This is a genomic window from Agrobacterium sp. DSM 25558, assembly GCF_900100825.1.
Lineage (GTDB): Bacteria > Pseudomonadota > Alphaproteobacteria > Rhizobiales > Rhizobiaceae > Agrobacterium.
Window position 1 is genome coordinate 57,672 of sequence record NZ_FMUD01000020.1, and the last position, 44,522, is coordinate 102,193.

Here is a 44,522-nt window from a genome sequence, read left to right on the forward strand (position 1 = left end):
AGCTGCAAAAACCAGCCTGCGCATGGCTGATGCTGCCAGCAGCGATCACGGGTGCGAATGTCGACAAGATCGCAGCACTGATGACGACCGGCGACATTATTATCGATGGTGGCAATTCCTATTACCATGATGATGTCGATAAGGCCGAGCAGCTGCGCGCCAAAGGCATCGATTACGTGGATGTCGGCACCAGCGGTGGTGTCTGGGGTGTTGAACGCGGCTATTGCCTGATGATTGGTGGACGCGACAATGCCGTACGCCACCTTGATCCTATTTTCGCAACCCTTGCCCCGGGCAATACACCAGACGCACAGGCATCGAGTGAAGGATTGCGCACTGCGCATCTTGGCTATCTGCATTGCGGGCCAACGGGTGCCGGCCACTTCGTGAAAATGGTCCATAACGGTATCGAATACGGTATGATGGCCGCTTATGCAGAGGGCATGAATATTCTGAAGGCCGCCAATGCCGGCAAAAAGGTACGGGATGTGGATGCCGAAACCAGCCCGCTGCAAACGCCACAATATTACCAGTTCGACATCGATATGGCTGCCGTTTCGGAAGTATGGCGACACGGTAGCGTCATCAGTTCCTGGCTTCTGGACTTGACGGCGGACGCCTTGAAACAGGACCCAGAACTGGCAGCGTTTGGTGGTCGGGTTTCCGATTCCGGCGAAGGTCGTTGGACGCTCAAGGCGGCAATCGACACGGGTGTGCCAACACCTGTGCTTTCCTCGGCGCTGTTCCAGCGGTTCAGTTCACAAGGCGAGTCTCTTTATGCGGACAAGATGCTATCGGCGATGCGCTTTGCCTTCGGTGGTCATCACGAAAAGCCCAAGTCCGGGGACTGACAAAAAGTCAAGGCGTGTGCACTTGACCCAGGAACCGTCCTTCTGAACGTCGACATGGGCGGAGATATGATCCCGCCCACGTCGATACTTAACCCGCTCAATCATAGAGGTCTGCGGCGGATGAACCGCCGCCACCCAATGTCAATCCAGCCCTGCCATCACCTTGTCCAGCGTGATGGGCAAATCTCTGATGCGGACGCCTGTTGCGTTGTAGATGGCATTGGCAATGGCGGCGCCGACGCCGGTAATGCCGATTTCGCCGATGCCGCGTGCGCCCATCGGTGCCTGTGGGTCCGGCTTATTGGTGTAGATAACGTCAATCGGCGGGACATCCATCTGGACGGGTACATGGTAGTCAGCCAGTGAGGCGTTGACGACACGACCGGTCCGTTCATCGAAGTTGGTTTCTTCTGTGAGCGCAAGACCAATGCCCATGATGATGCCACCCTTAAACTGGCTGGTCGCCATCTTGGCATTCAGGATCTGCCCTGCATCGAAGGAGCCCAGGAAGCGCGACACCCTTGTTTCTCCGGTGATAGCGCTGACCCGAACTTCGCAAAACTGAGCGCCATAGGAATGCATCGAGAAGGCTTCCATTTCTGCGGGTGCTGAGCCTTCAGCTTCGCAAACCAACTCATCGCGCCCTGCCCTGCGCAGGATGGATTGATAGCTTTCGAAACGACCGTGATCTTCCAGATGTCCAAGTCCGCCATCTCTTGGTTCGACCTCGGCAAGCGACAGCCCAGCGAGTGGCGAATCGTTGCCAGCAAGCTTGATCAGTTCCTCCACGAAGACTTCCGTTGCCGCTATCACAGCGCCACCAATCGAGGCGGTCTGCGTCGAACCTCCGGCAATGACACCTCGCGGCAGGCTGCTGTCGCCATATTCGAAGGTGACGTGTTCCAAAGGCACGCCAAGGCGAACAGCGATATGCTGAGCCTGTGCGGTGGCTGTTCCCATTCCCATATCGTGAACAGCCGTGGACACAGTGACATGGCCCTCTGCCGTCAGCCGGATTCTCGCCGACCCACCGGGGAAACGGTGGTACGGATAGGTCGCAGTTGCACAGCCCATGCCAACCAGCCATTCGCCATCGCGCTTCTGGCGCGGCGTCTGGCTTCGACGGTCCCAGCCGAAACGCTCGGCTCCTTTTTCATAGGCCTCGATCAGGTAGCGTGATGAGAAAGGCTTACCTGTCGTCGGATCTGTTTCCGGTTCGATGCGACGGCGAAGTTCTATGGGGTCCATTGCCAGCTTATCGGCCAGTTCATCCAGTGCGCATTCGAGCGCAAACGTGCCGACCGATTCGCCGGGCGCGCGCATAAAGGTGTTCACCAGCATATCCATGTCGGCGACATCCTGCGCCAGACGGAAGGTCTTTGCAGCATAGAGATGACGGGCCGGAAAGGTGAATTGTTCCGGGCAGGAGTTGTGCAACGTCATGGCCGCCGTGCCGGTATGGATCAACGCATCGAGCGTGCCATCGGGTTTCGCTCCGAGCGCTACGCGCTGTTCCGTCACCGTGCGACCACCGACGATGCGAAACACGCCTTCGCGCGACAGCATGATACGCACTGGCCGCCCAGCGAGCTTGGATGCGGCACAGGCGAGGATTTGATGGTCCCAGAGACATTTGCCGCCGAAACCACCCCCGACATAAGGCGATGTCACATGGACTTTGCCGGTCTCAAGACCGAAGATGTCACAGAGCTGGCCTGCTGTCAGATCCAGCAGCTGGCTGGCATCGTGCACGCGCAATTCGTCATCGTTCCATGCCACGGTTGCGGCATGCAGCTCGATGGCGTTGTGATTATGCCGCGGTGTTCTGTAAATGACGTCCACCTTGACTGCGGCATCAGCCAGCGCTTTTTCCGCATCGCCAATTTCAAGGATCGGCGGCTGGCCAAGCAGCGTTTCCAGCTGCCGTGGTGTTTTCTTCGCCTCATCGAACGATGTGACCGCTGGCAGCGAAGCATATGTTGCCTTGACGAGCGAAGCCGCATAGTCGGCCTGCTCCTGCGTATCCGCCAGAACGACCGCGACCGGCTGGCCGTTCCAGTGGATTTCATCGTTCTGCATGACGGGCAGATCGCTGGCACCTGCGGCTGATGGAGACGACATCATCAGCGAGGGTGCCTTCATGCGCGGCGCATTGTGATAGGTCATCACGAGCACGACACCAGACGCCGCTTCCGCCGCCTTCACATCGAGGTCAGTGATGCGCCCGCGCGCGATCGTGCTGAAGACGAGAGCCGCATAGCTGATGTTCTCATAAGGAAACTCGGCTGCAAACCGCGTCTTTCCCTGAACCTTCATCGGCCCGTCGATGCGGGATACGGGCTGCCCGAGCGCTCCATGTTTGCGCAACATCGGATCAGCCGTGATAGCCGGCTGCCAGCGGCCCGGTTTGCTCGCCTCTGGCTTTGTTTGGGTTTCGGCGCTCATGCGTTTTCTCCCTTCAACTCATCAAGAACCGCAACGATGGTGCGTTTCGCAAGTTCGATTTTGAACGCGTTGTCTCGCAGGCCAACGGCATCTGCCAGTTCGGCCTCGGCAGCAGCCCGGAAACTGTCGGCACTCGCCTTCTGGCCCTTCAACGCCGCCTCGGCTTTCAGAGCGCGCCAAGGTTTATGGGCAACGCCGCCAAGCGCCAGCCTCACGTCTCGGACCACACCGGCTTCATCAATATCAATCGCCGCGGCAACGGATATGAGTGCGAAAGCGTAGCTCGCACGATCTCTGACCTTCCGGTAGGTGGATTGGTTCGCAAAGGCGAGCGGTGGAATTTCGATCGCCGTAATCAGCTCATCCGGTTGTAATTCAGTTTCCACATCAGGCCGATCGCCCGGCAGACGGTGCAGATCGCGCAACGGCATGCTGCGCATGCCTGCCGGTCCTTGCAGATGAACAACGGCGTCCAGCGCAACAAGTGCCACGCACATGTCGGAAGGATGGGTGGCGACACAGGCGTCGGATGCGCCGAGGATTGCGTGATAGCGATTAAACCCTTCCATCGCATCACAGCCCGCGTGTGGCTGGCGTTTGTTGCAGCGGGCGGCGTTGTCGTAGAAATATCGGCAACGGGTACGTTGCAGGATGTTGCCACCGACCGTCGCGACATTACGGATCTGCGCACTCGCCCCAGCCAGAATGGCACGGGACAGAAGCGGGAAATGAGCCCGCACTGCATCATGGGATGCGAGTGCGGTGTTTTTCATACCTGCACCGATGAGCAGGCTACCATCGGCGCGCTGCTCGATGGTGCTAAGCAGATGCGTTATATCAACGAGGGTTTCCGGCTGTTCGACGGTCTCACGCATGAGATCAACAAGATTGGTACCGCCGCCGAGATATTTGGCGGTAGGACCGGCTTGCTTGAGTGCGATAGCCGAAGCGGCATCTGATGCCTGATGATAGGAAAATATGTTCATGCCCGTGCCCTTTCCTCGGTTGGCGCGACCGCTTGATGAGCCAGCGTCTCGGAAATCGCTTCGACGATGCCGTTATAGGCACCGCATCGACAGAGATTGCCGCTCATGCGTTCGCGGATTTCGGTATCGTCAACCACAACACTGGTCGCTGATAGATCGCTTGTGACGGCACTCGGGATGTTGCGTTCGATCTCGCTTGCCATCCCGACGGCGGAACAGAGTTGCCCCGGCGTGCAGTAGCCACATTGAAAGCCATCATGTTCGATAAATGCTTTTTGCAAGGGATGAAGATTGCCGTTGGCGGCAAGCCCTTCGACAGTGGTGATGCTGCGGCCCTGATATTGAACCGCAAGCGCCAGGCAAGAATTGATGCGTTCACCATCCACCAGAACGGTGCAGGCACCGCACGCACCCTGGTCACACCCCTTCTTGGTTCCGGTAAACCCCAGATAGTTTCGCATAAGATCAAGCAGCGATGTGCGGATATCCGCCTCCACCTCGATCTGTTCTCCGTTGATGGTAAAACGCATAGGACATCTCCCTTGGCTTAAACGCATTGGTGATGGTGGACCGCAGGACCATGATATGCCTGCGGTATCAGTTGTTCCTCTGAGGAGGACATGTCTGCTTGTTGTATTGCCACACGGCACTTTTCGACCCGTCTGGCGTCGCGATCTTTCAGGCCGACGTCAGAGTGGACTGCCGACAGGCCGCAATATCCGCGATAACCGAGAGTGCCAGAGAATGCGCATCGCGCGCTCGTCCGAAGAGCCCGATTGGCGCTTTGATCCGCCCAATCACGTCACTGGAATGCCCGATCTCCCGCAACCGCTCCACGCGTCTTTCGTGCGTGCGGGAGCTCCCCAGAGCACCGATGTAGAACGGGTTCGCGTTGAGTGCTGCGTTCAGCACCGGCATCTCAAGTTCAATATCATGCTGGAGAAGTGCAACGGCCGTGTCTGCATCAATCATGGATGGGTCGGGATCCCCAACCTTCGCTTGATCGTAAAGGACAACCTCATAACCTGCCGCCTCAGCAACCTGCGCAGCCACTTCGACTTCCAAAGTCCGCCCGGACAGCAAAACGCGCACGGCTGGGCGATAACACGTCACGAAGACATCCCCGTCCCATCCGGTGTGAGGGCCATTGGCACCGAATGAGAGCTGCTCATTGCCTGAAGCGTATGAAAGACTGGCTTCCTGACGATTCCTCATTCGCGTGACGACCGAACAGATCGGCTCGATGTCGCGAAGCATATGGATTGCAACCGTGATGCCGCCCCCACAAGGCAGAATGATATCAAAAAAAGGAGACCCTTCCCCAAGCATCACGAAGCGGTCATGACCACTGGCAAATGCCTCTAACGCTTCAGCCGCGATAGCCGCCTCTGTGCAGCCTCCCGACACATAGCCGCAATAGCGACCATCATCGGCGACAGCCATATGTGCTCCAAGCGGCCGGGACGAACCGCCGCGGATTTCGACCAAGGTACACAGAGCCACCCGATAGCCTGCCTCGACCATCCGCACAGCGAAATCGAGAACGTCGATTGCGCTGTCGGTTGAGAGGGCTTTTTTTGGCATAGGCCTATCGTCGCCAAGCCGTGCCGCTAAGGCCTGCCGAGAGAGAGGGAACGATTTGCTGCCGAGGCTGTTGTGCAAGATAGGAAGGATCGATTGCGTCATAACGGCTCCTGCTTTCGATCTGAATTGAACGCTAAACCTTAAGACGGTCGGTTGGTTCCGACTTCACAGCCATTCATCGGCTCTGTGATATGATTTGGCATGACAGCCACCCCACATCTGAACTAAAGATTTAAGAGCTCTCCGCCTAAACGGAGGAGCCTCCGTTTAATCTAGTGACTTGCGATCATTCGTCAAGCCTTTTCGTGTGGAGAGAAATTAAAGTGCCGCAGGAGCGACCACAGCAATCGGATGTCCAGCCCAAACTGCGCGCCGACGCACGCCGAAACCGTGACAGGCTGATTGAAGTCGCAGCATTGGCATTTGCAGAGCAAGGTGCAGCCGCTTCACTCGAAGACATCGCCCGGCGCACCGGTGTGGGCATAGGCACACTGTACCGGCACTTTCAAACCCGGGAGCATCTGGTCGAAGTCGTTTACCGTCGAGAACTGGAACTGATTGCCACCGCTGCCAGGGAACTGATGGCGGAGAAAGAGCCAGATGTTGCGCTGGAGGAGTGGATGAGCCGGTTTGTCGGCTACATGGCGGCCAAGCGCGGCATGGCGAGCAGTCTGAAACTGCTTTTCACATCCAATTCCACCCTTTTCGCCGACGGATCAAGAATCCTGCATACAGCCTTCGGTGAACTTCTGGACACAGCAGTCGAGGCCGGGTCGATCAAAGGCGACATAGAGGCGGCAGACGTTTTGAACGCGCTGTTCGGCATCTATTCAATTCCCGATGGCCCGGACTGGCGCGAGCGGGCAAACAGGATCGTTCGCCTGGTCATGGACGGGTTGAGAGCTCGATAGAGTGGAAACAAAAAAGCCGCTGCGAGAGCGGCTTTTCCAGGTAATCAGGTTGAACTTAGAACTGGCGTCTGAAGCCAGCAACGACGGCATGGCTGCTGAAATCAGTGCTCGATGCCGAGCCGTCACGCGCAGTGAAGTCGAAGTCGTCTGCTGCCGTGTAGCGATAACCGATGTCGAACGTCGTATTGCTGAACAGCGTGCTATCTCTGAAGAACGAGATCGTATTGAGATCGATACCGACGCCGAGATCAAGATGATAGGCAAATTTCGTGTCGTCGTCATCCATTGCCACGCCAGTCGTAGATACACCCTGTCGACGCAATTCGAGGTTCATCGCGCCGATACCACCGCCGAAATACGGCGTAAACGCGGTGTTCGTGGGGATGTCGAGGTAGGCGTTGACGAAGCCCTGAATGGTACGCGCGTCACCGAACGAGTCCGACCCGAAGTTTACGCCATTACCGCTGATCTCGTCGGCATCTGCTGTACCGTAACCGATTTCAAGCTCGATGCGCGGAGACACAAAACCGTATGACCCGAAGCTATAACCGGCGCGCAAGCCGCTGTAAAAACCGAAGTCGTAGTCAGCGTCGTACGACGTGCCACCAAATGTGTAATTTGTATTATCCGGGAACGTCAGGCTGCTGACCGAGCCGAGGTAAAAACCGCTTTTATCGGCAACGACAACAGGCTCATTCTGAACGATATCAGCGGCAGTTGCGGATGATGCCAGAAGAGCCAGCAAGCCTGCCAATTTCACGACTTTTTGCATTTCGGTAGACCTTTCAGAAGAATCGGCCCCCGCCGTCCCTTATAAAAGTCACCGGATGAGCGTGATGTCTAAGTAATTTAGCATAAATTCACGTCTGTCTTTGAATGTTGCCATTTAGCGTTGCTTATCCGCAACTCATGGCCACGGGATGTGTCTGAACTAACACGCCATAGGCATCAATGACCTCGCCTATAAGCGTATATAAGGAACTGGATATCAACACGTGCGTTCACGCGTCGCAGCAGCATTCAAGCTGCATGCGCTTCACTGAGTAAGGCTGCTCGCCAAAGCTATTGCACATCCGCTGGTGCCCTTTGTCGCCGTTGTCCACATGGTGAACCTGATGGTCAAATGGCGGGAACAAGAATGGCAACTCTAAAGACAATCAATCCGTTGCAGCCGAAGGTGACTTATCCCAGCGCCGACGCGGCTTCGAGTACCATACTGTCGGGTCGAACCGTACTCATTCTGATCGGTGTGGCTTTTCTTTTGCGGGTCGGACAGGAAATCTTTGTTCCGCTGGCGCTGTCGCTTCTTCTTTCCTTCACCCTTGCTCCAATCGTGTCGTTCCTCCGAAAGCGATATATCCCCAAGGTTTTGGCGGTTATTCTCGCCGTGACATCGGCTTTCTGTGCCATTGCCATTTTCAGCTTCATCGTTGCGACGCAAGTTGCAAACCTTGCCGAGAACATCCCCACCTATCAGCGCAATATCGTCAGCAAGGTCCAGCTGCTCGCTCAGGCGGGCTCGGGTAATGGCATACTCGACCATCTCAGCAAGGTGGTGGAAAAGGTCGGCGCTGAGATACAGACAAGGGCCACCGAGAGTCAGGACGCACCAACGCCTGAAGTCACGGCTCGGGAGCCTATGCCGGTCGAGATCATTTCCCGCACCAACCCGCTGCAAACCCTCGGCAACCTCATCCTGCCCCTCATCAGTCCGTTCGCGACGGCGGGTCTCGTCATTGTATTGGTCATCTTCATGCTGTTAGAGCGTGAAGACCTGCGCGACAGGTTCATTCGGCTTGTCGGCTTGAGCGACCTGCACCGAACGACCGCAGCACTTCAAGATGCCGGAAAAAGAGTGGGCAAATACCTGCTCATGCAATTGGTCGTCAATGCTCTCTACGCCCTGCCCATCACCATTGGTCTCTGGGTTCTGGGAATACCCAATGCGATCCTGTGGGGTCTTCTCACCCTCGTCCTCAGGTTCGTGCCTTATATTGGACCGGTCATCGGGATGATCCTTCCCCTTTTCCTGGCTCTGGCAATCGCCCCGGGCTGGTCACTCGTCGCTTGGGTCGCGGCTTTATTTTTGACGACGGAGCTGGTGAGCAACAACGTCATCGAGCCTTGGCTTTATGGCTCTCACACAGGATTGTCCCCATTGGCAATCATCGTCTCGGCGATCTTCTGGTCCTGGCTCTGGGGACCGATTGGTTTGATGCTATCGACACCGCTGACCGTCTGCCTAGTCGTCCTTGGTCGCTATGTTCCGCAGTTCGGATTTCTTGACGTTCTCCTCGGGAACGAGCCTGTCCTCGAGCTTCATGAAAAACTCTATCAGAGGCTTCTGGCTGGCGATCCGAATGAGGCCACCGACAATGCCGAGGAATATCTCAAGCAGGAATATCTTGTCGATTATTACGACAAGGTTGGGCTCCCTGCTCTTCTTCTCGGCGAGATGGACCGGCAGCGCGGCGTGATGTCGGATTTGCAGATCGAACTGTTTTCGTCCAGTTCTATGACGCTGGTCGAAAATCTTTCAGACATCGCTGATGAGGAGGAAAACGAAGAGGAGGACGATGCTTCAGAGGTATCACCGGCGCTGTCGGACGAAACAGATTTGCCTGATGGGAAAGGCCAATCTGTTTTATGCCTCGGCGGTCGCGGAGCCATCGATGACGCCGCATCCTTGATGTTGTCGCAAATCATCGAGGTGCAGGGAGCCACAGTGATGTCTGCAAGTTATGCCGACCTGGCTGTCAGGACCTCGCTGAAACTGAATATCGACAGCGTCAATACCGCTGTCGTCTCATTCCTCAACGGCAACTCCAAATCCCATGCACGCCAGATCGTCCGTCGTCTCAAGCGCATCAATCCCTCCATACGGGTGGGAATACTCATACCCACCGCGAACGGCCAGAACTACGCACAAATCGCCGCCGATGAGATAGGTGCCGACTTTGTCGCGATGTCATTGAATGAGGCAGCAAAACTGTCATTGACTCCAACCACGCCGACGAAGCTCGTGGCTATCGCGCGGAAGGTTGGTCATCCAAAATTGAGGGCAATCAAGCCGGTTGCCGCGGCTTGATTGTCGACTGTGGGTGAAGGTCATTGAAGCCAAAACCTGTGGCGTTAGACACCGACAGGCCTGGAAACGGACGCCATAATCTCTTGCCATGCCTCATAAGCAGACATCACTGTCTGCATCTGCGCGGTGTGACCGGCGATGAAATCGTCTCCGTAGATCGTCTCGTCCGGATACTCGGTTATCAACGTCATCGGTACCGTGTGTCGATCATCAATCGATGAAAGACACGGAAACCCGTTGATGATCCGAAAACCGGTCTCGCCGGCGTGGATTTCGTAGAGCGCGATCTGGCGATCATTATAGTCCAGCAGACCGGGGATCGTGCCAAGATGGCGGGTAACCTTGTCGAGCAAGGCCTCGGCCTGTTCGGTCCAACCAGCGTGATGACGCATGACCAGAAAGAAACCTTTTGGCAAAGTCCACATCGCGAAATTACGCGGCACATATCCCGAGAGCGGACGGGTCCATTCGTGTGAGGGATAACCGTGCAAATTGACGTGCAGGGTAGCTCCGCTTAAGTCTTGCGCTTTGAAACGGATTTCCTTTTCGTTGAGATACGCTCCCGAATTCTCAAGTGTACGGTACTCGAGATCGTCTCCCAATGCGGTATAGCGCGCGGCATGATGCATGTGTCTTGGATTATCGACGCGAAGACTTTGATGGATGGCGTAACCATCAGGGTTTTCCAGCGGCGAAATGGTGAAATGCGCACCCGCCTTCGTTTGCAATTCACGGGCCGCGCGGAGAGCCCCGACAATTCCTGTCGTTTCATTCGGGTGTTGTCCGCCGCTGATCATCACGGCAGCGTCGCTTCCGCCGACATATCGTGCCGTCACTTGCCTGCCCGATCTGGCGCGGGCAGTGAACGCGTCGCCACCTATTTCGGTCAGCAGATTTGATATCTGATCTGTCGATAGCGGGGCAGCGGCTGTTTCGATTGCTTGGTCCGCGCTATCCAGAAATGCCGTGCCCAATGGGCGAGTTTCGATGCGCACCGAAATTCCCGCATCACTTTTGATGACTTCCGGGACGATCTGGCCGGGTTTCAAGCCACGATCACCGAGTGGACGACCGGATTTTTTCTGGAAGAATTCGAGAAGCGAGAAATAGAAATCCTCATGCAGGGCTTCCCGCAGGCTGACCATCTCATCGCCAATGGCAAGCGGCAGATCCTTGGAAGGATAAAGGACGCGAATGTTGAGCTCATCGAAATAGGGCTCTTCATTTCCCCAATCGTGTGTTGCGACTGCGTTAATGGCGCTTTCGAACAAACGCTCGTAGTCCGTTTCAAGCCGCTCATCATGCTCCCCGTGGCGCAGCCAGCCGGTTGGCGAGACATTGGTTTCTCCAACGATATCGACATGGACGCGATTTGGCGCAAGCACCTTCAGTGTCTCGGTACCAATTGCCCGTTTCAGGGAAACGTCATAGAAAAACGCATCATCTGCACGCGGCACGAAGTCGATTTTGATCTCTCCGACCAAAGCGGCCAACGGATAGGCCTCGAGCCGGAACCGATTTGCGGGTGCGTCGGGGTGAACGGGGTATGCGATCTGAATGCTCTCGACGCCTTCCAGATCGATCTCTTCCAGAAAGCTATGGAGCAAGGGTTTGTAAGCGCTGCGGATGCGTGCCGTCACGCCTTTTTCTGCAAGGCGGCGCTCGGCATCACGCCTGCTCTTCGCGTCATCGAATGTCCATGCTTCCAAGGACTGCCCGGCAACCGCTCGCTCGACTAAATCATCAAGAGTGCGCTCGAATGTCTGGCTGAAAATCTCTGTCATCGCATTTACCTTGAAGTTCTGCCGGTCGGATCGAGGCTATCGCGCAGCCAGTCGCCCAGAAGATTGAGACCAAGCACAGTGAGAAGGATTGCCAGACCAGGGAAGACGCTGACCCACCATGCAATCTGCAAATAGGTACGGCCATCCGCCAGCATGCCGCCCCAGCTTGGAATGGTTGGATCGACACCCATGCCAAGGAAGGTCAGACTGCTTTCCAGCAGGATGTTGTTGGCCACATTCAGCGTCATCAGCACGATGACCGGGCCAACGAGGTTTGGCAGCAGATGCTGGAAGATGATGCGCCAGTCTTTAACGCCGATAGCGCGCGCCGAGAGGATGAATTCCCGCTCACGCAGTGTGAGCACCGAGCCGCGCACGAGGCGGGCATATTGCACCCACTGCGACACGATCAGCAATATGATGGTGTTCGTGAGGCTGCCACCGACGATGGCAATGAAGGTAATGGCCAGCAGAATGAAGGGCATGGCAAGCTGGATATCGGCAAAGCGCATCACGACCATGTCCCAGAAGCCGCGGTAGTAGCCTGCGATCAGGCCCATCAGCACACCGAAAACCACGGCACCGATGACGGACGTAAAGCCCACCAGTAGCGAAATCTTGCCACCTGCCACGACACGCGCCAGAACATCACGGCCCAGTGGATCAGTGCCGAATGGGTGGGCCGCGCTAGCGAACGGTTTTGCAAGCCGCGCCATCAGATCGATCTTTTCCGCACCGCCAGGGAAAAGCACGTCGGAAAGAAGCACGGCAGCGCAGATGACGACGGTCAAGGTCGCACCAAGCACGAATTCAAGGCTGTAGAACCGCGAAAGGCGGGAGGTTTTGGTTGCCATGTCTGTTACTCCGTGCGGATACGGGGATCGACCAGCCCATAGGCGATATCGACCAGAAGATTGATACCGACGATCATCAGCGACAGCACGGTAATGACGGCCTGCAACACGGGATAATCGCGCGCGCCAACGGCATCGAATGCCAGAGAGCCCATACCAGGCCAGTTGAACACCCGCTCAATAACGACGATGCCGCCCAGCAACCCGCCGAACTGCAAACCGAAATAGGTGATGAGCGGAATAGCGCAGTTGCGTAGCGCGTGTTTGTAAAGAACCTTGCTTTCGCTCAAGCCCTTGGCGCGCGCAACCATGATGTATTGCGATTGCAGCGTGTCGAGCATTGCTGTGCGAACGAGGCGAACATTCGTGGCTGTGAGAATGACGCCCATCGTCACCGCAGGCATGATGTAGCTGACAAAGCCGCCCATGCCGCTGGGCGGTAGCCAGCCGAGCGTGATCGAGAACAGCAGGACAAGCATGAGCGCAAGCCAGAAATTCGGAAAGGACAGGCCGAGAAGCGAGAATATCCTGATGGCTTGGTCGATACCCTTCCCTTTCGAGGTGGCCGCCTTGATGCCCAATGGGATCGACAGCGCAATCGAGACAACCATGGAGATGAAGGCCAGCATTAGCGTTGCTGGCAGTGCATCACCGATCAGGCGCGAGACTGGCGTGCCACCGATGAAGCTCTTGCCAAGGTCTAACGTGACAAGGCCTTTTAAGAAGTTCATGTATTGCACGAAGAACGGCTGATCTGTGCCCAGCGCGACACGAATGCGCATCAAATCTTCTTCCGTCATGCTGCCACCGCCCTGAAACATGGTAACGGCGGGATCGCCGGTCAGGCGAATGGCGAATGAGACGAGCAGCGTGATGGCGATGACGACGAATAACGCCTGCAACAATCGCTTGATGAGGAAACCGGCCACGTTCTTTTCCTTGCAATGGGGATGGTGACGCCGCCCAAAAGGAGCGGCGTCAAACATTCATTCTTACTCGACGGTGACGTCGGTCAGTTTCAGGCGGTTATCCGGTGGAGCGATGAAGCCCTTGACCTTCTTGCTGACGCCGTAGATCGCGTTGGTATTGTAGAGCGGCAGCTCAAGGGCCTTCTCGGCAGTCGCTTTGCCGATTTCCTTCAGGATGCGCTCACGCTCGGCGCGGTCCGTCAGCGGGCGCTGGGATTCCAGCAGCTTGTCCAGCGCAGCGTCCTTTTCGTAAGGGTTCCACTTTTCACCGGAGTGGTACATGGAATAAGCGGTGTTATCGTAATCGAAGGTCCAGCCACCCCACTTCTGCTGGAACATGGCACCGGTCTTGCCCTGTGGAATGATATCGTTCAGTAGAACGTTGGTTTCATACGGCTTGATGGTGGCGGTGATGCCGACCATCTGGAGATAGCTGGCGATAACCTGCGTGACCTCGTTCATCGTCGCGTCATTGCCGCGAATATCGATCTGAACCGTCGCACCCGGCTTTACGCCGGCTTCAGCCAGAAGCTTCTTCGCGCCTTCCGGATCGTAAGGAAGCGGCTTCAGTTCGGGGTCGTAACCGAAGGACAGAGCGCCCTGGAAGCTTGCGATTTCAGAGCCCTGCCCTGCTAGGATCGACTTGACGATGGTCGCACGATCCACTGCCATGATGATCGCCTTGCGAACCTTCGGGTCGGCAGTGATGCCATCACGCGTGTTGAAGCGCAGGGCATCGACGGTTGGGCCGGGAACGCTCACGATCTCCAGATTGGAATCGCCCTGAATGACCGGCAGCATGCCAATGGGGATGGTCGGCGGGATCACAAGATCGACACGGCCAGCCTGAAGCTCGGCAACGGCTGTCGCCGGTTCGGAAATGAAGCGGTAATCCAGTTCAGACAGCTTCGGCGCGCCGCCCCAGTAATCCGGGTTGGCTTCCAGCTTGATGTTCACTTTCGGCGCGTAGGACACGAATTTGAACGCGCCTGTACCGACCGGATTGGTGTTGAAGTTGTCTTCACCCTTTTCCTGGATGTATTTCGGCGGCACGATCATGGCACCGTAGCCAGCAAGCTTGGTCAAGAGAACCGGATCAGGAGCCTTCAGCTTCATGTCCACCGTGTTCTCATCGATGATCTCGACAGTTTCGATGGCGGTATAGTTGGAACGCTGCGGACCCTTCGCACCCTGTTCGCCAAGCAAGCGATCAAAGGTGAACTTGACGGCTTCGGCGTTGAATGGCTCGCCATTGTGGAACTTGACGTTCTGGCGAAGCTTGAAGCGAATGCGCTTGCCTTCGTCCAGCTCTTCCCATGATTCGGCAAGACCCGGCACGAGTTTCAGATCAGGGCCACGATAGGTCAGGCCATCGAAGATGTTGGTGGCGACGGCAGCCCACTGAACCAGAAACGTATCGATAGGGTCCCAGCTGCCCGGGTCCTGCGGGGTGGAAATCGTCATTTTGCCGGCTGCGAGTGCCGGTGCGGCAGCAAAAGCCACGCTTGACAGGGCAAGCGCTACGAAGGCCGTCAGCCCCCTGTTTGTTCTGGTCATTGATCTGTTCCTCTCAGATAGATGCGATTTTTCGCGGTTTTTCAGGCGCTTCTTGCGACGAAGTGGCCTGGATTGATTTCCTCGTGAACGAGAATAGCGGGCTCGTCGCCGACGCCACGGACTGGATTGGGAATTTCGCCCTCGATCATTGCCGTGTGTCTGACGGCAGCAGGATCGGCGACCGGCACTGCCGACAGCAACCGGCGTGTGTAATCATGCGTCGGTGTCTCAAAGACCTGTCGGCGGCTGCCCAGTTCCATGATCTGGCCGAGATAGAGGACGGCAACGCGGTGGCTGATCTTCTCAACCACAGCCATGTCATGGCTGATGAACAGGTAGGCGAGACCGCGCTCGGCCTGCAAATCCATGAACAGATTGATGATCTGCGCCTGAATGGACACGTCGAGCGCCGACAGCGCTTCGTCGGCGATGATAAGCTTCGGATCGGATGCCAATGCGCGCGCAATGCAGACGCGCTGGCGCTGGCCACCCGAGAACTCGTGCGGGTAGCGCTCGGCCACGGCGGAGCTCAGGCCGTGCGTGTTAATTGGCTCGGCAATCGAAAAGCCGACGGTCTTGCGCGGGTCGAGCGAGGCAAACGGGTCCTGGAAGATGTATTGGACTTCCTGACGCATGCGAAAACGTTCCGCTGCCGACATAGATGAGTAGGTCCGCCCTGCAAAGGCGATCTCGCCGCCCATGGATGTCTGAAGCTGCTGGATCGTGCGGCCGATGGTCGATTTGCCAGAACCGGATTCACCGACCAGCGCCAGCGTTTCACCCGGATGGATGTCGAAACTAACATTCTGAACGGCGCTGAGGCGATGGGTCGCCTTGCCGAAAAGGTTCTTCTTCACATCAAACCGAACCAGCAAATCCTTTACCGACAAAAGCGGCTTTTCATCGTATTTTGCAGTATCCTGCACCCGCTCTTCACCGACGATTTTTGGCTTACCATCTTCCAGAACCGTCAGCGGCGTGCGCTTTGGAAAGTCCTCCCCGGCCATGCTGCCGAGACGCGGCACGGCCGACAGAAGCATGCGCGTGTAGGGATGTTGCGGGTTGGCGAATAGCTGCCCAACGGGGCCTTCCTCGACCTTCTTGCCTTTCCACATGACGACGACGTCATCGGCCATTTCGGCGACGACACCCATGTCATGCGTAATGAAGACCATGGCCATGCCAAGTTCTTTTTGCAGGTCGCGCATGATGTTGAGGATTTGCGCTTGAATGGTGACATCGAGAGCCGTGGTCGGCTCGTCCGCGATCAGGAGCTTTGGGCGGCAGGCCAGCGCCATGGCAATCATCACGCGCTGTCGCATTCCACCCGACAATTGGTGCGGATAGCGATCCAGAAGCGCCGCAGAATCTGGCAAACGCACCATATCAAGAAGCCTGCGCGCCTCTGCGGAGGCGGCCGCTTTGCCCATCTTCTCGTGAAGGATGAGCACCTCGCAAATCTGATCACCGATGGTGAAAACAGGATTGAGCGAGGTCATCGGCTCCTGAAAAATCATGGCAATGTCTTTGCCTCTGATGGAGCGCATGTCATTTTGCGAGACCTGAAGCAAATTCTTGTCACCGAACATGATCCGGCCGGTGGGAAATTTTGCGCCCATCATATCGGCCAAGCGCATGGTCGAAAGCGATGTTACCGACTTCCCTGACCCCGACTCACCCACGACAGCGACGGTTTTTCCTGCGGCGACCGAGAAGGAAAGATCATCAACGACGCGACTGCTGCCAAACTCGACACTCAACCCTTCGACCGAAAGAAGCGGCGTGGGTTTGTCAATTGCGTTCGTCATGTGTGCGGCTCCGTCGGCGCTTGCTTAGTCTGCCCTAGGCAAGTGTCGTGCTGTCGATCAACGGTCGAACAAGGAATGAAATTGCCCCCGCCCTTCACGCTTCAGACTTAACGAAACAAACCCTAGCCTCTGCTAAAGGCACTACTAAAGTAGGACAATAATGTCCATACTGTTGAACAATTTTCTACCATTGCCTAACAAATACGCATCTTGGTCAACCCGTGATCGAGCGCCTCACCAATAGACTGCCGTCAGATCAAAACTTCATGTCCCGGCGATACCAATTGATAGGTCCGTCGGGGCGGCACATATCCCGTCGGTCGAATGGGGCTCTGAAGTTCATCGACTGGGGCGTTACGGCGGAAGCCTCTTCGCGCAGGATCGGGTACAGGCACCGCTGCCATCAGTTTTCTCGTGTAAGGATGCTGCGGATTTGCAAAGATCGAAGCTCTGGGACCAATCTCCACGATTTCCCCGAGATACATGACCGCGACCCGGTGACTTACCCGCTCCACCACGGCCATGTCATGGCTGATAAACAGAAAGGCGATCTTGAACTGCTCCTGCAAATCGAGCAGCAGATTGCACACCTGCGCCTTGATCGACACATCGAGAGCCGACACGCTTTCATCGGCTATGATGACCTTGGGATTGAGTGCCAATGCGCGGGCAATAGCGATACGCTGACGCTGGCCGCCCGAGAATTCATGCGGATAACGGTCCATCATCGAGGCGGAGAGGCCTACGCGCTCCAGCAGATCGGCAGCCATCTGTTTTGCTTGCGATGACGTGGCGATCTTGTGCTTGATCATCGGTTCGGCCACCGCATAACCCACCGTCATGCGGGGATTGAGGCTGGAGAACGGATCCTGAAAGATCATCTGCACACTACGGCGCATGTTGCGGAGCGCGACTTGATCCAGCTTCAGAACATCAAAACCATCCAGGGTCACGTTTCCACTGCGAGGCTCCACCAGACGGGCGATGGAGCGACCGGTGGTGGATTTTCCACAGCCGGATTCCCCGACAAGAGACAGGGTCTCGCCCTGAAACAGATCAAAGGAAACATTCTCTACGGCATGGACGGCACCGGTGGTTCGACCAAAAAGGCCCGAACCAATATCGAAACGCGTCACGAGGTTCTTGACTGAAAGAACGGGCGTCTTGCCGCCCTCGACGGTATTCGGCACCTCTTTTGCCTCGGAAATCTCGCCACTGGCCATATCCACTCGTGGGAAACGCAACGGCCATTCGCGCCCTTCCATCGAGCCGAGTTTCGGCACGGCCGCAAGCAAGGCGCGGGTATAGGGGTGCTGTCCGCGATGGAAGATATCGGCGGTTTCACCGGTCTCGACCTGGTCGCCACGGAACATGACGATGGTGCGGTCGGCGATCTCGGCAACGACACCCATATCATGGGTGATGAAGAGAACGGCCATGCCCTCTTCTTCCTGCAACTGCTTGATGAGGTCGAGGATTTGACCCTGGATTGTGACGTCGAGCGCGGTTGTCGGCTCGTCGGCAATCAGAAGCTTCGGTCTGGACGCCAGCGCCATGGCGATCATCACACGTTGGCGCATTCCACCGGAGAACTGGTGCGGATATTCATCGAAGCGGCTCTCAGCGTTCGGAATGCGAACCTTTTCCAGAAGCCGAATTGTTTCTGCCCGCGCCTGCGCTTTGTTCATGCCCTTGTGACGCGTCAGGACTTCGGAAATCTGCCGACCAATGGTGAAGACAGGATTGAGCGATGTCATCGGCTCCTGAAAAATCATCGCCATATCGTTGCCGCGCACGGTGCGCATCTCCTTTTCGGAAATGCCCAGAATATCCCTCCCATCCAGCAGAACCCTACCTTCGATGCGGCTGGAGCGTGCTTCGAGTAGGCGCATGATGGACAGGGACGTCACGCTTTTGCCCGATCCACTTTCACCAACTATGGCGACCGTTTCGCCGGCCTTCACATCGAACGAAAGATCACGAACAACGCTCTTCCATTCCCCATCCACCAGAAACGACGTGGTGAGATTTTTGACCGAAAGAACAGTATCTGATGATGTTTTGACAGGTTCGGTCATGGAACTACCTTCCGACCGCATAGGCCTGCATCAGGCGCGGGGTTGCTGCGGCCCGCAGAAGACCATCGGCATCTCGCCGCGCTGCGGTCAGGCGACCAACTGTCCACGGGTCGGCTTCGGAAATATCATGTCCACGCGCCCTGAGATCGGAAAGTGCAGCCTCACCAATGCTGCGCTCGATCATCACATTGCCGGGCTGACGGGTGCGTGGATAGAACGAACCGGGGAAGTGCGTCGTATGGAACAGCGGCAGATCGATTGCTTCCTGCAAATTCATTCCGAAATGTGCGTAGCGCAGGAAGAAAGCTAGTTGCCACTGGTCCTGCTGATCACCGCCGGGCGTCCCGAAAGCAAGTGTCGGTCTGCCCTCGAACAGGCCAAGCGAGGGCGTCAGCGTCGTGCGAGGGCGCTTTCCAGGTGCCAGAGACGTGGGCAGGCCCGGTTTCATCCAGAACATCTGCGCACGAGAATTGAGGCAGAAACCAAGCCCCGGCACGATAGGCGAAGACTGCAACCAACCACCGGACGGCGTGACCGAGACCATATTACCGTCACGGTCGATGACATCGATATGCACGGTATCGCCGCGCTTCTCGGTGAGGTGCGACATGGTCGGCTCATAGACGGCACCGATACCAGCCATGGAATTGAGCATACTAATAGTAAGGTCATGCTGTGCATCGAAACCCGGAATTCTACCGGGGCGCAGGTCCATGGAAGCCTTGTCTGTGATCAGCTTGCGGCGTTCGTCATTATATCCATCCGAGAGAAGGGTCTGGATCGGGATTTGCGAGAACTCCGGATCGCCGTAATAGACTTCCCGGTCGGCGTAGGAAAGCTTCATCGCTTCCACGACGGTGTGGACGAAATCTACGCCCGCCGGGTCCATCGCACCGATATCGATACCCTTGAGCAAAGCCAGCGATTGCAGCAGAACCGGCCCCTGCCCCCAAGACCCTGTCTTGGCGATGCTCCAGCCATGATAATCATAGGTCGTAGGTTCTTCGATTGTGGCTGTCCAATTGGCCATATCCTCTGCCGTCAGCACGCCCTTGTGACGGTTGCCGCTGGCATCCATGACCTCTGCGGTCTTAAGATAATCGCCGATCGCCTCGGCGACGAAGCCGCGGTAGAAGGCGTCCCGGGCGGCATCAATGCCAGCCTCGCGGCCGGGTTTCGCCTCCGCTTCTGCAATGATGCGCTTCCACGTTTCAGCCAGAACCGGGTTCTTGAAGCTTGAAAGCGGTTCCGGTGCTACTCCGCCTGGTAGCCATGTCTCATAGGAAGTCGGCCACTCCTTCTGGAAGAAATCCGCCAGCCCCTTGATGGTTGCGGACACGCGCGGCAGCATCGGGTGACCGTTTTCGAGATAGTAGATGGAGGGTTCCAGCACATCGCGAACGGTCATGGTACCGTAATCGCGCAGCATCAGCATCCAGCCGTCGAAGGCACCGGGAATGACGGTGGCCAGCAAGCCATCGCCCGGGATGAGATCGATACCCTCAGCGGTATAATGTTCGATGGTCGCCGCTGCCGGCGCGGTTCCTTGCGCACAGATGACTTCGACCTTGTCTTTCTTCTTCGAATAGATGATGGCGGGCATGTCACCACCGGGACCGTTCAGATGCGGCTCCAGAACCTGCAGCACGAAACCGGTCGCGACGGCGGCATCGAATGCATTGCCGCCCTTTTCCAGAATGCTCATGCCGACAGCCGAAGCTATCCAGTGCGTGGATGTGACGACGCCGAACGTACCAAGAATTTCAGGGCGGGTGGTGAAAGTGGTCATTGCAGTATCCTTTGGAATTCTTAGTTTTCGCGTGGATCAAGCGCATCGCGCAGACCGTCGCCAAGCAGATTGAAACCGATCACGACGAAGAAGATGGCGGCACCAGGCCACATCGCCATCCATGGTGCCTGCGTCAGGAAGTTCTTGGCCACATTCAACATCGAACCCCAGCTTGGAGCCGGAGCCTGCTGGCCAAGCCCGAGAAAGGACAGGCTCGCCTCTGCGATGATGGCGGTGGCGACAGTCAAAGTGGCCTGCACAATGATCGGCGGTACGATATTGGGAAGGATGTAACGCAGCATGATATCGCCGTGGCCAAGCCCGATGGAGCGGGCACCCTCGATGTAATCCTCCGTCTTGACGGACAGCACTTGGGAACGGGTGAGCCGCACGAAGATCGGCATGGCGGAGAGACCGATGGCAATCATCGCATTGGTCAGGCTCGGCCCGAGAAAGGCGGCCAAGGCGATCGCCATGATGAGGAACGGCATGGCAAGAAACGCTTCGGTGACGCGCGAGATGACCTGATCGACCCAGCCACCGAAATAGCCGGAAATGAGGCCGAAAGGGACACCCAGCAATACGGCAATGGCAACGGAAACGACACCGGCCATCAAAGAAGCCTGTGCGCCCCAGATCATACGGGAAAGAACGTCACGACCAATGTCGTCGGTGCCCAACCAATGGGCTGCCGAGGGAGCTTTGCGAATAGCACCCCAGCTCGTGGCGAGCGGATCGGCCAGCGGCAAAAGCGGTGCCGCAACCGCCAGCAGCGTGAAGAAAGCGATGATGATGAGGCCAGCAATCGCGCTGCGATTACGCTTCATCTTTTTCCAGGCGCGGCTTTGGCGTGCCTTTGGCTTCTCGGCAGTAACGGCCTGTGCGGGCATACTCATATGGCTGCCCTCATGCGCGGGTTGAGAAGAACGGTCACGACATCTGCGAGCAGGTTCATGAAGATGAAACCGACAGCCGTGCACAACACGACACCCTGCACCACCGCATAATCACGATTGAAAACCGCATCGACAATCAGCTTGCCGAAGCCGGGAATGGTGAAAATCTGTTCGGTCAGAACGGCACCGGCCAGCAGTTCGCCGAACAGCAGCGCCGTCAGCGTAATCACCGGTAGGAGCGCATTACGGAAGGAATGGCTGAGTACAACTTCGCGGGTGGATAGGCCCTTGGCGCGTGCGGTGCGGATGTAATCAGACTTCATCACCGAAAGCATGGATGAGCGCGTGTGCCGCATGAGGGTTGCCGCGAGCCCAGTACCCAGAACGAAGGATGGCATGATCATCGTTTGCAGCGAGCGCACGGGATCGACAAAGATGGATTCGTAGCCCGAGGCGGGAAGCCATCCGAGTTGGACGGAAACCAGTAGGATGAGCATGATACCCAGCCAGAAATTGGGAATGGAAAGCCCAGATAGCGCTACGATATTGGCAAGATAATCGATCCACGTGTTCTGCTTCACAGCTGCCAGAATGCCCATCGGCACCCCGATGGCAAAGGCGAAAAACATCGACATCAAAGCCAGTTGGATTGTGACCGGCAGCTTTTCGGCAACCAGTTCCAAAACCGGCTGATTGGTGCGCAGCGATACCCCGAAATCTCCCTGCACCACGGAGCCAAGCCAGTAGAAATACTGATACACGACAGGATCGTTCATCCTGTATTTCTCACGCAGGAGTTCGATGACAGCCGGATCCCGTTCCTCGCCCGCCATGGCGAGAATGGGATCGCCCGGCAGGAGCTTTTGAAGCGAAAAAACAAAAACGGATATGATCAGCAGCGTCGGTATCGCGACCAGCAGCCGTTTGGCGATGTAGATATGCATGAAAGCAGGTCCTTATACGGGCAATGCTTCGAGTAAGGGTTGCGGGACGCGCAGAGGTGCGTCCCACAACGTGCGCAGGACAGGTTTAGTCCTCTTTTTTGACGCCTGTCAGGCGGATCATACCGTCACCGGAGGGGGTGAAAAGGGTGATCTTCTTGGAATAGGCATAGAGATAAGCCTGATGACCGAGGTAGATCAGCGGCAAATCCTCATCCAGGATTTTCGTCGCGGCATCGTATTTGACCTTGCGAACGGCGTTGTCGGTGGACGCGCGGGCTTCGTTCAGCAGCTTGTCGACTTCCGGGTTGCAATATTTGGTGTCGTTGATCCCACCCTTGCAGGTCACGAACTGGTGGATATTACCATCCGGATCGGAACGACCGGACCAGTCAGAGCGAGACAGGACATAGTTGCCTGCTGTCTGCTCTGACAACAACGTTGCGAACTCCGTGGCCTTCAGCTTCACGTCAAATCCGGCTTCGGCTGCCATGGACTGGATAACCTGCATCGCCTGCGTCTGGGTGGTGTTGTTGGCATGCTGAAGTTCGATTTCGTACTTGTCGAAACCGGCTTCCTTCATCAGGGCCTTTGCCTTTTCAACGTCCCGAGCAGGAACGGGAATGTCCTTATTGTACCATGGGCTGGTTGGAGGCCATGCCTGGTTGCCAGCCATGGCGGTGCCTTCGAACACCACCTGATTGATCGCTTCGCGGTCGATAGACAGCGAGAAGGCCTGGCGCAGACGTTTATCCTTGCCGAACGGATTATCGGCCTTCGCGCCGTTGCCGATGTTCACATACATCGCCATGTAGCCTGGTCCGACGATCTCGCCGTAATTGAGCTTTGGATCCGCTTTGACGGAAGCCGCATCGGACGCGGAAATGCGTTCTGCAAGATCGAGATCGCCCGATTGCAGGTTGGCTAGACGCACGGTCGTATCAGGAATTGGCAGGAACGTGACCTTATCGATGAAAATATTGTCCTTGTTCCAATAATCGGCAAATTTCTCAAGAACGATGCGGTCCTGCTGGATGCGTTCGACAAATTTGAAGGCACCGGAGCACACCGGCTTCTTGCTGAAGTTCGCGCCCAACTCCTTGCCAGCGGTCGGCGAAATCATCATCCCGGCACGGTCGGAAAGCTGGGCCAGCAGGCTGGCATCGGGGCTCTTCAGCGTAAACTTGACCTGATAATCACCGGTCGCTTCAACCTTGGCCACAGATGCCAGTTCACTCTTGCGACGGGATTCCGGCAGCGTCATGTTGCGGTCGATATTGTAGACGACCGCTTGCGCATTGAACGGCGTACCATCGTGGAACACCACACCTTCGCGCAGATCCATCGTCAATGTGCCGCCATTGTCGCCCCATGCCCACTTGGTCGCAAGCTGCGGAATGACCGACAGATTATTGTCGAGATCAACCAGCTTGTCGCAAAGACTGGTATAGACGATGCGGCCCACGAATGTGCGTGACTGTGCGGGGTCAAGCACGTCGGCATCGTCCATCAGGCCGATCCGCAAGTCAGCGGACAAAGCTGATGTCGCCATCAAAGAGCTGATAAAAAGAAGTCCGGAAAGTTTCGTCAATCGTGTCATGATGTTCGTTCCTCTGGTGATTTTTGAACAAGCCGGTTTTCCGGTCTTTTTTTCGTGTTGTAGGCAAGGCTAGATCTTGGCGGTTTCCTCAATGGGTGCAGACTGGTCGCTTTGGTCCATCGATGTCTGGCGTATCAACCGTTCCTGAAGCGTCAGAAGATGGGTGCGCATGGCCTCTCCCGCCCGCGCCGGGTCTCGCGAAGCAATGGCTTCGATGATGTCAGTGTGCTGGTCTCGTGATTCTTGAATTGTCTTGTGTTGCCTGCGCGCCCGTTCGCGTACCAATTGCCAGGCCGGGTCCTGCCGGACACGGTTGATGACGTCGAAAAGCGACAAGAAAAGCTGGTTGCCGGCAGACTGGGCGATCAACCGGTGCAAAGACCCATCCCAAAGCTCGCGCCAGTCAGCATCGGTACGCTCGTAAATCTTGTCTCGCAAATCTCGCATGCGGTCGATATCGGAGTCTTTGGCGCGCAACGCAGCCAATTGCGCAAGCTGCGGCTCCAATCGCAAACGCACTTCCATGATTTCCATGAAATTGGTTCCCGTCACCAGAGTGGCTGCGTGATCGCTCCAGCTATCTGGCCTCTGCCCCAGAAACGTACCCGCGCCCTGCTTGCGCCAGATCAAACCTTCCGCCTCTAGAACTTCCAATGCGCGCCGGATTTCCCGCCTGCCAACGCCAAAGCGTTCCGAAAGAGCGCGTTCTGTCGGCAATTTCCCATCTACTGCAAGCGTCGTGACACTGAACAGTTCACGCAGCCGCTCAAGAGCGTAGTTGGAGTTTTCAAAAGGCGGAGGTGTTGAACTCTGGTCCAATGGTTCGTACCAATTTACAATTGGTTCAATGAAGCGCTTTGATACCGCTTGGTCAAGCCACTTTTTTCGGCAACTTACAAAATGATGGAAAACGAGGCAACGCGTACATCGTCAGGGATCGACTTAGCGTCCGGCGGTCCAGTTGGCGAGTTCCTGCTCAGCGCGCTCTAAAGCGCTGTGATTGAGGAGTTTCCGCAGAAAGGCGACCGTTACCGCACGCGTGCGCAGATTATACTGACCATCAGAGTCACTATCCCTCGAAGCCTGGTAGACGTTCAGTTTCTCATACAGGCTTTGAAGGCGGTTCTGGACGCTTCTGAGCGATAAATTTCGACGGCGCGCAATTGTTTTGTCCGTCAAGCCGAGTGCAACATCGATCAGGATTTCATATTCGGAATCGCTCATACCTCTGACCCGGCCCAGACTTTTCTCCTGCATCCCGCGCACTTCGCGGTCGATGACGCATTGCGCCTCGATGAAGATACTACGCAATGCAAGGCGCAGGCGGTCGTCGGAAGCGGATTTCAGAACATAGCCGTAAGCCGCACCATCAGGCACGATACGGGAGACACCGCGCACATAGGCTTCGTCCGAATAATTCGACCAGAAGAGAATGCGGGTGTCGGGGCGTTCTTTCCAGATGGTGCGAGCGGCCTCGATGCCATTGCGCTCTCCCATCTGCAAATCCATGACGATGTGGGCAGAGCGGTTTTCGCGTGCGAGCTTTTCGCCGACCTTGCCGTTTTCTGCCTCGATAACATGATTGCATTCCGGAAGTGCGGCGCGCACCGCTTCATTCAGGTAGGAGCGGTGCAGAACGTCGTCTTCCACGATCAGAACTTCCATCTCACATCTCCTAGAATATCTGCGTGCTATCGGCCAAAGTGATGCTAACAAACGTCCCAGGACCGGTTCGGTTGTGCCCCATTTCAAAGCGGGCGGAAATCAATCGTGCACGGGTCTTCATATTTCCTATGCCATGGCCGTGCATGGAGGTGTGCTTGCCGCACCCGCTCCCGTCATCACTGACGACGATGCGCAGATGACTGTCGATATGGCGTATCGTGACCGTGATATTCTGCGGCTGTCCGTGGCGGATCGCATTGTTGACGGCTTCCTGCACGATGCGGAAAACCGACGTCGCCACCGTCTGCTCCAGCGCTTCCACCCGGCCATCCGTTTCATCGATCACGGACCAGTCGATGGCAAGGCCGCTGTCGCGCACCGAGCGGTCCAGATCGTTCTCGATCGCCTGAACAACCCCGAACAGTTGAAGGATCGAGGGCTTTGCCTCCTCGATGATCTGCCGCAAGTCCTGCATGGAATGCTGAAGGCTGCGCACCAGTGGCTCCAGCATCTCGCCGGAGAGATCGGAAATATGCGTCATCCGCTCCATGCGCCGCGCCAGTCGGGTCAGATCGGCAAGCGTCTGGTCGTGTAAATCCATGCCGATGCGCTGGCGCTCTGCCTCCAGTACCTGGGTGAGTTTCAAGGCACCCAGCCGTAGCCCCTCTTCGCGGGCATGGGCCTCGGCCTCAACGATGGCGGATCGCTTGGCCTGATCGGCGGCGCGAATGGCAAAAAAATAGGGTGCCAGCAGATCAGCCACAGCACGCGCGTTGGCCACATCCTCCATGGTGTAGGCATCGGCTTCCAGCGACGAGCAACTGAGCGCGCCGATGATATCGCCATGGACCTTCATGGGAACATGCAGACGGCTGTGCAGGCTAAGTTCAATGATGGGGCTGGAGAACGAGCCTTCGAAATGAAATCGCGGATCGGAGCACGCATCGCCGCTCAACAAGAAATCAACCTCTCCCGCCAGAAGCGAGCGGATGGGGCTTCCGGTTAAAAGCGCAGGCGGCTGCTGGCTCCAGGCGCTATCCATCCCGCTTTCATAGGCAATATGATATTTTCCATCGATGAGCTTGATGCAGACATCCAGATGGTCATGCGGGATGATGTGGGTGATTTCGGTGGCCACAGCCTGGATGATGGAATTGAATTCCAGCTGACCAGCCAGCAGTCTCGAAATGCCCATATAGTGGTGAAAAAGCGAGGATCTTGGTGTGTCGAGCATCGGCGGACGCCCTCCCAAGCGTCTGCAATAAGACTGACATTCGTTGTCGGCGTCAGACTTGCGTATCTTGCGCCGTAGCAGCGGCTGCGTCCTGCGGAAACCCGCATAAATTCTGCTGGAACCCGCAAACAGATTGCTCGGAATAGCCTATACAGCAACGACTTTCCCGTTCATGCTTAATTAGTACTGGGGAAAGGAGCCTCAGTGCAACGGGAAACTGGGCTGAACGTCGAGGAGACGCGGCAAAGGTTCCTTTACCCGGAGACGGGTGGGCCACTAGGGAGGAAAAATCAATGGCTATCAGGAAGATGCTTCTGGCATCGGTCGCTGTCGCGTGTGCGACGTTACCGATGACTGCACATGCGGATACATCCGCCAAAAAAATTGCGCTTTCAAACAATTACGCAGGCAATTCATGGCGTCAGGCCATGTTGACGAGCTGGGACAAGATCACCAAGGACGCCGTCAAGGCTGGCACCGTTGCCGCTGCAGACCCGTTCACAACAGCGGAAAATCAGGCAACTGAACAGGCTGCCCAGATTCAAAACCTCATTCTCCAGGGCTATGATGCCATCGTCATCAATGCTGCTTCACCAACCGCACTGAACGGTGCCATCAAGGAAGCATGCGACGCGGGCATTACCGTCGTATCCTTCGACGGCACCGTCACCGAACCTTGCGCATGGCGCATCGCGGTCGATTTCAAGGCCATGGGCGAAAGCCAGATCGATTACCTCGCCAAGAAAATACCTAAGGGCGGCAATCTGCTTGAAATTCGCGGCCTCGCCGGTGTGTACGTCGATGACGAAATCCACGCAGGTATTGCGGCTGGCGTTGCCAAGAACACGCAGTTCAAGATCGTCGGTTCGGTGAATGGCGATTGGGCGCAAGATGTCGCCCAACGCGCTGTTGCTGGTATCTTGCCAAGCCTGCCTGAAGTCGCCGCGGTCGTGACGCAGGGCGGTGACGGCTATGGCGCGGCACAGGCATTTGCAGCAGCCAAGCGCCCAACACCGACCATCGTCATGGGCAACCGTGAAGACGAGTTGCAGTGGTGGAAGCAGCAGAAGGATGCCAGCGGTTATGAAACCATGTCGGTTTCCATCGCACCCGGCGTTTCCACGCTCGCTTTCTGGGTCGCACAGCAGATTCTGGATGGTAAGGATGTGAAGAAGGACCTCACCGTTCCTTTCCTTCGCATCGATCAGGCCAATCTTGAGGACAGCCTCAAGAACACCCAGAAGGGTGGCGTCGCAAACGTCGAATACAGCCTCGAAGATGCACAGAAGGTCATCGCCGCCGCCAAGTAAGCGTCGAGCCTGCACAACACCATGACATCGCAGTGCCGTTCAACGGCGCTGCGATGGATGTGAAGCCGTGGCGCAAGGCCGCAAAATTGGCGTAACTGCTCATGAACGAAGTGATATCCACACAGGAAGTTGTCGCAGCGCGCGGCGTGAAGGTGGTGTTTGGTGCCGTCAAGGCTCTGGATGGTGCCGATCTCGTCATCCGCTCCGGCGAATGCCTTGGCCTTGTCGGACACAATGGTGCGGGAAAATCCACCATCGTCAACGTCATCAATGGTGGCCTGACACCCCATGAAGGGTCCGTTTCCTATGGCGGAAAGCCCAGCACCTATGGCATTGCGGCAGCGCGTGCCAGCGGCGTGCGTTGCGTCTTTCAGGAGCTGTCACTGTGTCCCAACCTGACGATCAACGAAAACGTCCGCATCATGCACACCGACATGATGGGCAGCAATTGGCGCGGCCGTGCGTTGACTTTGATCGCGGCCAAGCTGGACGAGATATTTCCCGGCCACGGCATCGATTGCGACGTAACCATTTCAGATTTGTCTATCGCCGAACGGCAGATGGTGGAAATTGCCATCAACTTTGCCGGTGTCGGTGAAGAGCCGAAACTCGTCATTCTGGATGAGCCGACATCCTCGCTGGATGCGGGTCTTGCCGAACAGTTGATGGATTATGTGCGCCGCTTTGTGCGCAAAGGTGGCGCGGTGCTGCTGATTTCCCATATTCTCGGTGAAATCCTGTCCACAGCCACCCGCGTAGTTGTCATGAAGGACGGCAAGGTGGTGGCCAACCGTCTGGCAGCGGAATTCACCAACAAAACCCTCGTCGAAGCCATGGGAAGCGTGGTGAAAGAACAAGGTGGCAAGCGTTCATTGGAGCGCAAGACCGGGGCCAAAGTTCTTTCCATGCCGTCTCGTAAAGGCAAAGGATTATCCTTCGAAGCACATCGCGGCGAGATCATAGGGCTTGCAGGTCTGGGTGGCCACGGACAGACCGAAGCGCTGCTTGACCTCTATCTTTCACGAAACAGCGCCTGGTTTCCAACCCGGCATAAGGATATCGCCTTCGTTGCCGGTGACCGAAGTCTCAACGGAACATTCCCGCTGTGGAGCATCTTGAAAAACCTCAGCATCGCGTCGCTGCGCGACTTTTCGCCGGCGGGTCTCGTGGATCGCGCCAAAGAAGACGAACTCGGTGCCAGCTGGAAGAAACGCATCGAAATCCGCACGCCCGATCTCGGCAACAAGATCCTGTCTCTCTCCGGCGGTAACCAGCAGAAGGTGCTGTTTGCCCGGGCGTTGGCAACGACTGCCAGTACCGTCCTGATGGATGATCCCATGCGCGGGGTCGATATCGGCACCAAACAGGAGGTCTACGAAATTCTGCGCACCGAAGCCGCCAGTGGCCGCACCTTCATCTGGTACTCGACCGAAATGGATGAAATCAGCCTGTGCGACCGCGTCTATGTTTTTCGCGATGGTATCATCCAGGCCGAACTCACCGGCGATCAGATCAACGAACAGGCAGTGCTTGCTGCATCTTTTTCCGGAGACGCGCGCACATGAAGCTATCGTCAAACACCCTGCGCCTCATCATTCCGGCAGCTTCGCTTGCGGTTCTGTTGATTGCGGTCTTCTACATGCAGCCCCGCGCCATGGGTTATACGGGCCTCAACCTGCTGTTCAATCTGGCCGTTCCCATTGCACTCGCCACCATTGCCCAGATGCTGATCATGTCAGTCAACGATCTTGATCTGTCCATGGGAACCTTCGTCAGTTTCTGCGCCTGCGTCACCGCGACCTTCCTGCAAAGTTCGCCGCTGGTCGGAATTCTCATTTTCGCGGCCGCGATTGCAGTTTATGCCGCGATGGGGGCGATCATTCACATCCGGGCGCTGCCGTCCATCGTCGTCACCCTTGGCATGAGCTTCGTCTGGGGCGGCTTTGCGGTTTTGCTGCTGCCATCACCGGGCGGTGAAGCTCCGGGCTGGATCCGCGCCATCATGATCGCCAAGCCTCCTTTCATTCCCATGGCCATCGTCGCCAGCATCGTGATTGCAGCGGTCGCGCATTACGTCGTCATGCGCTCTTCTTTTGGCGTGCTGATGCGCGGTGTGGGCGGCAACTTCCGGTCCGTTGAGCGTTCCGGCTGGTCCGTCATCGGCATTCGCGCCGCCACCTTTGCTCTTGCCGGTTTCTTCGCGGTATTGGCAGGTATTGCGCTGGTCGGCCTGACGACCTCTGCCGACGCCAATATCGCATTGCGTTACACATTGCTGTCGATTGCCGGCGTCATTCTTGGCGGTGGAGAGTTCGTCGGCGGTCGCGTATCGCCGATCGGTGCCGTCATCGGTGCTTTGACGCTGACGCTTGCCGGCTCCTTCCTATCCTTCATGCGCATTTCGCCGGATTGGCAAATTGGCGCGCAGGGCGCGATCTTGATCGTCGTGCTTGGCCTTCGCCTGCTCCTGAACCGCCTCGAAAAGCGGGAGAAAAACCAATGAGTGCCTTGCAGAGATTTTCGAAGAAACCGTGGATATGGTCATTTGTCGCCACCATTTCGGTATGGATCATCACTGTCCTGTTCACCGGTGGTGCCAGTTCCTTTGGCCTTTCGCATGCGGCACTGACATTCGCGGCCTTCTCCGTCATCGTTGGCATCGGCCAGATGTTCGTTATCACGCTTGGGCCTGGCAATATCGACCTGTGCGTCCCCGCCACCATGACGCTGTCTGGCACCATTGCGCTGAAATTCATGGATGTGTCGGATCATCTTATCCTACCGGGCCTGCTGGTCGCCATCGGTATCGGTGTGGCGGTCGGCATCGGCAACTATGCGCTCATCAAGCTCCTGCGCATTCCGCCCATCATCGCAACCTTATCGATGAGCTTCATCGTGCAATCCACAGCCATTTGGACCAACCGTGGCCTGCGCGTCAAACCGCCGCAAATGCTGGCCGATTTCGCCATTTCCAGCACCTTCGGCATTCCCAACGTCGCGCTGGTCGCACTCCTTCTCTCAGCAATCGCATGGGTTCTTCTCGACCGCAGCTTTTACGGACGTTGGATATCCGCCATCGGCCAGAGCACTTTCGCAGCCAGAATGACCGGCATCCCTGTGGATGGCACGCGGTTCATCACCTATGTCCTGTGCGCCGTCTTGGCCGCCATAGCCGGTTATCTACTGGCCAGCTTCTCCGGTGGTGCCGCTCTCAATATGGGCGCGGAATATCTGCTGATGTCGATTGCAGTGGTTGTTATCGGCGGAACGGCTGTTGCGGGTGGTGATTCCAACGTGCCCGGCATTTGGGGCGCATCGCTCTTCATGTTCCTCGTTGTTTCTATGCTCAACACCTACGGTTTCGGTGCAGGCATCCGCCTCATTCTTACCGGCCTCATCATCATCTCCGTCATTCTTCTGGCAAGCGGCCCCAAAAAGCTGCGCTGAACGCGAACCCTCATTTTCGGAATAGACCCATGCCGACAGACACATCATCGCTTTACGACATTCGCGACGAACGTTTCCGCCAGTTCATTGTCGGCAATGCCGAGCTTGAAGAGCTGCATTCCGGCTGCCGCTGGGCCGAAGGTCCCGTGTGGTTTTCCGATCTCAACTGCCTGTTGTGGAGCGATATTCCCAATCAGCGGATATTACGTTGGGTGCCGGAAGACGGCGTTTCGGTGTTTCGCCAGCCCTCCAATTTCGCGAATGGCCACACGCGCGACCGGCAGGGCAGGCTAGTTTCCTGCGAACATGGCACACGGCGCGTGACACGCACGGAGGTGGATGGTTCAATCACCGTGCTCGCGGATAGCTATCGCGGAAAGCGGCTGAATTCGCCCAATGATGTCATCGTCCGTTCCGATGGTAGCGTCTGGTTCACCGATCCGACCTACGGCATCCTTTCCGATTATGAGGGATACAAATCCGAACCCGAACAGCAAACGCGCAACGTTTACCGGCTTGATCCTTCGACAGGTGAAATCGAGATCATGGTCGATGATTTCGGCCAACCCAACGGACTTGCCTTCTCACCCGATGAAACCAAACTTTACATCGCCGATTCCTCATCCAGTCACGATATTACCCGTCCACGCCATATCCGCGTTTTCGATGTTGTCGATGACAAGCGTCTCACGGGCGGGCGGGAATTCTGCGCTCTGGACAATGGCCTGCCGGATGGTTTTCGTCTGGATGTCGCGGGTAATCTCTGGACAAGTGCAGGGGACGGCGTGCACTGCTTCTCACCCGAGGGCACGTTGCTGGGCAAGATCAAGATTCCGCAGACCGTGGCAAATCTCACCTTTGGCGGCCCACGTAAGAACAGGCTGTTCATCACGGCGACGAAGTCGCTCTACTCGATTTATGTGGCAGCCACGGGTGCGCAGTATCCGTGAGCGACGCTATCACGCTACGAGCAGCGGAACGCCAACTCACGCGACTTGGGGAAGAAGCGTTGTCGGCGCAACAGTGACTGTCAAAGTTTCAAAGCTTGGCTTTGCCAGCACATAGCCTTGAATGAGGGATACGCCGAGGTCTTTTAAAGCTGCGAGCTCATCAACCGTCTCAACACCTTCACATAACGGCACAATTGACAAATCCTCCAGCATATTCAACGTGTGTTTGACGATCGTGCGCCGAACAGGATCGGTATCGATGCCGCGGATCATGTCCATGTCGAGCTTGACGATATCAGGCTGAAAATGGGTGAGAAGGCCTAATCCCGAATGACCCGCGCCAAAGTCGTCGATTGCGGTCTTGAACCCCATATCCCGGTATGTTCTCAAGATATGAAGCACATGCTTGGTATCGAGCACTTCGTTTTCCGTGAACTCGAAGATGATGCGATCCAGCGGAAATCCGGTTTTCATGGCGGTTGCGAGTGTCAGGCGAATGCAGGCCCGTGGCTCATAGACGGCGTTCGGCATGAAGTTGATCGAGAGTTTCACATTGTCAGCCGGGTCGTAGAGGCTGGAAGCCAGTTCAATCGCCTTGACTCGACATTGCTGATCAAAGGCGTAGCGATTGTCATCCCTCACCTGCCCCAGAACCGAACCGGCTCCTTCGCCATTCGGCCCACGCACCAATGCCTCATGTGCAAACACAGCGCCGGTCGTGATATCGACAATGGGCTGAAACGCCATTGAAAATGGCACATTGAACGCCGCGCCATCGCGGCAACCATCGCATTGTGTCGCCATTGGTAAACTCTCTCTGTCCGTTGTTTTTCCGAACATTAGATTATAAGGGATTAAACTTGTATTGATGTAAGATCTTCAATCACAACCTTTCTGAGGTGACATGAACGACGCTCCCAAGCTCCCCAGGATCAACCGAGGCAGTCTTCAGGAATTGATTGGGGGCTTGAGCGACGGAATCATCTTTCTGGAGCCGACTGGTGATATCGCCTGGGCCAATGAATCAGCGCTCGGAATGCACCGCGTCGATCGAATCGAAGCGCTGGGGGCGGATGCCAAGGAGTACCGCCGACGGTTCACGCTACGCTACCGCAACAACCATCTTCTGGAAGAAGGCCAGTACCCGCTTGAGCGTTTGCTGTCCGGTGAGACGATAGACGACGTGACGGTGGAAATCTCGCCTGCAAACGATCTCGATCTGGTTTGGGTGCACACCGTACGCAGCATGATTATTTCCGACGGCACCGACAAGCCAGACGTTTTGGCACTGATCCTGCGAGACGAGACGCCGCGTTTTGAAGCCGAGGAGAGGTTCGAGCGCTCGTTCAATGCCAACCCTGCGCCGGGCCTCATCTGCCGCTTGGATGACCACCGTTTCATCCGTGTCAATGAGGGTTTCCTTGAGATGACGGGGTTTTCCAAGGAAGACGTGGTTGGCAAGACCGTGGAGGCGATCGGTCTGTTTTCGAACTGCGACACCGGCGAGGATGCACTGACCAAGCTGGTGGAAGGCCGGGTTATCCGCCATCGCGAAGCGCTGGTGCCGCTACCGGATGGCGGCGACCGACTGGTCATCGTGGCCGGCGAACCGATCTCTGTGGTCGAAGAGCCTTGTATGCTCTTCACTTTCGCCGATCTCGATGCCCGGCGAAAAGCGCAAAATGCCCTGCGCCAGAGCGAGGAACGCTTTTCCAAATCCTTCAAGCTTTCACCAGCACCTGCTGCCGTTTCTAGGTTGGACGACTTCGTCTTTACCGAAGTCAACGATGCGTTTCTGCAAGTCTCCGGTTACAGCGCGACCGAGATTACCGGCCGCACGGCAAGCGATCTTCGCCTGTGGGAAGACGTCGCTGCACGCCGTGCTCTGGAGGAAAAGCTGCGCGACAATATTTTCGTTCGCAACGAAACCCTGCGCATGCGTCAGAAGGATGGCGGCATGGCCGATTGCCTTGTTTCCGCCGAACGGGTTGAAATCAATGACGAGCAATGCGTCATCTGGGCGCTTCAGGATGTGACCGAACGCAGGCGTAGCGAAGCGCAATTGGTAGAAGCCATCGAGAGTGTAATGGCCGACACGTCGTGGTTCAGCCGTTCCATCGTCGATCGCCTGGCAACACTCAAACACCAGTCAACGGCGGCACCCACGGCGCAATTGATGGAACTGAGTGACCGAGAGCGGGAAATTTTGGGCCTTATCTGCAACGGACAAAGTGACGCTGAGATGGGAGAGACGCTGCATCTTTCCAAGAACACCATCCGCAATCACATCGCGTCCCTTTACGGCAAGATCGGCGTTAACCGGCGCGCTGCGGCAGTGATCTGGGCGCGCGAGCGAGGCTTCACCGGAGTGACGGAAGCCAAGGCCAAGACTAAAAAATAATCTAAAATTAGACAGAATTCGGTAAAAAAGGTCATTTTCTACCAATTCGAATAGTACTTCCCGCTCTGCAAAAGCTTGGTTTGCGGCTGTATCTCCTGTGGCATGGCGTTGGCTCCCACCGACGCCGGATGATTAAGAACACAGTCTTAGGAAGGATACATCATGGATAAGAACCGTATCGAAGGTGCCGCCAAGGAACTGAAGGGCACGATCAAGCAGGCAGCCGGAAAGCTGACGGGCAACAAGAAGCTGGAAGCCGAGGGCCGGGGCGAAAAACTCGCTGGCGAAGTGCAGGGCACCGTTGGCAAGGGCGTCGATGCCGTCAAGGGCGCGCTGAAGTAAGCGTTAATCCACCAATCCGGCCTGCCACCGCTGGCAGGTCGGATCATAGGAGGCAATCCCGCCATGTTTTTTCCCGTCGTCTCAGCGCCATCAGCACCATCTTCTGGCCAGTGTGCAACCAGTGCCGCGATCAAATCGTTATTGGCCTACGCACACGGTCTAGAAGATTGTCAGATCGACGTTGAGGTATCCTTTGGTATCGTCACACTCACCGGCAAAGCATCATGCAACGCCGCCGTGGACAAGGCGATAGGGATTGCCGCCGACGTCTCATCAAGGCCCGTCTTCAGCGACATCGATGTGCGCGAGACTTGCCTGACCCCACCCATACCGCCCGCCTTAGACCTCAAAAAGGATCGAAAGACATCCGGCAAAATTATTCACATGAAAAGAGAGACAAAATGAAAAAGACACTCATCCTCGCGCTTGCTGGCGCAATGGCCATGACTTCTGCCGCTTCTGCTGCCAGCATGCATCACAACCGCAAGCCTGCTGAAAAGGTGGTCTCACAGCCGAAGCAGCGCCTTGGCACACTGTCGTGCGAAGTCGCAGGCGGCATCGGCCTTCTGGTCGGCTCCAGCCGCGCGGTTGACTGCCAGTTCAAGCAGCGCACCGGTAAGGTGGAACGCTACACCGGCACAATCGGCAAGCTCGGCCTTGACGTCGGCGTCACCGGAAAGTCCTATCTCAGCTGGATCGTCGTCAACACCGAACCGACAACAATCGGTCAGGGCAGCCTTGCAGGCACCTATGTCGGTGCATCTGCCCGCGCTTCGGTTGGCGTCGGCCTTGGAGCCAACGCACTCGTTGGAGGCAACAACAAGAACTTCGGTTTGCAGCCACTAAGTGCCGAGGCTGGCCTTGGGCTGAATGTAGCAGCTGGCGTATCGCGCCTGCAGCTGCGCACAGCAAGGTAAGTACAACGATGGACACGCATGGCACATACCGTGCCATGCGTGTCCATAATACTACCTCCGGGATATCGCATTCACTCAGCCACTTTTCCCCTCAATCAGTTCCATTGGCCAAATCTTGCGTTTGATCGCGTCGGGATAATGCGACTGATAGTCTGGCATGATCGAAAGCAGACTTTCTGCAAGGTTGATGCCGAGATCGCGCAGAGACAAGCTGAAGCAGGTGAGGCTTGGCTGTAGGAACTGCGCCTGCGAGCTCTGCCTGCCGATGATGGCGATGTCCTTTCCGGGTATCAGCCCAACCTCCTCCAAGCCACGATAAAGCCCGGTCACCAGCGTCTCGTTGACGAGGACGACGGCGGTTGGGCGGACGTCACAAGCCATGATCTGCTGCGCAACACCATAGCCCCCCGTTTCACTCGGCTTGGCGCGGAAGATATGATTATCTGCGAGAGCCAGCCCGTGCTTGCCAAGAACGTCACGAGCACGCTCGACGAACAGATGACCGAGATTGAGATCGCCATGTGGCCAGATCAGGCCAATGTGCCGGTGGCCGCTCTTCACCAATCGCTCAATGGCGACTTCCGCCATGCCCTCGAAATCCAGATCGATCCAGGGTTGGCCGACATCAGTCTGGCTTCGTCCCAAAGTTATGAAAGGGATATCGTGGCGGGCGAGCAGCTGAAACCTTGCGTCGTGAAGACGGGTGGCAGAGAGAATGATGGCGTCGGCAAAGCCGCGTGCCACGACACGCTGGAGATAAGCGTCCGGGTCCTCGTCGGATGAACAGAGCAGCGCCACCAGATCGAGCTTATGTCGCGCGAACACCGTCTGCACGCCGTCAAAGACACTCATGAAGAACGTGTCACCCTGGCCGGTGATTTCCGGGCCGGTCTGCATCATGAAACCGATGACGCCAGTCGTGCCTTTGCGCAAGGAACGTCCCGATTGGTTGGCAACATAGCCCAATCTGTCGGCCGCTTCGAGAACACGGCGTCGGGTTTCTTCATTGACATCAGTCTTTCCATTTAGGGCACGTGAAACCGTACCAATAGAAATATCAAGATATTCTGCCAGTTGGCGAATGCCTTTCATGAAGTGCCTTTCCACGGCTCTTAAAGCGATTTCGCAAACAGTATTGACAAAAATGGGCTGCTGTCCATAGTGTCGTAAACGTTTACGGAAAACCGGAAGAGGAGTTTCGGTTGCCGTAGGAGGAGGATTTCAGTGACATACAATGCCGTTTTGTGTGGATGCGGAGCTATGGCCAAAGGCTGGCTCCGAGCGTTGCAGGCCACACCACAAATGCAAGAGGCTGTCAGGGTCGTTGGCCTAGTCGATCTGGACCGAGCGACAGCCGAGGCGCTTGCTGCCGAGTTCAATATTCGGAACGCCGTTATCGGCACGGATCTTGAGACCGTTCTAACGGAAACCAAGCCGGATATTCTCTTTGACGTGGTTATTCCTGTTGCTCGCCACTCCGTTGTCAAAACCGGTCTGGCGCACGGTTGCCACGTGCTGAGCGAGAAGCCGATGGCGACGTCTATGGAAGAAGCAGAAGATTTGCGCCGTGCCGCCGAGGATGCGGGCCGCATTCACGCCGTTGTTCAAAACAGACGGTTCATTGCAGGCGTGCGCCGTATGCACCGTTTGGTGGAGAGCAGCGTTATCGGCCAAGTGACCGGCATCCACTGCGATTTCTTTCTTGGCCCACACTTTGGTGGTTTTCGGGAGAAAATGGACAATGTCCTGCTTCTCGATATGGCCATTCATACCTTCGATGCCGCACGTTTCGTTTCGGGCAAGTCACCGCTATCGGTCTATTGCGTCGAAACCAATCCGGCGGGTTCGTGGTACGCTCACGGCGCGGCGGCCAATGCCATATTCCGCTTGTCCGACGATGTCGTCTTTACCTATCGCGGGTCCTGGTGTGCCGAGGGTGAACGCACAAGCTGGGAAAGCGCATGGCGGATTGTCGGTTCGAAGGGCATGCTGACGTGGGATGGTGAGGAGACCTTCAAGGCCGCCGTCGCAGGAAACGAGCTCGGCCTTCTCCACGGTTTCACACCCGTCGATGTCCCGCCGCTTGATAACGATGAGGAAACCCATGGCCACGCCAGCGTCATTGCCGATTTCCTCGATGCTGTCAGCACGGGACGCGAACCCGAGACGGTCAGTCATGACAACATCAAAAGCCTGGCGATGGTCCTTGGTGCGATTGTAAGCGCCAAGTCGGGCCAACCCGTCGATATTGCAGCATAAGGACAACGACAGTGAGCAATCTACAAGGACAATCCATTCGCATCGGCACCATGGTCAGCGCCACCAAAGGACAGGCTGCGGAGCGTATCGCGCAGATCGCTGATATGGGATTTGAGAGTTTCGAGCCGTTTTTCTGGCAGACGACCAATGGTCAGGACATCGCTGATCTCGGCAAGCGTTGCCGCGATTCCATCGGCGATCGCGACATCACGATCTCGACCATCGGCATGTTCGGCAATCCGCTGGAAGAAACCGATATGGACCTTCAGACCTTGCAAGGCTGGAAGGATTGCATCGACAACGCGCACCATTTCGGCGCAACCTGCGTTGCCGGTTTCACCGGTCGCATCCGCAACAAGCCGCTGACTGACAGCCTGCCGCGTTACAAGCAGGTGTGGAGCGAACTTGCCAAACGCGCGGCGGACAAGGGCGTGAAGATCGCCTTCGAGAACTGTGCAATGGACGGCAACTGGGCGACGGGCGACTGGAACATTGCCCACAATCCCGACGCCTGGGAACTCATCTTCAACGAGACACCAGACGACAACATCGGTCTCGAATGGGAACCCTGCCACCAGATGGTCTATCTGATCGACCCTCTGCCACAAATCCGCAAATGGGCTTCGAAAATCTTCCACGTTCACGGCAAGGATGCGACCATTCGCTGGGACGTTATTCGCGAACACGGCATTTTCGGCAAGCATCCCTTCGTGTTCATGCGCACACCTGGCTTTGGTGACAGCAACTGGACGGACATTATTTCCGAGTTGCGTCTGGCGGGCTGGTCCGGCTCGATCGACATCGAAGGCTGGCATGATCCGGTCTACCGGGATGCGTTGGAAATGACCGGGCAGGTCCACGGCCTCAACCACTTGAAGCAAGCCCGTGGCGGCAGTTTCGTCGTCGATCCGGTATAATTTGAAGGCGACATAGCGGTGTGGAGGAGGTCCAGCCGCGATACATGAGAATTCTGGATAACCACAAAGGAGGAGACTATGGGTATCCGCAAATACACGATTGCTGTGGCAACGGCGCTTGTCACCAGCGTTTCATTGTTTGGACTGAACGCGCAGGCAGAGGACGTCAAGCTAACACTATGGTCGCTTGACCGCGACATTCAGCCTGCGCCCAATCTCATCAAGGAATTCAACGCGCAGAAAAACGGCATCCAGATCGAGTATCGCCAGATACAGTTCGATGATGTGGTAAGCGAGGCCATGCGCGCCTATTCGACCGGCAACGCGCCTGACATCATCACCATCGACAATCCCAATCACGCCATGTTCGCATCGAGAAAAGCCTTCGTCGACCTGACGGACATGATCGCCAAGTCTACGGTTATCAAGCCAGAGAATTATTTCCCCGGTCCCCTCGCCTCCGCTACGTGGGACGGAAAATATTACGGCGTGCCGAAAGCCACCAATACGATTGCGCTCTATTACAACAAGGATCTGTTCAAGGCTGCTGGTCTGGACCCGGAAAAGCCACCGCAGACCTGGGATGAGTTACTGGAAACAGCAAAGAAGCTGACGGATCCATCCAAGAACGTCTACGGCATTACCTTCTCGGCCAAGGCCAATGAGGAAGGCACGTTCCAGTTCCTGCCCTGGGCACAAATGGGTGGAGCCACATACAAGTCCATCAACAGCGATGGTGCTGTCCGCGCGCTGACAATCTGGAAGCAATTGCTTGATGGAAAGATGGCATCGCCTGATACGTTGACGCGCAGCCAGTGGGATGCGACCGCAACATTCAATGCGGGCAATGCCGCTATGGCCATTTCCGGCCCCTGGGAAATCGACCGCATGTTGACGGACGCCAAGTTCGACTGGGGAACAGCGTTGCTGCCGGTGCCACAACAAGGGGCCGAACGTTCGTCCGCCATGGGCGATTACAACTGGGCGATTTTCTCCAATACCAAACATCCCGAAGAGGCCTTCAAGGCGCTTGAGTTCTTCGCCTCCAAGGATGTGACAATGTACAAGGATTTCGGCCAGATCCCCGCCCGTTCCGACGTGCCGATCCCGCCAACCGGCAATGCGCTGAAGGATTCAGCGCTGAAGACCTTCGTGGAGCAGCTGAAATACGCCAAGCCACGCGGCCCATCGCCGGAATGGCCGAAGATTTCCAAGGCCATTCAGGATGCCATCCAAGCGGCATTGACCGGCCAGATGGAGCCAAAGGCTGCGCTCGATCAGGCTGCCGAGAAGATCAAGCTGATCGACGGCTAGGCTCTCGCACTTGCTTCAAGAAACCGATGGCACGCGTGCCATCCACCTTTTCCTCCCGGAGAGAACTGCTTGACACTTCGGTGTCGGGCAGTTCTCCACCGGCGCACATGAGGCTTCCATGAAAAGGATTATCTCCAGCATCACGGATGGACGTGGCTTCGACATCGGTCTGGTCGGCGTGCCCTTTGCGTTTCTGTTCATCCTGGCCGGTCTGCCCTTGCTCTACAATATTCTGATGAGCTTTCAGGAAGTGGACATGTTCAGTCTGGGAAGCATCATCCGGCCATTCGTGGGCTTCAAGAATTACATCGACCTCTTCAAGCAGCCTGAAACCCTGCCAATTCTCTACAACACCGTCATATTCGTCGTCGGCTCCATAGCCGGGCAGTTTCTTGTCGGCTTTGGCCTTGCGCTGTTTTTCTGGATAAACTTTCCGGGCTCGTCCTGGCTACGCGGCCTGTTTCTGGTGTCCTGGGTTATGCCCGGTCTGGTGGTCGGCGCTATCTGGAACTGGATACTGTCAGGTGATTTCGGCGTGCTGAATTTCCTCCTGCGCGAAAGCGGCCTGATCGACAGCAATATATTCTGGCGCTCCGACCCGAATTTCTCCCTTTGGGCCGTTGTGTTGGCCAATATATGGCTCGGCACTTCCTTCAATATGATCCTGCTATCGGTTGGATTATCGTCCATTCCCGGCGACCTTTATGAGGCGGCAGAGCTTGATGGTGCCAATGCCTGGCAGCGGTTCTGGACGATCACATTGCCGATGATGCGCTCCACGATAGGCGCGATCATTTCGCTCGGCTTGATCTTTACCCTGCAACAGTTCGATCTCTTCGCCGCCATTACCGATGGCGGGCCAAACAACTCATCCAACGTCGCACAATATTGGGCCTGGGATCTTTCCTTCCGGCAATATGACTTTGGCAAAGGCGCGACGATCTCGGTCATTATGACCGTGTTCGTGATGTTTGCAGCAATCGTCTATGTGCGCTCGACACGTCATGAGGTGCGCGGATGACTGAAACCTCTCGAAATCGCATGATGCTCGCTATCGCCATCTTCATGGCAGCGATCTATCTCTTTCCTCTTTACTGGATGTACATCACGGCGCTGAAAACCGGCTCCGAAATGTTTGCCAGCCCGCCAAGCTTCTGGCCATCGACAGCACAGTGGAACACGTTCGTCTATGTCTGGGAAAGCCGGAACATGGGCCGCTATCTCTGGAACTCGACACTGATCGCCTTCGGCTCTGTGGCGCTGATCGCCGTTCTCGGCACCGGCTGCGCCTATGTTCTGGCGCGTTACCGCAATAACTGGGTGGACATCGGGCTGTTCCTCATATTGATGCTACAGGTTCTTCCGGCATCCCTGATGATCACGCCAATCTTCGTCGGCTTTTCGCAGATCGGCTTGCTGGACTATCCGCGCTTTGCCGTCATTCTGGCGATTGCGGCAAAGAGCATGCCCTTCTTCGTTGTGCTGGTTCGAGCCACCTTCATGGCCGTGCCGATGGAGCTTGAGGAGGCGGCGCTGGTCGATGGCAATTCCCGCATCGGCGCTTTCTTCAACATCGTGCTGCCGCTTGCCCGCAATGGCATTCTCGTCAGCGCCATCCTCATCTTCATGCAGGCATTCGGAGAGTTCGTCTATTCCAAATCGATGATCCAGAATGTCGAGTTGCAGCCCGCAAGCGTCGGCCTCAACTCCTTCATGGGTCCAAACACCAGCGAATGGAACAACATCATGGCCTATGCCACCATGTATGTGACCCCGATCCTTGCCATTTTCGTCCTATTGCAGCGCCGCATCGTTTCCGGCCTCACATCGGGAGCTCTCAAGTGACCAACCAAATCGAATTGTCAGGCGTCAACAAATATTACGGTGCCTATCACGCGCTGAAAGACATCGACCTCACCATCCGCAAAGGTGCCTTCGTCGCGCTCGTCGGGCCATCCGGCTGCGGCAAGTCTACGCTGCTGCGCTCGCTCGCCGGACTGGAGTCGATTTCGGCGGGTGATCTTGTGATCGCCGGCGAGCGCATGAACAACGTGCCGCCGCGAAAGCGCGACCTGGCCATGGTGTTTCAGTCCTACGCGCTCTACCCGCACATGACGGTCGAGGAAAATCTGACCTACAGCTTGCGCATTCGCGGGACCAAAAAGGCAGAAGCCAGAAAAGCGGCAGAGGATGTGGCGGCCATTACCGGCCTGTCAGACCTCTTGCATCGCTATCCACGGGAGTTGTCCGGCGGACAGCGCCAACGCGTCGCGATGAGCCGTGCCATTATCCGCAACCCCAAAGCCTTCCTGTTCGACGAGCCCTTGTCCAACCTGGATGCCGCCTTGCGCGTCCATATGCGTAAGGAAATCAGAGCGCTTCATGACAGGCTTGGCGCGACATCGGTCTATGTCACGCATGACCAGATCGAAGCGATGACGATGGCCGACCATGTTGTTGTCATGCGCCAGGGCGTGATCGAGCAGCAGGGACAGCCTCTCGAGCTCTACGACCGACCCGTGAACCGGTTCGTTGCAGGCTTTATCGGTTCGCCCGCCATGAACTTCATTCCGGCAACGGCGGGGCCAGATGGTAAAAGCCTCATTCTCGACCTTGGCCAGCCACAGACCGTCAGTCTGGAGCGTGCCATTCCCGCCAACCGCAAACTTGTGGTGGGCTTGAGACCCGAGCATCTGACAATTGCTGAAAGCAATGATGGTGCGCTGAAGGTACCGGTGGCGCTAGTGGAATCGACTGGCTCCACGAGCTACGTCACCACGGCATCGACACCTGAATGTGTGGTGGTGGTAAACGGACGCGTTCCGATAAGTGGCGGGCAAACCATCGGCCTGGATTTTGCGCAGGAGCATATTCACCTGTTCGATGCCGATACGGGCATGCGGATTGAATGACGAAAGCGTGCCAAGCGAAATGCACTCGTTTTCGCCAAAGAGAGGCCGTCCTCACTGTTAGGCTGAATGAACGTCACCGAAAGAAAGCAAGCGCTACGCCTGCACAGGCATTGGAACAAAACCGCGCCCAAACTGTTGTCAGATCAATGCCGAGAACTGCACAGATACGGTGTAAGATGGATTTGAATCCAATATACGACGCTCCGACCCCGTTATCGTCAGATGATCTTGAAGAGATCGATCGGTTTCATACCGCATGGTGCGAGGAAAACGGTGTCGACAAAACTGACGTCAAGGCCGTAGAAATCGCGTCGGCGCTCATTAGCTGGTATTCCACCAGTCCCGCATATCGCATGCGCGCAAAACTTGACCACCCACCTGTTCTGCCAGATTCCGAGCATATCGAAAAACTTCTACACCAGTTGAAGTAGTTTTTGCCTAGTTCTCTAGGCTCAGGACTCATAAAATCAGAGCCAGAAGATAACAGCGGCGGCGATGCAAATGCTTGAGAAGAAGGTATGTGCGCAGCGATCGTAACGTGTGTGGATGCGCCTCCAGTCCTTTAGCTTGCCGAACATGTTCTCGATTTTGTGGCGTTTCCTGTAGAGAACAGGATCGTGCGGGACGGGCACTTTCCGGTTGGACCTTGAAGGGATGCAGGCGTCGATCTTGCGCTCGGCTAAGGCAGCGCGAAACCAGTCGGCGTCATAGCCC

Annotated in this window: 39 protein-coding genes (1 of these 39 only partly in view); 18 read left to right on the top strand and 21 right to left on the bottom strand. The window is 56.5% G+C overall.

Features of this window, described 5'->3' with window-relative positions; genetic code table 11:
* Nucleotides 1–851 carry the 3' portion of a phosphogluconate dehydrogenase (NAD(+)-dependent, decarboxylating) gene (gene gnd, locus DSM25558_RS17195; protein WP_077105919.1) on the top strand. It extends 166 nt beyond the left edge of the window, so 851 of the gene's 1,017 nt are visible here — the last part of the coding sequence; its start codon lies beyond the left edge, outside the window; its stop codon occupies nucleotides 849–851.
* A gap of 141 nt (nucleotides 852–992) precedes the next feature.
* Here the strand turns inward: gnd and DSM25558_RS17200 are convergent, their stop codons facing one another.
* From DSM25558_RS17200 to DSM25558_RS17215, 4 genes are all read right to left on the bottom strand, one after another.
* Nucleotides 993–3,296 carry a xanthine dehydrogenase family protein molybdopterin-binding subunit gene (locus DSM25558_RS17200; RefSeq protein WP_077105920.1) on the bottom strand — a complete coding sequence of 768 codons (2,304 nt, stop codon included), beginning with the start codon at nucleotides 3,294–3,296 and terminating at the stop codon, nucleotides 993–995.
* Nucleotides 3,293–4,282: an FAD binding domain-containing protein gene (locus DSM25558_RS17205; RefSeq protein ID WP_077105921.1), complete on the bottom strand. Its 990-nt coding sequence runs from the start codon at nucleotides 4,280–4,282 to the stop codon at nucleotides 3,293–3,295. Before DSM25558_RS17205 ends, DSM25558_RS17200 begins: the two co-directional genes overlap by 4 nt.
* On the bottom strand, nucleotides 4,279–4,812 hold the full coding sequence (locus tag DSM25558_RS17210) for a 2Fe-2S iron-sulfur cluster-binding protein (protein ID WP_077105922.1): 534 nt from the start codon (nucleotides 4,810–4,812) through the stop codon (nucleotides 4,279–4,281). Before DSM25558_RS17210 ends, DSM25558_RS17205 begins: the two co-directional genes overlap by 4 nt.
* A gap of 148 nt (nucleotides 4,813–4,960) precedes the next feature.
* Entirely contained in the window at nucleotides 4,961–5,866 is a 906-nt protein-coding gene (locus DSM25558_RS17215) for an XdhC family protein (protein WP_077105923.1), read from the bottom strand.
* A gap of 323 nt (nucleotides 5,867–6,189) precedes the next feature.
* On the opposite strand from DSM25558_RS17215, the gene DSM25558_RS17220 reads away from it, so the two are divergent.
* Nucleotides 6,190–6,777: a TetR/AcrR family transcriptional regulator gene (locus tag DSM25558_RS17220; RefSeq protein ID WP_077105924.1), complete on the top strand. Its 588-nt coding sequence runs from the start codon at nucleotides 6,190–6,192 to the stop codon at nucleotides 6,775–6,777.
* Between the two features lie 55 nt (nucleotides 6,778–6,832).
* Here DSM25558_RS17220 and DSM25558_RS17225 read toward each other — a convergent pair whose 3' ends face one another.
* Nucleotides 6,833–7,549, bottom strand: coding sequence for an outer membrane protein (locus DSM25558_RS17225; protein WP_077105925.1), 717 nt, complete (start codon nucleotides 7,547–7,549; stop codon nucleotides 6,833–6,835).
* A 366-nt stretch (nucleotides 7,550–7,915) separates the two neighbouring features.
* Between DSM25558_RS17225 and DSM25558_RS17230 the strand changes: the two genes are divergently transcribed.
* Nucleotides 7,916–9,865, top strand: coding sequence for an AI-2E family transporter (locus DSM25558_RS17230; RefSeq protein ID WP_083716541.1), 1,950 nt, complete (start codon nucleotides 7,916–7,918; stop codon nucleotides 9,863–9,865).
* 44 nt (nucleotides 9,866–9,909) lie between these two features.
* Here the strand turns inward: DSM25558_RS17230 and DSM25558_RS17235 are convergent, their stop codons facing one another.
* From DSM25558_RS17235 to DSM25558_RS17295, 13 genes are all read right to left on the bottom strand, one after another.
* A complete protein-coding gene (locus DSM25558_RS17235; protein WP_077105926.1) occupies nucleotides 9,910–11,649 on the bottom strand; it encodes a M14 family metallopeptidase in 1,740 nt (579 codons plus the stop codon).
* 5 nt (nucleotides 11,650–11,654) lie between these two features.
* A complete protein-coding gene (locus DSM25558_RS17240; RefSeq protein WP_077105928.1) occupies nucleotides 11,655–12,503 on the bottom strand; it encodes an ABC transporter permease in 849 nt (282 codons plus the stop codon).
* Between the two features lie 5 nt (nucleotides 12,504–12,508).
* On the bottom strand, nucleotides 12,509–13,432 hold the full coding sequence (locus DSM25558_RS17245) for an ABC transporter permease (RefSeq protein WP_077105929.1): 924 nt from the start codon (nucleotides 13,430–13,432) through the stop codon (nucleotides 12,509–12,511).
* A 63-nt stretch (nucleotides 13,433–13,495) separates the two neighbouring features.
* A complete protein-coding gene (locus tag DSM25558_RS17250) occupies nucleotides 13,496–15,028 on the bottom strand; it encodes an ABC transporter substrate-binding protein (RefSeq protein ID WP_077105930.1) in 1,533 nt (510 codons plus the stop codon).
* 41 nt (nucleotides 15,029–15,069) lie between these two features.
* Nucleotides 15,070–16,836 (bottom strand): ABC transporter ATP-binding protein, encoded by a 1,767-nt coding sequence (locus tag DSM25558_RS17255; RefSeq protein ID WP_077105931.1) that lies wholly within the window; start codon nucleotides 16,834–16,836, stop codon nucleotides 15,070–15,072.
* A gap of 251 nt (nucleotides 16,837–17,087) precedes the next feature.
* Nucleotides 17,088–18,914, bottom strand: a complete 1,827-nt coding sequence (locus DSM25558_RS17260) for an ABC transporter ATP-binding protein (protein WP_077105932.1) — start codon at nucleotides 18,912–18,914, stop codon at nucleotides 17,088–17,090.
* Nucleotides 18,915–18,918: 4 nt separating this feature from the next.
* Nucleotides 18,919–20,703, bottom strand: coding sequence for a gamma-glutamyltransferase family protein (locus tag DSM25558_RS17265; protein WP_077105934.1), 1,785 nt, complete (start codon nucleotides 20,701–20,703; stop codon nucleotides 18,919–18,921).
* A 20-nt stretch (nucleotides 20,704–20,723) separates the two neighbouring features.
* Nucleotides 20,724–21,593 (bottom strand): ABC transporter permease, encoded by an 870-nt coding sequence (locus tag DSM25558_RS17270; RefSeq protein ID WP_143240149.1) that lies wholly within the window; start codon nucleotides 21,591–21,593, stop codon nucleotides 20,724–20,726.
* A gap of 2 nt (nucleotides 21,594–21,595) precedes the next feature.
* On the bottom strand, nucleotides 21,596–22,543 hold the full coding sequence (locus DSM25558_RS17275; RefSeq protein ID WP_077105936.1) for an ABC transporter permease: 948 nt from the start codon (nucleotides 22,541–22,543) through the stop codon (nucleotides 21,596–21,598).
* Nucleotides 22,544–22,628: 85 nt separating this feature from the next.
* Entirely contained in the window at nucleotides 22,629–24,092 is a 1,464-nt protein-coding gene (locus DSM25558_RS17280) for an ABC transporter substrate-binding protein (RefSeq protein ID WP_244554240.1), read from the bottom strand.
* A gap of 117 nt (nucleotides 24,093–24,209) precedes the next feature.
* Nucleotides 24,210–24,959: a FadR/GntR family transcriptional regulator gene (locus DSM25558_RS17285; protein ID WP_083716543.1), complete on the bottom strand. Its 750-nt coding sequence runs from the start codon at nucleotides 24,957–24,959 to the stop codon at nucleotides 24,210–24,212.
* A gap of 123 nt (nucleotides 24,960–25,082) precedes the next feature.
* Complete coding sequence (locus DSM25558_RS17290) at nucleotides 25,083–25,805, bottom strand: response regulator transcription factor (protein ID WP_077105939.1); 723 nt, start codon at nucleotides 25,803–25,805, stop codon at nucleotides 25,083–25,085.
* Between the two features lie 10 nt (nucleotides 25,806–25,815).
* Nucleotides 25,816–27,039: a GAF domain-containing sensor histidine kinase gene (locus DSM25558_RS17295; RefSeq protein WP_077105940.1), complete on the bottom strand. Its 1,224-nt coding sequence runs from the start codon at nucleotides 27,037–27,039 to the stop codon at nucleotides 25,816–25,818.
* Nucleotides 27,040–27,332: 293 nt separating this feature from the next.
* Here DSM25558_RS17295 and DSM25558_RS17300 point away from each other — a divergent pair, with 293 nt between their 5' ends.
* From DSM25558_RS17300 to DSM25558_RS17320, 5 genes are all read left to right on the top strand, one after another.
* A complete protein-coding gene (locus DSM25558_RS17300) occupies nucleotides 27,333–28,349 on the top strand; it encodes an ABC transporter substrate-binding protein (protein ID WP_077105941.1) in 1,017 nt (338 codons plus the stop codon).
* A gap of 101 nt (nucleotides 28,350–28,450) precedes the next feature.
* Nucleotides 28,451–29,914: a sugar ABC transporter ATP-binding protein gene (locus tag DSM25558_RS17305; protein WP_077105942.1), complete on the top strand. Its 1,464-nt coding sequence runs from the start codon at nucleotides 28,451–28,453 to the stop codon at nucleotides 29,912–29,914.
* Nucleotides 29,911–30,852: an ABC transporter permease gene (locus DSM25558_RS17310; protein ID WP_077105943.1), complete on the top strand. Its 942-nt coding sequence runs from the start codon at nucleotides 29,911–29,913 to the stop codon at nucleotides 30,850–30,852. The genes DSM25558_RS17305 and DSM25558_RS17310 overlap by 4 nt, the downstream gene beginning before the upstream one ends.
* A complete protein-coding gene (locus tag DSM25558_RS17315) occupies nucleotides 30,849–31,796 on the top strand; it encodes an ABC transporter permease (RefSeq protein ID WP_077105944.1) in 948 nt (315 codons plus the stop codon). The genes DSM25558_RS17310 and DSM25558_RS17315 overlap by 4 nt, the downstream gene beginning before the upstream one ends.
* Nucleotides 31,797–31,825: 29 nt before the next feature.
* Nucleotides 31,826–32,746 (top strand): SMP-30/gluconolactonase/LRE family protein, encoded by a 921-nt coding sequence (locus DSM25558_RS17320; protein ID WP_077105945.1) that lies wholly within the window; start codon nucleotides 31,826–31,828, stop codon nucleotides 32,744–32,746.
* A 36-nt stretch (nucleotides 32,747–32,782) separates the two neighbouring features.
* Here the strand turns inward: DSM25558_RS17320 and DSM25558_RS17325 are convergent, their stop codons facing one another.
* Nucleotides 32,783–33,550, bottom strand: a complete 768-nt coding sequence (locus DSM25558_RS17325; RefSeq protein WP_077105946.1) for an EAL domain-containing protein — start codon at nucleotides 33,548–33,550, stop codon at nucleotides 32,783–32,785.
* Between the two features lie 100 nt (nucleotides 33,551–33,650).
* Here DSM25558_RS17325 and DSM25558_RS17330 point away from each other — a divergent pair, with 100 nt between their 5' ends.
* The 4 genes from DSM25558_RS17330 to DSM25558_RS17345 all read left to right on the top strand — a co-directional run bounded on the left by DSM25558_RS17330 (nucleotide 33,651) and on the right by DSM25558_RS17345 (nucleotide 36,406).
* On the top strand, nucleotides 33,651–35,147 hold the full coding sequence (locus tag DSM25558_RS17330) for a helix-turn-helix transcriptional regulator (protein WP_077105947.1): 1,497 nt from the start codon (nucleotides 33,651–33,653) through the stop codon (nucleotides 35,145–35,147).
* Between the two features lie 162 nt (nucleotides 35,148–35,309).
* Nucleotides 35,310–35,489, top strand: coding sequence for a CsbD family protein (locus DSM25558_RS17335; protein WP_077105948.1), 180 nt, complete (start codon nucleotides 35,310–35,312; stop codon nucleotides 35,487–35,489).
* A gap of 63 nt (nucleotides 35,490–35,552) precedes the next feature.
* Entirely contained in the window at nucleotides 35,553–35,894 is a 342-nt protein-coding gene (locus DSM25558_RS17340; RefSeq protein ID WP_077105949.1) for a BON domain-containing protein, read from the top strand.
* A complete protein-coding gene (locus DSM25558_RS17345) occupies nucleotides 35,891–36,406 on the top strand; it encodes a DUF992 domain-containing protein (protein WP_077105950.1) in 516 nt (171 codons plus the stop codon). Before DSM25558_RS17340 ends, DSM25558_RS17345 begins: the two co-directional genes overlap by 4 nt.
* 75 nt (nucleotides 36,407–36,481) lie before the next feature.
* On the opposite strand, the gene DSM25558_RS17350 is transcribed toward DSM25558_RS17345, so the two are convergent.
* On the bottom strand, nucleotides 36,482–37,498 hold the full coding sequence (locus tag DSM25558_RS17350) for a LacI family DNA-binding transcriptional regulator (protein ID WP_077105951.1): 1,017 nt from the start codon (nucleotides 37,496–37,498) through the stop codon (nucleotides 36,482–36,484).
* A gap of 132 nt (nucleotides 37,499–37,630) precedes the next feature.
* On the opposite strand from DSM25558_RS17350, the gene DSM25558_RS17355 reads away from it, so the two are divergent.
* From DSM25558_RS17355 to DSM25558_RS17380, 6 genes are all read left to right on the top strand, one after another.
* A complete protein-coding gene (locus DSM25558_RS17355; RefSeq protein WP_077105952.1) occupies nucleotides 37,631–38,665 on the top strand; it encodes a Gfo/Idh/MocA family protein in 1,035 nt (344 codons plus the stop codon).
* A 50-nt stretch (nucleotides 38,666–38,715) separates the two neighbouring features.
* Complete coding sequence (locus DSM25558_RS17360; RefSeq protein WP_371480135.1) at nucleotides 38,716–39,582, top strand: sugar phosphate isomerase/epimerase family protein; 867 nt, start codon at nucleotides 38,716–38,718, stop codon at nucleotides 39,580–39,582.
* A gap of 78 nt (nucleotides 39,583–39,660) precedes the next feature.
* Nucleotides 39,661–40,896: an ABC transporter substrate-binding protein gene (locus DSM25558_RS17365; protein WP_077105954.1), complete on the top strand. Its 1,236-nt coding sequence runs from the start codon at nucleotides 39,661–39,663 to the stop codon at nucleotides 40,894–40,896.
* Nucleotides 40,897–41,014: 118 nt separating this feature from the next.
* On the top strand, nucleotides 41,015–41,917 hold the full coding sequence (locus DSM25558_RS17370; RefSeq protein ID WP_077105955.1) for a carbohydrate ABC transporter permease: 903 nt from the start codon (nucleotides 41,015–41,017) through the stop codon (nucleotides 41,915–41,917).
* Nucleotides 41,914–42,741, top strand: a complete 828-nt coding sequence (locus DSM25558_RS17375) for a carbohydrate ABC transporter permease (protein WP_077105956.1) — start codon at nucleotides 41,914–41,916, stop codon at nucleotides 42,739–42,741. Before DSM25558_RS17370 ends, DSM25558_RS17375 begins: the two co-directional genes overlap by 4 nt.
* Nucleotides 42,738–43,808 carry an ABC transporter ATP-binding protein gene (locus DSM25558_RS17380; protein WP_077105957.1) on the top strand — a complete coding sequence of 357 codons (1,071 nt, stop codon included), beginning with the start codon at nucleotides 42,738–42,740 and terminating at the stop codon, nucleotides 43,806–43,808. The genes DSM25558_RS17375 and DSM25558_RS17380 overlap by 4 nt, the downstream gene beginning before the upstream one ends.
* Before the next feature lie 467 nt (nucleotides 43,809–44,275).
* Here the strand turns inward: DSM25558_RS17380 and DSM25558_RS17390 are convergent.
* Nucleotides 44,276–44,522: transposase (locus DSM25558_RS17390; protein WP_143240147.1), on the bottom strand; the 247-nt coding region annotated here is incomplete at its 5' end.

Bases quoted from the DNA above. Each gene is read 5' to 3' on its own strand.
- DSM25558_RS17200 (WP_077105920.1), bottom strand. From the start codon at position 3,296: ATGAGCGCCGAAACCCAAACAAAGCCAGAGGCGAGCAAACCGGGCCGC.
- DSM25558_RS17205 (WP_077105921.1), bottom strand. From the start codon at position 4,282: ATGAACATATTTTCCTATCATCAGGCATCAGATGCCGCTTCGGCTATC.
- DSM25558_RS17210 (WP_077105922.1), bottom strand. From the start codon at position 4,812: ATGCGTTTTACCATCAACGGAGAACAGATCGAGGTGGAGGCGGATATC.
- DSM25558_RS17215 (WP_077105923.1), bottom strand. From the start codon at position 5,866: ATGCCAAAAAAAGCCCTCTCAACCGACAGCGCAATCGACGTTCTCGAT.
- DSM25558_RS17225 (WP_077105925.1), bottom strand. From the start codon at position 7,549: ATGCAAAAAGTCGTGAAATTGGCAGGCTTGCTGGCTCTTCTGGCATCA.
- DSM25558_RS17230 (WP_083716541.1), top strand. From the start codon at position 7,916: ATGGCAACTCTAAAGACAATCAATCCGTTGCAGCCGAAGGTGACTTAT.
- DSM25558_RS17235 (WP_077105926.1), bottom strand. From the start codon at position 11,649: ATGACAGAGATTTTCAGCCAGACATTCGAGCGCACTCTTGATGATTTA.
- DSM25558_RS17240 (WP_077105928.1), bottom strand. From the start codon at position 12,503: ATGGCAACCAAAACCTCCCGCCTTTCGCGGTTCTACAGCCTTGAATTC.
- DSM25558_RS17250 (WP_077105930.1), bottom strand. From the start codon at position 15,028: ATGACCAGAACAAACAGGGGGCTGACGGCCTTCGTAGCGCTTGCCCTG.
- DSM25558_RS17255 (WP_077105931.1), bottom strand. From the start codon at position 16,836: ATGACGAACGCAATTGACAAACCCACGCCGCTTCTTTCGGTCGAAGGG.
- DSM25558_RS17260 (WP_077105932.1), bottom strand. From the start codon at position 18,914: ATGACCGAACCTGTCAAAACATCATCAGATACTGTTCTTTCGGTCAAA.
- DSM25558_RS17265 (WP_077105934.1), bottom strand. From the start codon at position 20,703: ATGACCACTTTCACCACCCGCCCTGAAATTCTTGGTACGTTCGGCGTC.
- DSM25558_RS17270 (WP_143240149.1), bottom strand. From the start codon at position 21,593: ATGCCCGCACAGGCCGTTACTGCCGAGAAGCCAAAGGCACGCCAAAGC.
- DSM25558_RS17275 (WP_077105936.1), bottom strand. From the start codon at position 22,543: ATGCATATCTACATCGCCAAACGGCTGCTGGTCGCGATACCGACGCTG.
- DSM25558_RS17280 (WP_244554240.1), bottom strand. From the start codon at position 24,092: ATGGCGACATCAGCTTTGTCCGCTGACTTGCGGATCGGCCTGATGGAC.
- DSM25558_RS17290 (WP_077105939.1), bottom strand. From the start codon at position 25,805: ATGGAAGTTCTGATCGTGGAAGACGACGTTCTGCACCGCTCCTACCTG.
- DSM25558_RS17295 (WP_077105940.1), bottom strand. From the start codon at position 27,039: ATGCTCGACACACCAAGATCCTCGCTTTTTCACCACTATATGGGCATT.
- DSM25558_RS17300 (WP_077105941.1), top strand. From the start codon at position 27,333: ATGGCTATCAGGAAGATGCTTCTGGCATCGGTCGCTGTCGCGTGTGCG.
- DSM25558_RS17305 (WP_077105942.1), top strand. From the start codon at position 28,451: ATGAACGAAGTGATATCCACACAGGAAGTTGTCGCAGCGCGCGGCGTG.
- DSM25558_RS17310 (WP_077105943.1), top strand. From the start codon at position 29,911: ATGAAGCTATCGTCAAACACCCTGCGCCTCATCATTCCGGCAGCTTCG.
- DSM25558_RS17315 (WP_077105944.1), top strand. From the start codon at position 30,849: ATGAGTGCCTTGCAGAGATTTTCGAAGAAACCGTGGATATGGTCATTT.
- DSM25558_RS17320 (WP_077105945.1), top strand. From the start codon at position 31,826: ATGCCGACAGACACATCATCGCTTTACGACATTCGCGACGAACGTTTC.
- DSM25558_RS17325 (WP_077105946.1), bottom strand. From the start codon at position 33,550: ATGGCGACACAATGCGATGGTTGCCGCGATGGCGCGGCGTTCAATGTG.
- DSM25558_RS17330 (WP_077105947.1), top strand. From the start codon at position 33,651: ATGAACGACGCTCCCAAGCTCCCCAGGATCAACCGAGGCAGTCTTCAG.
- DSM25558_RS17335 (WP_077105948.1), top strand. From the start codon at position 35,310: ATGGATAAGAACCGTATCGAAGGTGCCGCCAAGGAACTGAAGGGCACG.
- DSM25558_RS17340 (WP_077105949.1), top strand. From the start codon at position 35,553: ATGTTTTTTCCCGTCGTCTCAGCGCCATCAGCACCATCTTCTGGCCAG.
- DSM25558_RS17345 (WP_077105950.1), top strand. From the start codon at position 35,891: ATGAAAAAGACACTCATCCTCGCGCTTGCTGGCGCAATGGCCATGACT.
- DSM25558_RS17350 (WP_077105951.1), bottom strand. From the start codon at position 37,498: ATGAAAGGCATTCGCCAACTGGCAGAATATCTTGATATTTCTATTGGT.
- DSM25558_RS17360 (WP_371480135.1), top strand. From the start codon at position 38,716: ATGGTCAGCGCCACCAAAGGACAGGCTGCGGAGCGTATCGCGCAGATC.
- DSM25558_RS17365 (WP_077105954.1), top strand. From the start codon at position 39,661: ATGGGTATCCGCAAATACACGATTGCTGTGGCAACGGCGCTTGTCACC.
- DSM25558_RS17370 (WP_077105955.1), top strand. From the start codon at position 41,015: ATGAAAAGGATTATCTCCAGCATCACGGATGGACGTGGCTTCGACATC.
- DSM25558_RS17375 (WP_077105956.1), top strand. From the start codon at position 41,914: ATGACTGAAACCTCTCGAAATCGCATGATGCTCGCTATCGCCATCTTC.